Annotated in this window: 55 protein-coding genes, 2 tRNA genes and 4 other RNA genes (1 of these 61 only partly in view); 34 read left to right on the top strand and 27 right to left on the bottom strand. The window is 49.0% G+C overall.

Going from position 1 to position 56,915, the window contains the following annotated elements:
- On the top strand, positions 1–1,322 hold the 3' end of the coding sequence (adhE, locus tag MUG06_RS04245) for a bifunctional acetaldehyde-CoA/alcohol dehydrogenase (RefSeq protein ID WP_243077816.1). The gene continues 1,366 nt to the left of window position 1, outside the view; only the last 1,322 of its 2,688 coding nucleotides appear in the window; the start codon falls outside the window, past its left edge; it ends in the stop codon at positions 1,320–1,322.
- Positions 1,323–1,378: 56 nt separating this feature from the next.
- Here adhE and tdk read toward each other — a convergent pair whose 3' ends face one another.
- Positions 1,379–1,999: a thymidine kinase gene (gene tdk, locus MUG06_RS04240; protein ID WP_215846673.1), complete on the bottom strand. Its 621-nt coding sequence runs from the start codon at positions 1,997–1,999 to the stop codon at positions 1,379–1,381.
- 426 nt (positions 2,000–2,425) lie between these two features.
- On the opposite strand from tdk, the gene hns reads away from it, so the two are divergent.
- On the top strand, positions 2,426–2,833 hold the full coding sequence (gene hns / locus MUG06_RS04235) for a histone-like nucleoid-structuring protein H-NS (protein ID WP_215848270.1): 408 nt from the start codon (positions 2,426–2,428) through the stop codon (positions 2,831–2,833).
- Between the two features lie 101 nt (positions 2,834–2,934).
- Here hns and MUG06_RS04230 read toward each other — a convergent pair whose 3' ends face one another.
- From MUG06_RS04230 to rssA, 5 genes are all read right to left on the bottom strand, one after another.
- Positions 2,935–3,942, bottom strand: coding sequence for an NAD-dependent epimerase (locus tag MUG06_RS04230; RefSeq protein WP_215846672.1), 1,008 nt, complete (start codon positions 3,940–3,942; stop codon positions 2,935–2,937).
- A gap of 14 nt (positions 3,943–3,956) precedes the next feature.
- Complete coding sequence (locus tag MUG06_RS04225; RefSeq protein ID WP_243077815.1) at positions 3,957–5,297, bottom strand: UDP-glucose/GDP-mannose dehydrogenase family protein; 1,341 nt, start codon at positions 5,295–5,297, stop codon at positions 3,957–3,959.
- Positions 5,298–5,319: 22 nt separating this feature from the next.
- The gene (galU, locus tag MUG06_RS04220; protein WP_215846670.1) at positions 5,320–6,228 is read right to left on the bottom strand and encodes a UTP--glucose-1-phosphate uridylyltransferase GalU; all 909 of its coding nucleotides are present in this window, start codon (positions 6,226–6,228) and stop codon (positions 5,320–5,322) included.
- Between the two features lie 192 nt (positions 6,229–6,420).
- Positions 6,421–7,437 (bottom strand): two-component system response regulator RssB, encoded by a 1,017-nt coding sequence (rssB, locus tag MUG06_RS04215; RefSeq protein ID WP_215846669.1) that lies wholly within the window; start codon positions 7,435–7,437, stop codon positions 6,421–6,423.
- A gap of 99 nt (positions 7,438–7,536) precedes the next feature.
- The gene (gene rssA, locus MUG06_RS04210) at positions 7,537–8,442 is read right to left on the bottom strand and encodes a patatin-like phospholipase RssA (RefSeq protein ID WP_243077814.1); all 906 of its coding nucleotides are present in this window, start codon (positions 8,440–8,442) and stop codon (positions 7,537–7,539) included.
- A gap of 97 nt (positions 8,443–8,539) precedes the next feature.
- Here rssA and MUG06_RS04205 point away from each other — a divergent pair, with 97 nt between their 5' ends.
- The 9 genes from MUG06_RS04205 to xthA all read left to right on the top strand — a co-directional run bounded on the left by MUG06_RS04205 (position 8,540) and on the right by xthA (position 11,940).
- Entirely contained in the window at positions 8,540–8,995 is a 456-nt protein-coding gene (locus MUG06_RS04205; protein ID WP_243077813.1) for a YchJ family protein, read from the top strand.
- Positions 8,996–9,051: 56 nt separating this feature from the next.
- Positions 9,052–9,900: a formyltetrahydrofolate deformylase gene (gene purU, locus MUG06_RS04200; RefSeq protein ID WP_243077812.1), complete on the top strand. Its 849-nt coding sequence runs from the start codon at positions 9,052–9,054 to the stop codon at positions 9,898–9,900.
- A 143-nt stretch (positions 9,901–10,043) separates the two neighbouring features.
- Positions 10,044–10,128: transfer RNA gene (locus tag MUG06_RS04195), tRNA-Tyr, on the top strand.
- A 42-nt stretch (positions 10,129–10,170) separates the two neighbouring features.
- Positions 10,171–10,255: transfer RNA gene (locus MUG06_RS04190), tRNA-Tyr, on the top strand.
- A gap of 37 nt (positions 10,256–10,292) precedes the next feature.
- A non-coding RNA gene (locus MUG06_RS04185) (RtT sRNA) lies at positions 10,293–10,420 on the top strand.
- A 37-nt stretch (positions 10,421–10,457) separates the two neighbouring features.
- Positions 10,458–10,585, top strand: a non-coding RNA gene (locus tag MUG06_RS04180) — RtT sRNA.
- 37 nt (positions 10,586–10,622) lie between these two features.
- Positions 10,623–10,750, top strand: a non-coding RNA gene (locus tag MUG06_RS04175) — RtT sRNA.
- 37 nt (positions 10,751–10,787) lie between these two features.
- A non-coding RNA gene (locus tag MUG06_RS04170) (RtT sRNA) lies at positions 10,788–10,915 on the top strand.
- A gap of 218 nt (positions 10,916–11,133) precedes the next feature.
- Positions 11,134–11,940 carry an exodeoxyribonuclease III gene (xthA, locus tag MUG06_RS04165; RefSeq protein ID WP_215846668.1) on the top strand — a complete coding sequence of 269 codons (807 nt, stop codon included), beginning with the start codon at positions 11,134–11,136 and terminating at the stop codon, positions 11,938–11,940.
- A 27-nt stretch (positions 11,941–11,967) separates the two neighbouring features.
- Here the strand turns inward: xthA and MUG06_RS04160 are convergent, their stop codons facing one another.
- The 4 genes from MUG06_RS04160 to MUG06_RS04145 all read right to left on the bottom strand — a co-directional run bounded on the left by MUG06_RS04160 (position 11,968) and on the right by MUG06_RS04145 (position 15,429).
- A complete protein-coding gene (locus MUG06_RS04160; RefSeq protein WP_215846667.1) occupies positions 11,968–12,282 on the bottom strand; it encodes a YnjH family protein in 315 nt (104 codons plus the stop codon).
- Positions 12,279–14,201, bottom strand: a complete 1,923-nt coding sequence (locus MUG06_RS04155) for a DNA topoisomerase III (RefSeq protein ID WP_243077811.1) — start codon at positions 14,199–14,201, stop codon at positions 12,279–12,281. The genes MUG06_RS04160 and MUG06_RS04155 overlap by 4 nt, the downstream gene beginning before the upstream one ends.
- A 21-nt stretch (positions 14,202–14,222) precedes the next feature.
- Positions 14,223–14,699 (bottom strand): AIR synthase-related protein, encoded by a 477-nt coding sequence (locus MUG06_RS04150; RefSeq protein WP_243077810.1) that lies wholly within the window; start codon positions 14,697–14,699, stop codon positions 14,223–14,225.
- A 178-nt stretch (positions 14,700–14,877) separates the two neighbouring features.
- On the bottom strand, positions 14,878–15,429 hold the full coding sequence (locus MUG06_RS04145) for an NAD(P)H nitroreductase (protein WP_243077809.1): 552 nt from the start codon (positions 15,427–15,429) through the stop codon (positions 14,878–14,880).
- 174 nt (positions 15,430–15,603) lie between these two features.
- On the opposite strand from MUG06_RS04145, the gene sppA reads away from it, so the two are divergent.
- From sppA to pncA, 3 genes are all read left to right on the top strand, one after another.
- Positions 15,604–17,466 carry a signal peptide peptidase SppA gene (gene sppA, locus MUG06_RS04140; protein WP_215846664.1) on the top strand — a complete coding sequence of 621 codons (1,863 nt, stop codon included), beginning with the start codon at positions 15,604–15,606 and terminating at the stop codon, positions 17,464–17,466.
- Between the two features lie 85 nt (positions 17,467–17,551).
- Positions 17,552–18,565, top strand: coding sequence for an asparaginase (gene ansA / locus MUG06_RS04135; protein WP_215846663.1), 1,014 nt, complete (start codon positions 17,552–17,554; stop codon positions 18,563–18,565).
- A gap of 16 nt (positions 18,566–18,581) precedes the next feature.
- A complete protein-coding gene (pncA, locus tag MUG06_RS04130) occupies positions 18,582–19,190 on the top strand; it encodes a bifunctional nicotinamidase/pyrazinamidase (protein WP_215846662.1) in 609 nt (202 codons plus the stop codon).
- Positions 19,191–19,238: 48 nt separating this feature from the next.
- On the opposite strand, the gene MUG06_RS04125 is transcribed toward pncA, so the two are convergent.
- Together MUG06_RS04125 and msrB are read right to left on the bottom strand one after the other, a co-directional pair.
- A complete protein-coding gene (locus tag MUG06_RS04125) occupies positions 19,239–19,520 on the bottom strand; it encodes a DUF1315 family protein (RefSeq protein WP_243077808.1) in 282 nt (93 codons plus the stop codon).
- Positions 19,521–19,525: 5 nt separating this feature from the next.
- Entirely contained in the window at positions 19,526–19,936 is a 411-nt protein-coding gene (gene msrB, locus MUG06_RS04120; RefSeq protein ID WP_215846660.1) for a peptide-methionine (R)-S-oxide reductase MsrB, read from the bottom strand.
- 342 nt (positions 19,937–20,278) lie between these two features.
- On the opposite strand from msrB, the gene gapA reads away from it, so the two are divergent.
- Both gapA and MUG06_RS04110 read left to right on the top strand, forming a co-directional pair.
- Entirely contained in the window at positions 20,279–21,277 is a 999-nt protein-coding gene (gene gapA, locus MUG06_RS04115) for a glyceraldehyde-3-phosphate dehydrogenase (protein ID WP_215846659.1), read from the top strand.
- A 76-nt stretch (positions 21,278–21,353) separates the two neighbouring features.
- The gene (locus MUG06_RS04110; RefSeq protein WP_215846658.1) at positions 21,354–22,229 is read left to right on the top strand and encodes a D-hexose-6-phosphate mutarotase; all 876 of its coding nucleotides are present in this window, start codon (positions 21,354–21,356) and stop codon (positions 22,227–22,229) included.
- Between the two features lie 27 nt (positions 22,230–22,256).
- On the opposite strand, the gene MUG06_RS04105 is transcribed toward MUG06_RS04110, so the two are convergent.
- Together MUG06_RS04105 and MUG06_RS04100 are read right to left on the bottom strand one after the other, a co-directional pair.
- Positions 22,257–23,108 carry an aldo/keto reductase gene (locus MUG06_RS04105; RefSeq protein ID WP_243077807.1) on the bottom strand — a complete coding sequence of 284 codons (852 nt, stop codon included), beginning with the start codon at positions 23,106–23,108 and terminating at the stop codon, positions 22,257–22,259.
- A 72-nt stretch (positions 23,109–23,180) separates the two neighbouring features.
- Positions 23,181–23,930, bottom strand: coding sequence for a MipA/OmpV family protein (locus tag MUG06_RS04100; protein ID WP_243077806.1), 750 nt, complete (start codon positions 23,928–23,930; stop codon positions 23,181–23,183).
- A 424-nt stretch (positions 23,931–24,354) separates the two neighbouring features.
- Here MUG06_RS04100 and yeaG point away from each other — a divergent pair, with 424 nt between their 5' ends.
- The 6 genes from yeaG (at position 24,355) to MUG06_RS04070 (ending at position 33,246) form a co-directional block, all read left to right on the top strand.
- Positions 24,355–26,289, top strand: a complete 1,935-nt coding sequence (yeaG, locus tag MUG06_RS04095) for a protein kinase YeaG (RefSeq protein ID WP_215846655.1) — start codon at positions 24,355–24,357, stop codon at positions 26,287–26,289.
- 93 nt (positions 26,290–26,382) lie between these two features.
- Positions 26,383–27,657, top strand: coding sequence for a YeaH/YhbH family protein (locus tag MUG06_RS04090; protein WP_215846654.1), 1,275 nt, complete (start codon positions 26,383–26,385; stop codon positions 27,655–27,657).
- 373 nt (positions 27,658–28,030) lie between these two features.
- Positions 28,031–29,758, top strand: a complete 1,728-nt coding sequence (locus tag MUG06_RS04085) for a potassium/proton antiporter (RefSeq protein WP_215846653.1) — start codon at positions 28,031–28,033, stop codon at positions 29,756–29,758.
- A gap of 77 nt (positions 29,759–29,835) precedes the next feature.
- A complete protein-coding gene (locus MUG06_RS04080; protein ID WP_215846652.1) occupies positions 29,836–30,069 on the top strand; it encodes a DUF1480 family protein in 234 nt (77 codons plus the stop codon).
- 377 nt (positions 30,070–30,446) lie between these two features.
- The gene (wbaP, locus tag MUG06_RS04075) at positions 30,447–31,913 is read left to right on the top strand and encodes an undecaprenyl-phosphate galactose phosphotransferase WbaP (protein WP_215846651.1); all 1,467 of its coding nucleotides are present in this window, start codon (positions 30,447–30,449) and stop codon (positions 31,911–31,913) included.
- Positions 31,914–32,052: 139 nt separating this feature from the next.
- Positions 32,053–33,246 (top strand): multidrug effflux MFS transporter, encoded by a 1,194-nt coding sequence (locus tag MUG06_RS04070; protein ID WP_215846650.1) that lies wholly within the window; start codon positions 32,053–32,055, stop codon positions 33,244–33,246.
- On the opposite strand, the gene dadX is transcribed toward MUG06_RS04070, so the two are convergent.
- Both dadX and MUG06_RS04060 read right to left on the bottom strand, forming a co-directional pair.
- Complete coding sequence (dadX, locus tag MUG06_RS04065) at positions 33,239–34,309, bottom strand: catabolic alanine racemase DadX (protein ID WP_243077805.1); 1,071 nt, start codon at positions 34,307–34,309, stop codon at positions 33,239–33,241. The two genes, MUG06_RS04070 and dadX, sit on opposite strands and share 8 nt — an antisense overlap.
- Before the next feature lie 19 nt (positions 34,310–34,328).
- Complete coding sequence (locus tag MUG06_RS04060; RefSeq protein WP_215848269.1) at positions 34,329–35,630, bottom strand: D-amino acid dehydrogenase; 1,302 nt, start codon at positions 35,628–35,630, stop codon at positions 34,329–34,331.
- Positions 35,631–36,137: 507 nt separating this feature from the next.
- Here MUG06_RS04060 and MUG06_RS04055 point away from each other — a divergent pair.
- Complete coding sequence (locus tag MUG06_RS04055) at positions 36,138–37,673, top strand: SpoVR family protein (RefSeq protein WP_215846649.1); 1,536 nt, start codon at positions 36,138–36,140, stop codon at positions 37,671–37,673.
- A 49-nt stretch (positions 37,674–37,722) separates the two neighbouring features.
- On the opposite strand, the gene fadR is transcribed toward MUG06_RS04055, so the two are convergent.
- A complete protein-coding gene (gene fadR, locus MUG06_RS04050) occupies positions 37,723–38,442 on the bottom strand; it encodes a fatty acid metabolism transcriptional regulator FadR (protein WP_243077804.1) in 720 nt (239 codons plus the stop codon).
- A 449-nt stretch (positions 38,443–38,891) separates the two neighbouring features.
- Here fadR and dsbB point away from each other — a divergent pair, with 449 nt between their 5' ends.
- Positions 38,892–39,422, top strand: a complete 531-nt coding sequence (gene dsbB, locus MUG06_RS04045) for a disulfide bond formation protein DsbB (protein ID WP_215846648.1) — start codon at positions 38,892–38,894, stop codon at positions 39,420–39,422.
- Between the two features lie 81 nt (positions 39,423–39,503).
- On the opposite strand, the gene MUG06_RS04040 is transcribed toward dsbB, so the two are convergent.
- From MUG06_RS04040 to MUG06_RS04030, 3 genes are all read right to left on the bottom strand, one after another.
- Positions 39,504–39,950, bottom strand: a complete 447-nt coding sequence (locus MUG06_RS04040; protein WP_243077803.1) for a YcgN family cysteine cluster protein — start codon at positions 39,948–39,950, stop codon at positions 39,504–39,506.
- 64 nt (positions 39,951–40,014) lie between these two features.
- Positions 40,015–40,671: a fumarylacetoacetate hydrolase family protein gene (locus tag MUG06_RS04035; protein WP_215846647.1), complete on the bottom strand. Its 657-nt coding sequence runs from the start codon at positions 40,669–40,671 to the stop codon at positions 40,015–40,017.
- Between the two features lie 313 nt (positions 40,672–40,984).
- Positions 40,985–41,260, bottom strand: a complete 276-nt coding sequence (locus MUG06_RS04030; protein ID WP_215846646.1) for a YcgL domain-containing protein — start codon at positions 41,258–41,260, stop codon at positions 40,985–40,987.
- A gap of 154 nt (positions 41,261–41,414) precedes the next feature.
- Here MUG06_RS04030 and minC point away from each other — a divergent pair, with 154 nt between their 5' ends.
- From minC to minE, 3 genes are read left to right on the top strand one after another with little or no spacing between them, the layout of a single operon-like run.
- The gene (gene minC / locus MUG06_RS04025) at positions 41,415–42,116 is read left to right on the top strand and encodes a septum site-determining protein MinC (RefSeq protein ID WP_215846645.1); all 702 of its coding nucleotides are present in this window, start codon (positions 41,415–41,417) and stop codon (positions 42,114–42,116) included.
- A gap of 33 nt (positions 42,117–42,149) precedes the next feature.
- Entirely contained in the window at positions 42,150–42,962 is an 813-nt protein-coding gene (minD, locus tag MUG06_RS04020; protein WP_243077802.1) for a septum site-determining protein MinD, read from the top strand.
- Positions 42,963–42,965: 3 nt separating this feature from the next.
- On the top strand, positions 42,966–43,235 hold the full coding sequence (gene minE, locus MUG06_RS04015; protein ID WP_031374622.1) for a cell division topological specificity factor MinE: 270 nt from the start codon (positions 42,966–42,968) through the stop codon (positions 43,233–43,235).
- A 54-nt stretch (positions 43,236–43,289) separates the two neighbouring features.
- Here the strand turns inward: minE and rnd are convergent, their stop codons facing one another.
- The 5 genes from rnd to MUG06_RS03990 all read right to left on the bottom strand — a co-directional run bounded on the left by rnd (position 43,290) and on the right by MUG06_RS03990 (position 49,704).
- On the bottom strand, positions 43,290–44,411 hold the full coding sequence (gene rnd / locus MUG06_RS04010) for a ribonuclease D (RefSeq protein WP_243077801.1): 1,122 nt from the start codon (positions 44,409–44,411) through the stop codon (positions 43,290–43,292).
- Positions 44,412–44,514: 103 nt separating this feature from the next.
- Complete coding sequence (gene fadD / locus MUG06_RS04005) at positions 44,515–46,188, bottom strand: long-chain-fatty-acid--CoA ligase FadD (protein ID WP_215848268.1); 1,674 nt, start codon at positions 46,186–46,188, stop codon at positions 44,515–44,517.
- A gap of 208 nt (positions 46,189–46,396) precedes the next feature.
- Complete coding sequence (locus MUG06_RS04000) at positions 46,397–46,990, bottom strand: Slp family lipoprotein (RefSeq protein WP_243077800.1); 594 nt, start codon at positions 46,988–46,990, stop codon at positions 46,397–46,399.
- A 56-nt stretch (positions 46,991–47,046) separates the two neighbouring features.
- Positions 47,047–47,748 carry a tRNA (adenosine(37)-N6)-threonylcarbamoyltransferase complex dimerization subunit type 1 TsaB gene (gene tsaB, locus MUG06_RS03995; RefSeq protein WP_243077799.1) on the bottom strand — a complete coding sequence of 234 codons (702 nt, stop codon included), beginning with the start codon at positions 47,746–47,748 and terminating at the stop codon, positions 47,047–47,049.
- A 45-nt stretch (positions 47,749–47,793) separates the two neighbouring features.
- Positions 47,794–49,704 (bottom strand): ATP-dependent DNA helicase, encoded by a 1,911-nt coding sequence (locus MUG06_RS03990; RefSeq protein WP_243077798.1) that lies wholly within the window; start codon positions 49,702–49,704, stop codon positions 47,794–47,796.
- A 562-nt stretch (positions 49,705–50,266) separates the two neighbouring features.
- On the opposite strand from MUG06_RS03990, the gene MUG06_RS03985 reads away from it, so the two are divergent.
- The 3 genes from MUG06_RS03985 (at position 50,267) to MUG06_RS03975 (ending at position 51,657) form a co-directional block, all read left to right on the top strand.
- On the top strand, positions 50,267–50,575 hold the full coding sequence (locus MUG06_RS03985; RefSeq protein ID WP_215846640.1) for a hypothetical protein: 309 nt from the start codon (positions 50,267–50,269) through the stop codon (positions 50,573–50,575).
- A gap of 277 nt (positions 50,576–50,852) precedes the next feature.
- Positions 50,853–51,092: a regulatory protein YcgZ gene (gene ycgZ / locus MUG06_RS03980; RefSeq protein ID WP_215846639.1), complete on the top strand. Its 240-nt coding sequence runs from the start codon at positions 50,853–50,855 to the stop codon at positions 51,090–51,092.
- 211 nt (positions 51,093–51,303) lie between these two features.
- Positions 51,304–51,657, top strand: coding sequence for a biofilm development regulator YmgB/AriR family protein (locus tag MUG06_RS03975; RefSeq protein WP_243077797.1), 354 nt, complete (start codon positions 51,304–51,306; stop codon positions 51,655–51,657).
- 75 nt (positions 51,658–51,732) lie between these two features.
- On the opposite strand, the gene MUG06_RS03970 is transcribed toward MUG06_RS03975, so the two are convergent.
- Positions 51,733–52,596, bottom strand: coding sequence for a manganese catalase family protein (locus tag MUG06_RS03970; protein ID WP_243077796.1), 864 nt, complete (start codon positions 52,594–52,596; stop codon positions 51,733–51,735).
- A 274-nt stretch (positions 52,597–52,870) separates the two neighbouring features.
- Here MUG06_RS03970 and MUG06_RS03965 point away from each other — a divergent pair, with 274 nt between their 5' ends.
- The gene (locus tag MUG06_RS03965; RefSeq protein WP_243077795.1) at positions 52,871–53,215 is read left to right on the top strand and encodes a RidA family protein; all 345 of its coding nucleotides are present in this window, start codon (positions 52,871–52,873) and stop codon (positions 53,213–53,215) included.
- A gap of 45 nt (positions 53,216–53,260) precedes the next feature.
- Here MUG06_RS03965 and MUG06_RS03960 read toward each other — a convergent pair whose 3' ends face one another.
- Complete coding sequence (locus MUG06_RS03960; RefSeq protein ID WP_215846638.1) at positions 53,261–53,452, bottom strand: YoaH family protein; 192 nt, start codon at positions 53,450–53,452, stop codon at positions 53,261–53,263.
- Between the two features lie 109 nt (positions 53,453–53,561).
- Here MUG06_RS03960 and pabB point away from each other — a divergent pair, with 109 nt between their 5' ends.
- The 3 genes from pabB (at position 53,562) to MUG06_RS03945 (ending at position 56,808) form a co-directional block, all read left to right on the top strand.
- Entirely contained in the window at positions 53,562–54,920 is a 1,359-nt protein-coding gene (gene pabB / locus MUG06_RS03955) for an aminodeoxychorismate synthase component 1 (protein ID WP_243077794.1), read from the top strand.
- Complete coding sequence (locus MUG06_RS03950) at positions 54,921–55,490, top strand: CoA pyrophosphatase (protein WP_215846637.1); 570 nt, start codon at positions 54,921–54,923, stop codon at positions 55,488–55,490.
- An 88-nt stretch (positions 55,491–55,578) separates the two neighbouring features.
- Positions 55,579–56,808 (top strand): MFS transporter, encoded by a 1,230-nt coding sequence (locus tag MUG06_RS03945; protein WP_243077793.1) that lies wholly within the window; start codon positions 55,579–55,581, stop codon positions 56,806–56,808.
- Positions 56,809–56,915 lie beyond the last annotated feature (107 nt).

Genomic DNA, 56,915 nt, shown 5'->3' with positions numbered 1-56,915 from the left:
TTCCGAAGTCTATCTACTTCCGTCGTGGTTCGCTGCCTATCGCCCTGGAAGAAGTAGCTACTGATGGCGCAAAACGTGCATTCATCGTGACCGACCGCTTCCTGTTCAATAACGGTTATGCCGACCAGGTTACGCGCGTGCTTAAATCTCACGGCATCGAAACAGAAGTATTTTTTGAAGTTGAGGCCGATCCTACGCTCAGCATCGTACGTAAAGGCGCAGAACAGATGAACAGCTTTAAACCTGACGTGATTATCGCGCTAGGCGGCGGTTCACCGATGGATGCGGCCAAAATTATGTGGGTGATGTACGAACATCCTGAAACCCATTTTGAAGAGTTAGCGCTGCGCTTTATGGATATCCGTAAACGCATCTATAAATTCCCAAAAATGGGTGTAAAAGCGCGCATGGTTGCGATTACCACCACATCGGGTACAGGCTCAGAAGTTACGCCATTCGCTGTGGTCACTGACGATGCAACAGGTCAAAAATATCCATTAGCTGACTATGCTTTAACACCTGACATGGCCATTGTTGATGCCAATTTGGTGATGGATATGCCGCGTTCACTTTGCGCTTTTGGTGGCCTGGATGCAGTCACTCACTCTCTTGAAGCGTATGTCTCGGTGCTGGCGAATGAATACTCTGACGGCCAGGCATTACAAGCCTTGAAATTATTGAAAGAGAATTTACCCACCAGCTACGCGGAAGGCGCTAAGAACCCGGTTGCACGCGAGCGCGTACATAATGCGGCAACCATCGCGGGTATCGCATTTGCTAATGCTTTCCTGGGCGTTTGTCACTCAATGGCACACAAACTCGGTTCTGAATTCCATATTCCGCACGGTCTGGCTAACTCTCTGCTGATTGCTAACGTCATCCGTTATAACGCGAATGACAACCCAACCAAGCAAACGGCATTTAGTCAGTACGATCGTCCGCAAGCCCGTCGCCGCTACGCGGAAATCGCTGACCATTTAGGTCTGAGTCGTGAAGGTGACCGTACTGCGCAGAAAATTGAAAGACTGCTGGCATGGCTTGATGAGATGAAAACGCAACTGGGTATCCCGACATCTATACGCGAAGCTGGCGTTCAGGAGGCAGATTTCCTTGCGAAGGTCGATAAACTGGCAGAGGACGCATTTGATGACCAATGTACAGGCGCCAACCCACGTTATCCGCTGATTGCTGAATTGAAACAGATCATGCTGGATACCTTCTACGGTCGTGAATATGTAGAACCGTTCTCAAGCATCGCAGAGGCCGTTGCGGCTCAACCGGTGAAAGACGTGAAAGTTGAGAAGAAAACCCAAAAAGCGTAATTGCTTATGAATAAAAAACCCGCTGCGGCGGGTTTTTTGTTTCTGTTACTTAGCGATCACGTTTCAACAGACCGTGTTCCATGTATCGCCTGGAGCGAGCCTTGGTCAATTGCCTGCTTATAATGTTTACGGCATACAGAAATGTAGCGCTCGTTACCGCCAATCACTACCTGCTCTCCTTCACTAAAAGGCTTGCCGTTGCTGTCTAACCGCAGCACCATGCTGGCTTTACGCCCGCAATGGCAGATCGTTTTCAGTTCCACTAGCTTGTCAGCCCAGGCGAGTAAATATTCACTGCCCGTAAAAAGCTCACCGCGGAAATCAGTGCGTAACCCATAACAAAGCACCGGGATATCAAGGTCGTCAACGACGTCTGATAACGCTTTAACCTGTTCGCGCGTTAAGAACTGGCTCTCATCAACCAGAACGCAGTGCACGGGCTGACGCGCATGTTCTGCGGCAATATCAACGTTAAGCTTAGTCTCTGAATTATAAAGCGAAGCAGGTGATGAAAGACCAATTCTGGAGCTGACTTTAGCCACACCAAAACGGTCGTCTATCTCCGCGGTATAAACCAACGTCCGCATACCACGTTCCTGATAATTGTAAGATGACTGTAATAGCGCAGTCGACTTCCCGGCATTCATAGCGGAATAATAAAAATAGAGTTGAGCCATATGAGCTGAATCTCAGTTTGGACGAAACAGAATGCCGGCCATTTTAGCACAAACGATCAAACACGCCGCTGAGAATTAATGGTGATGTATTGTACAACTGCTCAGCTAATCGTCTATTAATGCCCCACTATTTTAGTGAGAGGGAGAACTTTCGTTGAAACTAAAAGTACATAAAGCTGTCTTTAAGTCAGTAATCATCAGTTTTAGTCATAAAATAAATGACACCTTATTTTATATAAGGTTTCTGGATATATAAATTTTCTACTCAGTAATTTCTTAGCGTCTCGTTTAGGTTATGTCTCTCAAAGATGAATTTAATATCCCTCATTAACTCATGAACATAATTTGCTGTTGAAGTTATTTTTTGCCAACACTATTATTAGCGGGCAGAACAACTCTTTTATTCATTATTCAGAGATCAGGACAATGAGCGAAGCACTTAAAATTCTTAATAATATCCGCACTCTGCGTGCTCAAGCCAGAGAATGTACAGTTGAAACGCTTGAAGAAATGCTGGAGAAACTGGAAGTTGTGGTGAATGAACGCCGCGACGAAGAATCTCAAGTTGAAGCGGAAAACGCAGAGCGCACGCGTAAGCTGGAACAATACCGTGAAATGCTGATGGCAGATGGTATAGATCCTAATGAACTGCTCAGCGCATTAGCTGAGTCCAAAACCTCAGGCAAAGCCAAGCGTGCAGCACGTCCTGCAAAATATCAGTACGTTGATGAAAATGGCGAAACCAAAACCTGGACAGGTCAAGGTCGTACTCCAGCCGTTATTAAAAAAGCCCTTGAAGAACAAGGTAAACAGCTAGAAGACTTTTTGCTTTAATAGCAGTGAGTGCTTCGTAATTTGGCGGGTCATTTTGATCGATTACAGACCTGCCTTTTACACATCAGGGAAAGGAAGCCAAGGCTTCCTTTTTTTTATCTTTAAATTTTATAAAAGTCACGATACCAATCGACAAAGCGCTTAACGCCCTCTTCAACGCTGGTTTGCGGCTTAAAGCCAATCGCATCAAATAAAGCCTGCGTATCGGCGCTGGTTTCAAGAACATCACCAGGCTGCATTGGCATTAGATTTTTAATGGCGGTGATTCCCAGCGCTTTTTCAATTGCTTCAATGTAACTGATTAATGTCACTGGATGGCTGTTACCAATATTATAAACACGGTAAGGCGCAGAACTGGTAGCAGGCGAGCCTGTCTCTACGCTCCAGTTATCATCTTTCTGCGGAATGACATCCTGCAAACGCACAATGGCTTCAGCAATGTCATCAATATAAGTGAAATCACGCTTCATTTGGCCTTGGTTATAAACATCAATGGCTTCACCGGCGAGCATCGCCCGTGTGAATTTGAACAATGCCATATCGGGGCGTCCCCAAGGACCGTATACGGTGAAGAAGCGCAATCCTGTGGTCGGTAATTGATAAAGATGCGAATAGGTATGCGACATCAGCTCATTGGCTTTTTTAGTCGCCGCATAAAGCGATACAGGATGGTCAACGCTATCGTCGGTAGAGAAAGGCATTTTACGGTTGAGACCATATACCGAACTGGAGGATGCGTAGAGCAGATGCTCTATTTTATGGTGACGGCATCCTTCAAGAACATTGAGATGGCCAATGAGGTTAGCATCTGCATAGGCGCCGGGATTTTCAATTGAGTAACGAACCCCTGCCTGCGCGCCAAGATGAATGACGCGTTGGAATTGATGCTGCTGAAAAAGTGAAGCCATAGCTTCACGGTCGGCTAAATCCAGTTCAATAAAATTAAAATCTGGAGAGTGCTTTATTAAATCGAGGCGGGATTTTTTGAGGTTGACGTCGTAATAGTCATTCAGGTTGTCGATTCCGACAACCTGGTGACCGGCGGCCAACAAGCGTTGGCTAACATGAAATCCAATAAAGCCTGCGGCGCCGGTTACCAGAAAGTTCATAAATCCCTCGTCAATTACGCAATATTGATGGACGCTCCGCGGCCGATTGCATAATAAACGAAACCGCGTTTGCTTGTACGCTCTGGATCATACAGGTTACGACCATCAAAAATCACGGGTTCTTTCAGTGCATTTTTGATGACGTCAAAGTCAGGTGCACGGAAATTCTGCCATTCCGTACAAATCACCAGCCCGTCAGCGCCCTGCAATGCTGCTTCTTTGGTACCCATCAGCTTAAGATCGCTGCGGTGACCATAGATGCGTTGCGCTTCATCCATTGCTTCAGGATCAAAAGCCTGAACCGAGGCGCCCGCTTCCCACAGTGTTTCCATCAGCACACGGCTGGAGGCTTCACGCATGTCGTCGGTGTTCGGCTTAAACGATAAACCCCATAAAGCAAAGGTCTTACCGCTCAGGTTGTCGCCGAAGTGACGCTTAATGAACGTAGGCAGCTTATTCTTCTGGTTGTCATTCACATCTTCCACGGCCTGTAAAAGGCGCGGTTGATAGCCAATTGACTCAGCGGTGCGAATCAGTGCCTGTACATCTTTCGGGAAGCATGAGCCGCCATAACCACAGCCTGGATAGATGAAGTGATAGCCAATGCGTGGATCAGATCCAATACCCTGGCGCACTTTTTCAATATCTGCGCCTAAGCGCTCAGCGAGGTTCGACATCTCATTCATGAAGCTGATTTTAGTCGCCAGCATGCAGTTCGCGGCGTACTTAGTCAGTTCTGCACTTCGGATATCCATCAAAATCATGCGATCGTGGTTACGGTTAAACGGCTCATAGAGCTCGCGTAACAGTTCAACCACCTCATCATTGTCGGTGCCGACAACGATGCGCTCTGGGCGCATGCAGTCATTTACCGCAGCACCTTCTTTAAGAAACTCAGGGTTAGAAACCACATCAAAACTGATGTTAGCATCACGCGCCTGCAGTGTTTCAGCCATTACCGAACGCACTTTATCTGCGGTTCCAACAGGAACGGTAGATTTGTCGATAACCACTTTATGATCGTTCATGTGCTGCGCAATGGTTCGTGCCACGGCGGTAACATATTTTAGATCGGCAGAACCATCTTCGTCGGGTGGCGTGCCCACAGCAATAAATTGCATCACACCATGATCGACGCCCAATTTAGCGTCGGTGCTGAACTTAAGGCGGCCCGCTTCGTAATTAGACATTACTAACGGCGTCAAACCTGGTTCAAAAATAGGGATGATGCCCTTTTTGAGGTTTTCGACCTTGTTTTCGTCGACATCAATGCACAGAACGTCATGTCCGACTTCGGCCAACACCGCAGCCTGAACCAGACCGACATAGCCGATACCAAATACAGTGACTTTCATTGAGTTATCCCGTGTTTATAAATTACTTTTTGTTGCCAATCTCGTTATTGAGCCATTCAGAGAAATCTTTGCCCAATACTGAGTGACGAACACCATACTCAACGAAAGCTTGCATGTAGCCCAGTTTGTTACCGCAGTCATGGCTAACACCTTTCAGGTGGTAAGCTTCAACGGTTTCTTTTTCCATCAACATAGCGATGGAGTCAGTCAGCTGAACTTCACCACCCGCACCTGGAGGCGTTTTAGCCAGCAGTGGCCAGATATCAGCAGACAGAACATAACGTCCTACTACAGCCAGATTTGAAGGTGCTTCAGCCGCTTTTGGTTTTTCAACAACGCCAACCATCGGAGCACTTTCACCTGGGTTCAGTTCTGCGCCCTGGCAATCTACCACACCGTAAGCGGTTACATCGGCAACAGGCTCAACCATGATTTGACTGCGGCCTGACTCTTCATAACGGCTCAGCATTTCTGCCAGGTTATCTTTGGTCGGATTTGATTCATATTCGTCGATGATCACATCCGGCAGAATAACCGCAACAGGCTCATCACCGATCAGCGGATGTGCGCACATTACCGCATGGCCAAGGCCTTTAGCGATACCTTGACGAACCTGCATGATGGTGACATGTGGAGGACAGATAGACTGAATTTCATCCAGCAACTGACGCTTAACACGTTTTTCCAACATGGATTCCAATTCAAAGCTGGTATCGAAGTGGTTCTCAATGGCGTTTTTAGAAGAGTGCGTTACCAGCACAATTTCATTAATTCCAGCCGCGATACACTCGTTAACGACATACTGGATTAACGGCTTATCGACCAGCGGTAACATCTCTTTCGGAATCGCTTTAGTGGCAGGCAACATGCGTGTACCCAAACCAGCTACCGGGATTACCGCTTTTTTTACTTTGGACTTATAGGCAGACATTAAGATACCTCTCTTATAGGCCGTTCAAGTTAATACTTGATATGTCGGTTTAAATTCGGAAATGAGTATATCAGTTACTATCGAACGGATTTATCCTGGAAGAAGTGAATCCGCAGAAATTAAGACTATTACCCAAGTGTAAAGCCATCTCCTGGACCTGTCTCCAGCGCCAGGAGAATTTTGTTTTTCTGTCTATTCTTCAGCAGATAACATCAGACGAATGCGGCCACCAGCGCCCCACACGTGGCATTGCCAGGTGTCTGCACGCTGACTGATCTGGTTGAGGTGGGTACTTCCCATAGTGCCAAGGGGAACCCCATTACTGAGTTGAATTTGATGGGCATGAACATGCAAAGTGGCATTCAAACCTGCTGAAACCAATATCAAATTTTTCAAACCGCGGTGATAATAACCCACTAAGAGCGGAAACTGACCGCTCAGGTTTGCTTGCCGCAAGAGTAAATTTACCTGCCGGAGCAAACCGTTGAGTTCAGGAAGCAGCTGTTTTTGTCCCGACAACTGTTCTTGCAGCAAGCCATTGAACAGCGCCCGTAAGAGCAGCGCAGCCAGAACGCCATTGTCGCCTGCTCGGGTAACATCCAGACAATAGAAAGCCAGGTCTTTGTCAGATAGCGCGGCAATATCCAGCACCAAACCCGGCTGCTCAGCCATGGTTAACTGACGATAATTGACGCGGCAATTGGCGATATTTTGCTGTACCGGCGGCTGAAGTTGCTTAAGCAATTTTGCGGCGGCTTTGGGATCACGAACTAAGGCGTCCCAGTCCTGAAAAAGCTGTTCATCCTCTTCGACTTTAGAGGTAAACATCGAAGGGTAAAGGCATTCGTATACCGCTTCACGAAAGCGTTCAAAGTTTTTCAGCGGTTTGAGCAGCACATCCTGTACGCCTAATCTCAAGACATGGGCAATGTCAGCCATGTTTTCTGTGGCTGAAATAACCAACACCGGTACACTATTACCCCGTGTCCGAATATGCTCAACAAACTGAATGCCGTTCATACGCGGCATCTCAAGATCACAAATTATAAGGTCAACAGTGTGCTGTTGTAGCTGCGCAATCGCGTCTACACCGTCTTCCGCTTGTAACGTCACAGCACCCATCGATAACAAAAATTGGTCCAGCAACGAACGGAAAACGGCCTCATCTTCGACAATGAGTATCTTTTTGCCGATTAGTGGTTTTTCCATTCTCTCCCCCTGCGTACCAGATAATTCAATAGTGGTTCATAAAACGCAGTTGCGCCTTTCAGAATTGACCGAAGTGACATCTGTGAATGAACAACCTGATTATCTACTACGGACCAGCGGTAAAAGTTCATCCATTTTTTTCTCAACAGCGGCCTTACCTGCCTCAATAGCTTCTTCGGCACGATGAAAGTCCAGTGTGGAAATTTGCGGACAAAACGGCTGAATAAGAACATCGGGAGGATCACCTGCCATGCGGTTGCGTTTAAGGCGATTTTCCAAAACCTGAATTGATGTTGTCATAATTTCCATCGCTCCAGGCGTTTGTGATGCGCGACGCTGGGTAAAATTCACCAGACGCTGACGCAGTTTACTTCTCCAGTCTAACGCAGCCGCAGCAGCTTCTTCCTCACTGTTTTGCGGTGTAACCGATAACAAGTCTTGCTGCATTAAGTGTGCATCATGTTGAAGATCAACAGCAATAACGATATCAGCACCCATCGCTCGCGTCAGCGAGACAGGAACAGGATTGACTACCGCGCCATCGACTAACCAATAACCATTGTAGCCGACAGGTGGTAATAAGCCTGGCATACTACAGGAAGCACGCACAGCCTGATGAAGATCACCTTCCGTAAGCCACAATTCCCGCCCTGTGCTGAGATTGGTCGCCACGACACCAAAAGGCTTGTTACAGGCTTCAATAGAATCATGTGGGATCAACTGTCGGATGTGATTAAATACCCGCTCACCGCGCAGTAATCCGCCGCGTTGCCAGGAGACATCCATCAGACGAATGACATCCCAATAGCTAAAGGCGCTGACCCACTTTTCCATCACGGCTAATCGGTTATTCACGTAAGCCGAACCGACTAAAGCCCCGACAGAGCATCCAGCAACAACGTCAATTTCAATGCCTGCGCGTTCAAGGGCCTTGATTACACCTATATGTGCCCATCCTTTGGCTGCGCCTGAACCCAGTGCCAATCCAACTTTTACTTTTCTCATCTGTTCTCTGGTCCTGCTTCAATACATAGCTTCGCAGCTTGGGGTCGGCTACCATAGCGCTTATTATTTTTTCTTCTTCACACTCTCAGGAGCTTACGTGTCTGAAAAGTGCCCCTGCTGCAGCGGAAAGCAGTATAGCCTATGTTGTGAGCCCTTTCTGAAAGGCAATCAAACCCCGGCAACTGCTGAACAACTCATGCGTTCACGTTACAGCGCTTATGCTAAGCAAGATGCTGCTTACCTTGTCTCGACCTGGCATCCAGCCAAACGTGAATCCACTCTTGCAGGGCTTTTATCTGAAAGTTTTCCCGGCACCGAATGGTTAAGTCTGAATGTAACTCGTTGTATTATCGGAAGCCATGATAATGAAGCTTTCGTTACCTTTTTTGCGCGATACCGCGAAAAAAACAGCATTCACGCTCTCTATGAATGTTCACGCTTTCTTCGCGAGGATCAACGCTGGTACTATGTTGATGGAACAGCGCCGGAGTTAGGGCGCAACGATCGCTGCCCGTGTGGCTCCGATAAAAAATACAAGAAGTGTTGCGGCTGAGTGAGCCACCAGCACAACAGTTTTACCCTTAATGCTTTGACAGGACTCTTATTGAGATGCAAGCGCAAACCATGCAAAGAAAAGTTCTACGTACCATTTGTCCCGATGCAAAAGGTCTGATCGCCAAAATCACTAATATTTGTTACAAGCACGAACTCAATATCGTGCAAAACAATGAGTTTGTTGATCATCGCACCGGGCGCTTCTTTATGCGCACTGAGCTGGAAGGGATTTTTAACGACAACACACTGCTAGCCGATTTAGATAGTGCCCTGCCCCAAGGTTCAGTCCGCGAATTACACAGCGCTGGACGTCGTCGCGTTGTAATTTTGGTGACTAAAGAAGCGCATTGTCTTGGCGATCTGCTGATGAAAAGTGCTTTTGGCGGTCTGGATATGGAAATTGCGGCTGTTATTGGTAATCACGATACTTTACGTTCTTTAGTTGAACGCTTCGATATTCCTTTTGCGCTGGTAAGCCATGAAGGATTGACGCGTGAAGAGCATGATAACCGCATGGTAGAAGAGATTGATCGGTATCAGCCCGATTACGTGGTATTAGCGAAATACATGCGCGTATTAACGCCCGCTTTTGTTCAGCGTTACCCCAATCAAATTATCAATATTCACCATTCGTTTTTGCCTGCCTTTATCGGGGCGCGCCCTTATCATCAAGCCTATGAACGCGGCGTTAAAATCATCGGCGCAACCGCGCACTATGTGAATGATAATCTTGATGAAGGCCCAATCATCATGCAGGACGTGATTAATGTGGATCACAGCTATACCGCGGATGAGATGATGCGAGCCGGTCGCGACGTAGAAAAAAATGTATTAAGCAATGCATTATATAAAGTTCTTGGCCAACGCGTTTTCGTTTACGGCAACCGCACGATTATTCTTTAAACGCTTTAGCGCTGAATTGCTTGGGAATTCAGCGCTACGCGTAAAAAGTGGGCAAACGATTCATCATTTCAACATGGGCGCTTTACACCCATTGCCCATTTGGTATGATGCGCCCCGCCTTCAGGCACAAAGATTCAGGCCATGGTGGGATTCCCGAGCGGCCAAAGGGAGCAGACTGTAAATCTGCCGTCACAGACTTCGAAGGTTCGAATCCTTCTCCCACCACCATCTGAATCGTTTCTTCGCCTGAGCTCATAAGATTATATCCCTGGTGGGATTCCCGAGCGGCCAAAGGGAGCAGACTGTAAATCTGCCGTCACAGACTTCGAAGGTTCGAATCCTTCTCCCACCACCATCTCAGATACTCCGATTTCACCTCAAATGAAAAATTCAACCTGCTCTACATGAGAAGGATGAGAAGCTTCGACCGAAGGTTCGAGCCGAGCGTAGCGAGACAACGCGCTTCAGCGCGGCCCGCAGGGAAGGCGCAGCGCGCCGCATAATCCTTCTCCCACCACCATCTCAGATACTCCGATTTCACCTCAAATGAAAAATTCAACCTGCTCTACATGAGAAGGATGAGAAGCTTCGACCGAAGGTTCGAGCCGAGCGTAGCGAGACAACGCGCTTCAGCGCGGCCCGCAGGGAAGGCGCAGCGCGCCGCATAATCCTTCTCCCACCACCCTCTCAGATACTCCGATTCCACCTCAAATGAAAAATTCAACCTGCTCTACAAGAGAAGGATGAGAAGCTTCGACCGAAGGTTCGAGCCGAGCGTAGCGAGACAACGCGCTTCAGCGCGGCCCGCAGGGAAGGCGCAGCGCGCCGCATAATCCTTCTCCCACCACCCTCTCAGATACTCCGATTCCACCTCAAATGAAAAATTCAACCTGCTCTACAAGAGAAGGATGAGAAGCTTCGACCGAAGGTTCGAGCCGAGCGTAGTGAGACAACGCGCTTCAGCGCGGCCCGCAGGGAAGGCGCAGCGCGCCGCATAATCCTTCTCCCACCACCCTCTCAGATACTCCGATTTCACCTCAAGTGAAAAATTCAACCTGCTCTACATGAGAAGGATGAGAAGCGTCGACCGAAGGTTTACGCCGAGCGTCAAGTTCGCTGTGTTAATCAGCAAGAGACAAAACTGCAACAGATAATCTCGCCCGCTCAACCATGACATTCTCCCTGAAAATCGCTACCATCCAGCGCATCATTTGCTGAACAATGGTCGACACCATGAAATTTGTTTCATTTAACATCAACGGATTGCGCGCGCGCCCACATCAACTGGAAGCGTTGGTGGAAAAACATCAGCCCGATGTCATCGGTCTACAGGAAACGAAAGTCCATGATGATATGTTTCCGCTCGAGGATGTGGCAAAACTGGGCTATAACGTCTTTTATCACGGCCAGAAAGGTCATTATGGCGTGGCATTGTTAACGAAGGTTCAGCCTGTCTCTGTACGCCGTGGCTTTCCTGGCGATGACGAAGAGGCACAGCGCCGTCTGATCATGGCTGAGATTCCTAGCCCAATGGGCGATATTACCGTTATCAATGGCTACTTCCCGCAAGGCGAAAGCCGCGACCACCCGACTAAATTTCCTGCTAAAGAGAAATTTTACCGTGACCTGCAAAGTTATCTGACAGAAAACCACACCGCAGATAAACCGGTATTAATCATGGGTGACATGAACATCAGCAGCACAGATTTAGACATTGGTATTGGTGAAGAGAGCCGTAAACGCTGGCTGCGCACCGGAAAATGTTCATTCCTGCCTGAAGAGCGTGAATGGATGGACCGATTGCTGCAGTGGGGTTTAGTGGATACCTGGCGCGATAAAAATCCTGAAACGGCAGATTGTTTCTCATGGTTTGATTATCGTTCCAAAGGATTTGATGACAACCGCGGTTTGCGCATCGACTTAATTCTGGCAAGTCAGCCATTATCATCACGTTGTACTGATACGGGTATCGATTATCAATTGCGCAGTATGGAAAAACCCTCCGATCACGCGCCGATTTGGTCTACTTTTCAGTTTTAATCACAGCGTGGCCAAGGCCACGCTTTTTTATTTGATGATTTTCCATATCAGAGTGTTTGTGCCAATGGATTGCTCATCCCGCGCGCACTGTAACAGCACGCCTTCAGATTTCACCACGGCACCTTCGGTGTAATTACGATTATCAAAAATACAGCACTTCAAACAATTAGGCTGACGGTTTTGCCCTTGCGTCCAGGCTTCTGGCGGCAAGTCCACCACCACATCTGTATTGCCGCCTTGACTGGCCTGACCTTGGTTGTACTGTTCATGCCGATTATTTGCCTGCGCCGTGGCGCATATCAACATCATAATCAAACACGCTAAAGCAGAATTACGTCTCATCCTGTCTCCTTGGTTTTACGTTTAGCCTTAGCCTTGGCTGCAGGCCTTTTCTTGCCGGTGGAAGGTAAACCACGAAAGGCATGTCCCGAAGGCTGCTGTCTAGCCTGCTGAATCAAACCCGTTAGCGTGTGCACCAGCGGATGCATGAACTCATCATAGCGACAGGCTTTTTCACTGATACGTGTCAGGGTTGATTCCCACTGCGCAGTCATATCGGGTCTTGCCGCCAAATCGGGAAGAGAATGAATCAGCGCGCGACCCGTCTCAGTCGCATTGATTGAACGCCCCTTCTTCACTAAAAACGCCCGGCGAAATAACAGCTCGATAATGCCTGCACGCGTAGCCTCGGTCCCTAAACCATCGGTTGCTCGCAGCACTTTCTTTAATTCTTTATCCTGCACGAAGCGCGCGATACCAGTCATGGCTGATAAAAGCGTGGCATCAGTAAACGGTCGTGGCGGCTGAGTCTGTTTTGCTAACACTTCACCCTGCTCGCAAAGCAGTTCATCATCTTTAGCTACCACTGGCAGCGGCGTGCCATCGTTCTCTTCATCTCGCTCTTTACCGCCCAGCAAAGCACGCCAACCCGCTTCCGCCAGAAAACGCGCTTTGGCAACGAACTTGCCACCAGCAATATCCAGTTCAATAGTGCATTTACGAAAAAGCGCATCGGGACAAAATTGCATTAAATATTGACGCGCGACTAATCCGTAAACGTTTTGTTCATTTTCGGTTAGCTTGACGGCGCTGGAACGTGCAGTCGGAATAATTGCATGATGCGCATCCACTTTTTTATCATCCCAACAGCGATTCTTGCGATCTGCGCTAAAGTCGCCGGGCGGCGTAAGATTCGGTTGATGAGCCTGAATAGCCTTTAATACCGCATGACGGCCGGCAAAATGCTCATCGGGCAAATAACGGCTATCGGAACGTGGATACGTAATGAGTTTGTGCGTTTCGTACAGGCGTTGACACGTATCAAGAACCGTTTGAGCGCTTAATCCAAAACGTCTTGCCGCTTCAATTTGCAGGCTGGAAAGTGAAAATGGCAAAGGTGCCGTTTCACTTTCACGTTTATCACTGTAAGCCGTCACCCGCGCCGGTTTTCCCGCAATACGCGCAACGACGTGTTCAGCCAACGTGCGGTTGAGCAATCGGCCCTCTTCGTCTTGCCAGGGTTCACAAGCGTCGCTTGGCACCCAATTGGCCGTGAAACGCATCTCTTCAGGCGTGACAATATGCGCTTTTACTTCGAAGTAATCTTTTGGGATAAAGTTTTCTATCTCTTCATCACGGCGTACGACTAAACCCAGAACCGGCGTTTGAACACGACCTACCGAAAGCACGCCGTCGTATCCGGCGTTTCTGCCTAACAATGTCCAGGCCCGGGTCATGTTGATGCCATAAAGCCAGTCTGCGCGCGCGCGCGCTAATGCAGAAACACACAGCGGAATAAATTCGCGATTTTCGCGTAACCGATTGACCGCACGATCCACCGCTGATGGATTAAGATCGTTGATCAAACAACGCTGCACTTTGCTGCGTTTTTCAGCAGGTAACTGCAAGTAGTCAAGCACTTCATCCACTAACAACTGACCTTCGCGATCCGGGTCGCCAGCATGGACAACTTCATCGGCTTGCTTCAGTAACCCTTCGACAACTTTTAGCTGTTTCGCAACGGAAGGACGTGGTTGCAAACGCCATTTTTCAGGAATAATAGGTAAGTCCGCCAGTGACCAACGAGCGTAACGGCTATCGTAGTGATCGGGTTGCGCCTGTTCTAATAGATGCCCAACGCACCAGGTTACAATTTGATCGTTACCACAGGCAATATAGCCGTCGCCACGGCGATGGGGTTTTGGCAGAACGTCGGCAATCGCCCGACCAAGACTGGGTTTTTCCGCAATAAACAAACGCATTTACTCAGGCAATCCTTAACTTCAGGGAACAACGGTTATAACGGGCACTTGCGCGTCAGCAGGCAGCAAGTTACACATCGTGCTGACATGAACAGGGGGTGATTTTGCACAATGGCGGTGTGCTTCAATTGCCAGCGGATGAAACGCCACCCGCAATCCGCCAAAGGTTTGAGCATCACAGCGCAACGCGTCCGTTGCCGCTGGTAACGTTACGTTCGGCACGGCACCTGCAGCAATAAAGACATCGACGCCCGCTAGCGTCGGAATCTGTTCAAACTGAACTTCCGCGCGCAATGACGAGCCCTGGCACACTTCGCTAAGATGGCCAAACAGACCAAAACCGGTCACATCGGTCATCCCATCCTCGCCCTCAATTTCTGCGAAAGCTGAGGATTGCGGAAAAACATTAATGCGCTTTTTGTCTAACACGTGCGGCGATTTATCACAGCCGCAGCCCGCTCCATGGCTGTATTGCGTCAGGCGAATACATTCTGACATGTAGGGATCCTTGTGCTGAGATTCGTACAGTTAACAACGCTGAAAATGATGGCGCTATGTTAGCCTGGCGAGACCTTAAGCGTAAGCGTGGTCTGACAGGTTCTCGATCATTCGCACAGGATCCATTCAAAGATGCAGGGCCAAGCGGCACCCTGCTTTAAAGTGTGTTGGATGCCTATCAGAAATAACTGACAAAGGGCGTCGTGTCAGGATGGACAACAGTGGTGCTGGATTTCAGTTGTGGCGTACCTAAATAAAGGAAACCCACAATGGCGTCCTGTTCACGGCAACCAAAAGCGTCACGTACAGTCTCGTCGTCGGTCCAGGGACCACTGCGCCAGATGCCATTAAATCCCTGTGCTGCGGCCGCCATCTGCATCGCCATCACGGCACAGCTGGCTGAAGCGATCTGCTCCCAGCGCGGCACCTTGTGATGCTCTTGGCAATGTGCCACCACCGTAATAATCATCGGGGCACGGAAAGGAGACTGCGTGGCTTTATCGATAGCTTTATCATCCAACTGCTTTTCACGAGCCGCTTTTTCCAGCAGTTTGCTCAGGCGATCACGCCCTTCGTGTTCGACAATAATGAAGCGCCACGGTTGCAGAGTACCGTGATCCGGCGCGCGCATACCTGCCCGGAGAATATTCTCTAACGCCTCTCCGGCAGGGGCCGGTTCAGATAAACGCGAAGCCGAACGTCGATTTACCAGTAATTCAAGCGCATCCATGTTTTTCTCCTGTTGTATGTCATGCTGTTTTAATCCTGGCACAGCCAGATTTTTTGTAACAGTCCGCAGTGATTTCCTGCTGACTTTTAGCACGCCGCTCATTAGGATGAGGTCGTCAAAGGAGGCCTGGTCCGCGCGGCGGCCACTTCCGGCTACACGAATATGGAGAGTCTGATGCGCACATTGTGGCGAATAATTGCTGGTCTGTTCCGCTGGACATGGCGGGTATTGAATTTTATCAGGGAATTTATTCTTAATTTATTCCTGATTTTTTTGATTGTGGTAGGTGTGGGGATTTGGTTACAGGTCAGTGGTTCTGGCAATAGTTCAGCTCCCGTGCAGCAAGGTGCTCTGAAAGTTGACCTAAATGGTGTGCTGGTCGATAAACCTTCGGTGAGCAATCGTTTGAGCAAGATTGGTCGTCAGTTGCTGGGTGCCAGCAGCGATCGTCTACAAGAGAACTCACTGTTTGATGTCGTGGACGCAATTCGCCAGGCCAAAGATGATAAAAACATTAAAGGCATGGTACTTGATCTGCGTGATTTTGCGGGTGGCGATCAACCTTCGCTGCAGTATGTTGGCAAAGCACTGCGCGAGTTCCGTGACAGCGGCAAGCCTATCTACGCATTAGGCGACAGTTACAGTCAGGCGCAATATTACCTCGCCAGCTACGCCAATAAGATTTACCTGTCGCCACAAGGTACCGTTGATCTTCACGGTTTCGCCACCAACGGTTTGTATTACAAATCGCTGCTGGAGAAACTCAAAGTCACTTCACACGTGTTCCGAGTGGGCACCTATAAATCTGCTGTAGAACCTTTCCTGCGCGATGACATGTCGCCAGCAGCACGTGATGCGGACAGTCGCTGGGTGGGACAATTGTGGCAAAACTACCTGAACACGGTTGCCGCAAATCGTCAGATTACGCCTGAGCAACTGTTCCCGGGTGCGACGGCGATAATTGCCGGGTTGCAAGCTGTAAACGGTGATACCGCCAAGTATGCACTGGATAACAAACTGGTCGACATCCTGGACTCGCGTGCTGCTGCCGATCAGGAGTTGGTGAAAGCCTTTGGTCTGAATAAGCAGAACAATGACTATCACAATGTCAGTATTTACGATTACAGCGTGAAACCTACAAACGCACAGCAAGATGGCAACATTGCGGTGGTCATGGCCAGCGGCGCAATCATGGATGGTGAAGAGTCGCCGGGCAATGTGGGTGGTGATACGACGGCAGCACAGATTCGTGATGCTCGCCTCGACCCGAAAATTAAAGCCATCATTCTGCGGGTAAACAGTCCCGGTGGAAGCGTCACAGCGTCGGAAGCGATTCGTGAAGAGTTGGCGGCGGCGCATGCAGCCGGTAAACCGGTGGTGGTTTCCATGGGCGGTATGGCAGCTTCTGGTGGTTACTGGATTTCAACGCCAGCAGATTACATCGTAGCTAACCCGAGCACGCTTACGGGTTCCATTGGTATTTTTGGGGTGATCAATACGCTGGAAAACAGTTTGGATACGCTTGGTGTGCATACTGATGGTGTGGCGACTTCGCCGCTTGCCGATATCGCGCTGACCAAAGCGCTGCCGCAAGAAGTACAGCAAATGATGCAGCTAACCATTGAGAATGGGTATCACAACTTTGTCGGCTTAGTGGCGAAATCGCGCCATAAAACGCCAGAGCAGATTGATGCCATTGCGCAAGGCCACGTTTGGACGGGTAGCGATGCAAAAGCCAATGGTCTGGTGGATGCGTTGGGTGATTTTGATGATGCTGTGAAAAAAGCGGGCGAACTGGCGAAAGTTGCTAATCCGCAGCTCAGCTGGTACCAGGACGATCCAACTTTCATTGATATGATGTTGAGTCAGGTAAATGCATCGGTACAAGCCGTGCTGCCTGATACGCTGAAAGCCTGGTTACCCGCGCCAATGTTAGATGTGATGAGCGCAGTAAAAAATCAGCCGGGTATGTTTGATCACCTTAACGATCCACAAAATCGTTACGCCTTCTGTTTAAACTGTGGCGTAGTGCGATAAACCTCGCAGCCCAGCCACTGGCTGGGCTGCTTTTCCCCGCTATAGCCCTTATACTGCGCGTTTTAAGGCAAGTCTGAGTTTGATAATGCAAAAGAAAAACATCTATGTAGCCTATACGGGCGGTACCATTGGTATGCAACGTTCTGCCCAAGGTTACATTCCGGTTTCAGGACATCTGCAGCAGCAGCTCGCCAATATGCCTGAGTTTCACCGCCCTGAAATGCCTGATTTCACCATTCATGAATATCAGCCATTAATTGACTCTTCAGATATGACGCCGCAAGACTGGCAATCGATTGCTGAAGATATTCGTCAAAACTATGATCATTATGATGGTTTTGTGATTCTACATGGTACCGATACCATGGCTTTCACTGCCTCAGCACTCTCTTTTATGCTGGAAAATTTAGCCAAGCCAGTTATCGTTACGGGTTCGCAAATTCCTTTGGCAGAACTGCGCTCAGATGGCCAACAAAATTTGTTGAACTCACTGTATGTCGCGGCAAATTATCCTATCAACGAAGTCGCGTTGTTTTTCAACAACACGCTCTACCGTGGCAACCGTACAACGAAAGCGCATGCTGACGGATTCAATGCTTTCGCTTCCCCTAACCTTTCAGCCCTTCTGGAGGCGGGCATTCATATTCGTAAATTGAATACGCCTCCCGCACCTCAGAGCGTCGGCGAACTGATTGTTCATACTATTACGCCGCAGCCCATTGGCGTGGTGACTATTTACCCTGGCATTTCCGCTGACGTGGTGAAAAACTTCCTGCGCCAGCCAGTTAAAGCCCTTATCCTGCGATCGTATGGCGTGGGTAATGCACCGCAAAATGCTGAATTTTTAGCCGAGCTGCAGCAGGCTAGCGATCGCGGCATTGTTGTGGTGAATTTAACCCAGTGCATCTCAGGCAAGGTCAACATGGGCGGTTACGCTACAGGCAACGCGCTTGAGCATGCAGGGGTGATCAGTGGGTTCGACTTAACCGTAGAAGCAGCATTAACCAAGCTGCATTTTTTACTTAGCCAAAATCTGTCAAGCGAGCAAATTCGTGCCAAAATGCAGCAAAATTTGCGTGGCGAACTGACCGAAGATTGATATGGAGCGACTGGTAATGAAACGGGCACTTATCATCATTGATATTCAAAACGACTTTTGTCCGGGCGGCCCGATGGCGGTTCACGAGGGCGATAAAACCGTTGAGGTGGCTAATCGCTATGCGCGTGAATTCCATCAAAACGGTGAATGTGTTTTGGCGTTACAAGACTGGCATCCGGCAGATCACGGCAGTTTTGCTTCCGTGTCAGGTGAACCGGTTTATACCCTTGGCGAGCTGAATGGTTTAGCACAAATTTGGTGGCCAGATCATGGTATTCAGGGTTCGAAAGGCGCTGATTTTCATCCCGGACTCGATACCAGCTTATTTGACGCCAGGTTCCATAAAGGTCAGGACCAGGATGTCGACAGCTATAGCGCCTTTTTTGATAATGGGCATCGCCGTAAAACAGAACTCGACAGCTGGCTGCGTGAACGCGGTATCACGCATCTGGTCATGTTAGGGCTGGCGACAGATTATTGCGTGAAATACAGCGTGCTGGATGCCCTTGAGCTGGGCTATCAGGTCGACGTGGTTAAAGAAGGTTGCCGTGGTGTAAACCTCAACCCTGATGACAGCGAAATCGCCTTTTCGCAGATGGCTGCGCAAGGTGCTGTTCTGATTTAGAACAGCAGGCAAAAACTAAAAAAGGCTGGCTTAATCGCCAGCCTTTTTTTAATGCAAGTTGATGCGAGTGATATCTGGCTCTATGCCAAACTCTTCCTTAAGCTGCTTCTTGGATTTCATCACCATTTCGCCACCCTTGCCAATGCTCATATGCTGCGGGCTCTCGTTATAACGCGCCTGCCACAACATCACTAACTGCATGCAGTTATCACGCTGTTCTGATGTTAGCGCCACACCATCAGGCCATTTGCCGGTTTCAACCGCAGTAGAGAGCCGCTCATAGACTTCTGGCGTCATCGCATTGAGCATGGCTTCAAGTTCTTGCTTCATTGCCATTACCCTTCTGTTTGTTCGCCTTGCTCATCGGTAAAGTTCAACGAGGCTGAATTCACACAATAGCGCTCGCCGGTAGGCTGTGGGCCATCTGGGAAAACATGCCCAAGGTGCGCATCACAGTTATTACAACGAATTTCAATACGCTGCATGCCGTGTGAGTCATCCTCAATATAGCGAATCGCTTCGTCACTGACGGGCTCGTAAAAGCTCGGCCAGCCACAACCTGAGTCATATTTTGTTTCAGAGAGGAACAACGGTGAATTACACACCAGACAGTGGTAAATGCCGTCCTGTTTGTTTTGCAATAGCGCGCCGCTGAAAGGCGGTTCTGTGCCACGATGCTGAGTAACGTAACGCTGCATTTCAGACAATTGCGCAATTTTTGCTTCGGGTGCGGTTTCTTTAGCCATTTAAGAGATTCCGGAGGGTGTCATTCTGAAAAAATCGACTACTATTCTAACAAATGAACAACATTAGTCGGGTCTTATTTCGTGCTCATCCTTTCGTCGAGACCTCCACAACGTAGATTTGTGACTCTGATCACCTTTTATCTTAGGTATCCCTTTATATTCGGCGATGGTGTTAACGAAGCGCAATGGCATATTCGTTGCGCAAGCGTTTGCGCAACGAATTATTCCTGTTGAGTGGATTGACCTGTCGCAACAATTGACACGATTCCGCTTGACGCCTGGTAAGGTTTTTGTAATTTTACAGCCAACCTTTTATTCACTAACAAATAGCTGGTGGAATATATGACTATCAAAGTAGGTATCAACGGTTTTGGCCGTATCGGTCGCATCGTTTTTCGTGCTGCTCAACAGCGTTCAGACATCGAAATCGTTGCTATCAACGACCTGCTCGACGCTGAATACATGGCGTACATGCTGAAGTTTGACTCAACTCATGGTCGTTTCGACGGTACCGTTGAAGTGAAAGATGGCGCGCTGGTTGTTAACGGTAAGAAAATTCGTGTTACCGCTGAGAGAGATCCGGCTAACCTGAAATGGGACGAAGTTGGCGTTGACGTTGTTGCTGAAGCAACCGGTATCTTCCTGACCGACGAAACTGCCCGTAAACACATCACTGCTGGTGCTAAGAAAGTCGTTCTGACTGGCCCGTCTAAAGATGACACCCCAATGTTTGTACGTGGTGCCAACTTCGACAAATACGAAGGTCAGGATATCGTTTCTAACGCATCTTGCACCACCAACTGCCTGGCGCCGTTGGCTAAAGTTATCAACGACCAGTTCGGCATCGTTGAAGGCCTGATGACCACCGTCCACGCGACTACGGCAACGCAGAAAACTGTTGATGGCCCGTCTCACAAAGACTGGCGCGGCGGTCGTGGCGCATCTCAGAACATCATCCCTTCATCAACTGGCGCAGCTAAAGCCGTTGGTAAAGTTCTGCCAGAATTGAATGGCAAACTGACCGGTATGGCGTTCCGCGTTCCAACCCCTAACGTTTCAGTCGTTGACCTGACTGTACGTCTGGCGAAGCCTGCTTCTTACAAAGAAATCTGCTCTGCTATCAAAGCAGCATCAGAAGGCGATATGAAAGGCGTTCTGGGCTATGTTGAAGATGAAGTGGTTTCTACCGATTTCAACGGCGAAACGCTGACTTCAGTATTCGATGCTAAAGCCGGTATCGCGCTGAATGATAACTTTGTGAAACTGGTTTCCTGGTACGATAACGAAACTGGCTACTCGCACAAGGTACTCGACCTGATTGCACTGGTTTCTTCTAAATAAGATAGCCAGACAGTGTTGAGAATAAGGGCGACTTCGGTCGCCCTTTTTTTATGGTCCGCACAGGAAGGATTCGCACATGCAAGACAAACTCTTTTCATTGCCCGTTGTGACTCAAATTACGCCTTATCTGTCGCAACGTCAGGTGGGCGATCTGCCTGCGATTGTCATCAGCCATCCTAAAGTACGCGCTGCCATTACGCTGCAGGGCGCGCATTTAATTGCCTGGCAACCCAGCGGCGAAAAACCGGTGATTTGGTTGAGCGATAAAACCCCCTTCTCACCCGGTAAAGCGATCCGTGGCGGTGTGCCTATTTGCTGGCCGTGGTTTGGCCCGGCAGGTGAACCCGCCCACGGCTTTGCCCGCAATCAAACCTGGACACTCTCCGCACACGATGAAAACGATGAAGGTGTGATATTGACCTTTGTGCTGGAAAGTAATGCACAAACCAAAAAGCTATGGCCACATGATTTCACCCTGTTTGCCCGTTTTCGTTTAGGTCAACATTGCGAAATCGAATTAGAAGCGCACGGCGATTTTGAAGCGACAGCGGCGCTGCACAGCTATTTTACCGTGGCGGATATCGCTGAGGTTGAAGTCAGCGGTCTGGGCAAAACCTATATTGATAAAGTCGAAAACAACGTTCAGGGCACCAGCGAGGGTAAGCAGCGTTATCCGGGACGTGTTGATCGTATTTTCACGCAAGCTGAAGATTGCTCTGTGATTCACGATAAAGCAGGACAACGTCTGATTGAGGTTTATCATCACCATCACAGCGATGTTGTTACCTGGAATCCCGGCGTTGAGCTTTCTTGTAGCATGGCGGATATGGCGAACGATGGGTATAGAACGCTGGTATGTGTAGAAACAGCGCGCATCAATACACCCCTGCGTAGCGCAGGCGAGAAACCTGCGCGATTAGGAACAACTTTTCGTTTACGCAAAAAAGCGTAGCGGCGACGTCGTTTAATTTTTTCACATTTAAACAATATCCAGCGGTAATTTATGCGGCGGCGGCGGAAAGGCTTGATTGATGAGAAACAGATCTTCATCCGTCAATTCAATATCCAGCGCCGCAGCATTTTCCTGAACATGCGCGATCGAACTGGCTTTTGGAATAGCAAGAACGCCTGTTTTGCGTATGACCCAAGCCAACAGTAATTGCGCCACGCTTATGCCCTTTTGCTGTGCAATTTTTCCTAATGCAGCCTCCGAGAACAGCGCGTTGCGTAGACGTCCAGCCTGAGCCAACGGACAGTAAGCCATAATGGGCAGATTCCGCTGCTGACATTCAGGCAGCAGATCATATTCAATGCCCCGTGAAGCAAGATGGTAAAGCACCTGATTAGTCGCGCAGTGTTCACCGCCCGATTCGCTCCACAATTCCATCATGTCGTCGATGTCGAAATTCGAAACGCCCCAATGCAGAATTTTACCCTGCCGTTGCAACGAGACCATCGCTCTGATGGTCTCCTCTAGCGGTACATTGCCACGCCAATGCAATAAATAGAGATCGATACGATCTGTCTTGAGCCGGGCAAGACTGCGCTCACAGGCTTCGATAGCGTCATACTCGCCCGCATTCCACGGATAAACTTTGGAAACCAGAAAGGCCTCATCGCGTCGTCCTTGTAAGGCTTCTCCCACTACGCTTTCTGCGCCGCCATCTGCATACATTTCAGCCGTGTCGATAAGCTTGAGTCCACAATCGAGTCCGGCTTGCAGCGCCTTGACTTCCTGCTGTCGATGGGCGTTATCTTCGCCCATAAACCAGGTGCCTTGACCTATTGCGGGAAGGATATGTTGACTAGCAAAGGTGACTGTTTTGTTCATTCTGCTCTCCTGCATCAATTTAAGGCACCAGAAAAGAGCAGAGGGCATAAAATGCCCTCATTTGGTGCATAATCAGAAGGTATAGCTGATGCCAGTCCAGAGTGTAGCCTGGCCGCTTTTATCAACCATTGGGCTATCTTTGATCTCACTGTCAAAACGGGTATAGCGTCCGATGACACTGGCATTCCATTGCGGTGAGATTTGATAGCTGGCGCTGAGTTCAAGATAGGGTGACCAGCTGTCGTCTGGGTCATAACGATCAATGCCGGTACGCGCGCTCTCATGACCTGAAACACCATAATAATAGCGGTTCTGGTTAGCGCTGTTCCACATCGCCCCGATGCCTGGCGTGACGGAAAAATCACCCATCTCGAAGCGGTACAAGTAAGTCAGATCCCAAATAATCCCGTTGCTGTTATTGAGCACATCACCCAGCAATGCGGTGCGCACAATGCCCCAATCGGCGGTATGGCGATACGTTGCGCCGCCCATTAATGTCATGCGACGTTTATCCAGATGTTTCATATCCCCCAAATCGTTGTCACCAGGATCGTACTGTTGCGGCGAACCAGCCAGCGTTAATGACAATTGATTTTGTGGGTCTTTCCAGAGGTAATAGCCGCCTTGCAGGCTACGGAACCAGAAGTTCTCGCCTTCATAATTAATTACCGGTACGGGAATGTAACGATCCTGTCCGCCACGATAAGGAGATTCAGCATAAATCACTGATGCACCAAGTGATAAGGGTGCAGCCTGGGCGACATTAAAGAGTAAAGAACAAGGTAAAAGAGCAGCAAGGGCTTTAAGTTTGAATTGGTTCACAATTTATTCATTCCATAAATATAACAATCACCCATGGAGTCTAACGGCTTTTTTTCACGGGTTTAACCGTTATCTGGAGCAGGCTTAGCATTCATCGCTGAAAGAAGGCATGAATGGTTAAATTTCTCCTCCTCAACGCCGTTTTTCCTGACAAGGTTGTTTTGCAATTAAATGACTTTGCTATTGATATATCACTACATCATCTCAATACGCGGAGGAAATTTCTTAAATGCCTTCTACAGTTAGAAGTAAGACGAGACTTTTTTGTACGAGCAGAGTAACCATAAGAATTGTGTATCCGGATTAAAAGACGTCAGGTTGGCATAAGGGTTGCTGTACTCAATAGAGAATATTTTCCGGGAGCTGCATGAGCAACTAATTACGCTCCTTTACCTGTGCTAAAAACGAAAGGACGGGCATCGCTATGAATATATTCGATCACTATCGTCAGCGTTATGAAGCTGCCAAGGACGAAGAGTTCACACTGCAGGAATTTCTTGCTACCTGTAAACAAGATCGCAGTGCATACGCTAATGCTGCAGAGCGACTATTAATGGCTATAGGTGAGCCAGTAATGGTCGACACTGCTCAAGAGCCACGCCTTTCCAGAATATTCTCCAATCGTGTGATGGGACGCTATCCAGCGTTCGAAGAGTTTTACGGCATGGAAGAAGCGATCGAACAAATCGTTTCCTATCTGAAACACGCCGCTCAAGGGCTTGAAGAGAAGAAACAAATTCTCTATTTACTGGGACCGGTTGGTGGGGGTAAGTCCTCGCTGGCTGAACGCCTTAAAGCATTAATGCAGCGCGTGCCCATTTACGTTTTGAGCGCAGATGGCGAGCGCAGCCCGGTAAACGACCATCCACTCTGCCTGTTTAACCCGCAAGAAGATGCCAATATCCTTGAGAAAGAGTATGGCGTACCACGTCGTTACCTTGGCACCATCATGTCCCCTTGGGCCGCTAAGCGTTTGCATGACTTTGGTGGCGATATCACCCGCTTCAAAGTCGTAAAAGTTTGGCCGTCGATTTTGGAACAGTTAGCCATCGCTAAAACTGAACCAGGCGATGAAAACAACCAAGATATTTCTGCGCTTGTGGGTAAAGTGGACATCCGTAAACTGGAAAACCACGCTCAAAACGATCCTGATGCTTACGGTTATTCTGGTGCGCTGTGCCGTGCGAACCAAGGCATCATGGAGTTCGTCGAAATGTTTAAAGCGCCAATTAAGGTGCTGCATCCTTTGTTAACCGCGACGCAGGAAGGTAACTACAACGGTACCGAAGGTATTTCCGCCCTGCCGTTCAACGGCATTATTTTGGCGCACTCAAACGAATCTGAATGGGTGACGTTCCGTAACAACAAAAATAATGAGGCGTTTCTTGACCGTGTTTACATCGTTAAAGTGCCTTATTGCCTGCGCGTTTCCGAAGAGATCAAGATCTATGAGAAGTTGCTGAATCACAGTGAATTAGCGACATCGCCTTGCGCACCGGGCACGCTGGAAACGCTGGCTCGCTTCTCCATCTTGTCGCGCATGAAAGATCCTGAGAACTCCAGTATCTACTCAAAAATGCGCGTTTATGATGGCGAAACCCTGAAGGATACCGATCCTAAAGCGAAATCCTGGCAGGAATACCACGATTATGCGGGCGTAGACGAAGGCATGAACGGTCTATCAACACGTTTCGCCTTTAAAATCCTTTCACGCGTATTTAACTTCGACCATGTAGAAGTTGCCGCTAACCCGGTGCATCTGTTCTATGTACTTGAACAGCAGATTGAGCGTGAACAGTTCCCGCAAGATCAGGCCGAGAAGTATCTGGAACATCTGAAAGGCTATTTAATTCCGAAATATGCTGAGTTCATTGGCAAAGAGATTCAAACGGCCTATCTGGAATCTTACTCCGAATATGGTCAGAACATCTTTGATCGCTACGTGACCTACGCAGACTTCTGGATCCAGGATCAGGAATATCGTGACCCTGATACCGGACAGCTGTTTGATCGTGAATCGCTCAACGCTGAGCTGGAAAAAATCGAGAAACCAGCCGGGATCAGTAACCCGAAAGACTTCCGTAATGAGATTGTGAATTTTGTCCTGCGTGCCCGTGCACACAACAATGGCCGCAATCCAAACTGGACCAGCTATGAGAAGCTGCGTACCGTCATTGAGAAGAAAATGTTCTCTAACACGGAAGAGTTATTGCCGGTGATTTCATTCAACACCAAAACCTCAACGGATGAACAGAAAAAACATGATGATTTTGTCGATCGCATGATGGAAAAAGGCTATACCCGCAAACAGGTTCGCCTGCTGTGCGAATGGTATCTGCGTGTGCGCAAATCGTCCTAATCAAAGCCTGTAAGCAAGCCGATGCTGTGACATTGGTAAAGGTTCAAGGTCGGGCATGCCCGACCTGCTTACAATGTAGTTTGGGGGAAGACTATGGCCTATTTTATCGATCGCCGACTGAACGGCAAAAACAAGAGCGCGGTCAACCGTCAGCGCTTCTTGCGCCGTTATAAGTCACAAATCAAGCAGTCGATTTCCGAGGCCATCAACAAGCGCTCGGTTACTGACGTTGAGAGTGGAGAATCCGTTTCAATTCCCATTGATGATATCAACGAGCCAAGTTTTCATCAGGGACGCGGCGGTAACCGCCATCGCGTTCATCCCGGCAACGATCACTTTGTCCAAAACGATCGCATTGAGCGGCCACAAGGCGGCGGCGGTGGCGGCAGTGGTCAGGGAAACGCCAGCCAGGATGGTGAAGGCCAGGACGAGTTCGTTTTTCAAATCTCAAAAGATGAATACCTTGATCTGCTGTTTGAAGATTTAGCGTTACCGAACTTGCGCAAAAATCAGCATCGGCAATTGAACGAATATAAGACGCATCGCGCCGGTTTCACTTCAAACGGCGTGCCCGCCAACATCAGTGTGGTGCGCTCACTGCAAAACTCGCTGGCGCGTCGCACAGCCATGACGGCAGGTAAACGCCGCATGTTGCATGAACTGGAAGATGCGCTGACTTCTGTAGAGAAAGCGGAGCCTGCCCAGTTACTTGAAGAAGAGCGGCTGCGTAAGGAGATAGCTGAACTGCGGGCACGTATCGAACGCGTCCCGTTTATCGACACGTTTGACCTGCGTTACAAGAACTTCGAGAAACGTGCAGAACCTTCTAGCCAGGCCGTGATGTTTTGCTTGATGGATGTTTCAGGTTCAATGGATCAGGCCACTAAAGATATGGCGAAGCGTTTTTATATTCTGCTCTATCTGTTCCTTAGCCGAACCTATAAGAACGTAGATGTGGTCTATATTCGCCACCATACCCAAGCGAAAGAAGTCGATGAGCAGGAGTTCTTCTACTCACAGGAAACGGGCGGTACTATTGTTTCCAGCGCCCTGAAATTAATGGATGAAGTGGTAAAAGAGCGTTACGACCCGGCTCAGTGGAATATTTATGCTGCACAAGCTTCCGATGGCGATAACTGGGCAGATGACTCACCGTTATGTCATGAGATATTAGCGAAAAATATTCTGCCGGTGGTGCGTTACTACAGTTACATCGAAATTACGCGACGTGCGCATCAAACGCTCTGGCGTGAGTATGAGCACCTGCAATCAACCTTTGATAACTTTGCTATTCAGCATATTCGTGAGCCAGAAGATATCTATCCTGTGTTCCGCGAACTGTTTCATAAACAGGCTGCTGAAGCCTGAGTAACTTAGCCAGCCTTTTTCGAGAAGTTAAGTTGTTGTCTGTGGGTTAGTCTGTGAATCTCCCGAAAACTTACTGAGGTAAGAGACCGGGTGTAAGCGGGTCTAGTCAACCGATCTTCTGCTTAACGTTCCTGGATAGAGGCTGGCCTCTCTATTTTATCCTTTGAATAACCTGCAAAAACACCCTCTTTTCTTCGTCTGGCTCGCCAACCCCTTCATTCTTCACATTAATCCTATTCTGCAGGGTTATTAACATTTCATATAATTAGAATATTGACGATGACAACTCATTGATAAAACATTATCTTTCATACATAGCATGGAATATTGCCACACTCGCTGATACCGCCCTTATTACCGCAGGAGACCGGGTTTGAACCACAATATTGTTTATAGTCTGTTTATCATTGGTTCTGTGCTGGTTGCTTCAAGCATTTTACTCAGTTCATTCTCCTCACGTTTAGGCATCCCTATTCTGGTTATCTTTCTTGCGCTGGGCATGTTGACCGGTGTCGATGGCATTGGCGGCATCGCCTTTGATAACTATCCTGCGGCTTACCTCATCTCAAACCTGGCACTCGCGATCATTTTGTTAGATGGGGGAATGCGCACCAAAGCCAGCTCTTTTAAAGTTGCGTTGGGCCCGGCGCTTTCGCTTGCCACCGTCGGCGTAATGATTACCGCGGGATTAACCGGCCTGGTCGCCGCATGGCTATTCAATCTGGACATGATGCAGGGCTTCCTGATTGGCGCAATCATCGGCTCCACTGACGCTGCGGCGGTATTTTCACTACTTGGCGATAAAGGTCTTAATGAGCGCGTCAGCTCAACGCTGGAAATCGAGTCGGGCAGTAATGATCCAATGGCGGTGTTTCTTACCATCACGTTGATTGAAATGATCCAGCAGGGGCAAACCGGCCTCGACTGGATGTTTCTGGTTCATCTGATTCAGCAGTTTGGTTTAGGCATTGCGCTGGGACTCGGCGGCGGTTGGGCGTTGCAACAGTTGATAAACCGTATCAACCTGGCCAGCGGCTTATATCCTTTACTGGCGTTAAGCGGCGGCATCTTAGTCTTCGCCCTGACTACCATGCTGGAAGGCAGCGGCATTTTGGCGGTTTACCTGTGCGGGTTCTTATTAGGGAATAGCCCAATCCGCAACCGCCACGGCATCTTACAAACCTTTGATGGTATGGCATGGTTAAGCCAAATCGGCATGTTTATCGTGTTGGGTCTGTTAGTCACCCCGTCCGATCTTTGGCATATCGCCGTACCGGCCATGATTTTGTCGTTGTGGCTGATTCTGGTGGCGCGCCCGCTTTCGGTGTTTATTGGTCTGTTACCGTTTCGTAACTTTACCGGGCGTGAGCGCATATTTATCAGCTGGGTAGGTTTACGCGGCGCCGTACCGATTATCCTGGCAGTGTTCCCGATGATGGCAGGCTTAGAAAATGCCTCGCTCTATTTTAATATCGCCTTCTTTGTGGTGCTGGTCTCTTTAATGCTACAAGGTACTTCGCTTGGCTTTGCTGCGAAGAAAGCCAAAGTAGTCGTGCCGCCAACGGCCTCTCCTATTAGCCGCATTGGCCTGGACATTCACCCGGAAAACCCGTGGGAACAATTTGTCTATCAATTGAGTGCAGACAAATGGTGTGTGGGAGCAGCACTTCGCGATCTCCAAATGCCGCGTGAAACCAGGATAGCCGCCCTGTTCAGAGACAACGTATTGATGCACCCCAATGGCGGAACGCGTTTAAAAGAAAATGATGTGATCTGCGTCATTGGACGTGAGCGCGACCTGCCCGCATTGGGCAAGATGTTTAGCCAATCGCCGCCGGTTTCATTAGATCAACGTTTCTTTGGTGACTTCATTCTCGACGCGGAAGCACGTTTACGTGATATCGCGCAAATCTACGGTCTGGAACTTGATGAAGAGACCAATGATCAACAATCGCTCGGGCAGCTAATGCTAAATATGCTCGGCGGAACCCCGGTAGTTGGCGATCATATGGAATGGAAGCAATTAACCTGGACCGTCGCGGAAAAAGAGGACAATCGCATTGTGAAAATCGGCGTACGTCCAGCAGAAGACAAGGATTAATCCTACAAAATCAGGCTCGTAATTCGGCATAAACCTACTAAGCTAAATATTCAACCCAGTATAAACGGGAGAATTGAATGGGACACGTCGTTAAAATTGGCCGTTACGAAATCATTGATGCCGAGTTCGACAGCGAGAATTTTGAAACCGTCAGCATTCCCTGCCAGACCAATCCCGGCTTAAGTTATCAGCTTGATGGCTGGGATCAAGAGACCAGCGTTCCTGCGTGGATAGATGATAATCCCGTGGATCTGGAAATAGCGCATTACGATAAAGAAGGCGATCGTTGGGTATTAAGAAAACCAGCCTGACCCGGAATACTTACCGCCAGATAACATATTTGGCGGTAATTCTGAAAATGAGTCTTAAAATCATTAGTTCCAACTTCGAATAAAAAGGTTTTATCCTCTCTTTTCAATAAGATAACCCAACTAAACTTTAGTGCAATTTTTAGTTTTCAGAATAGTTCCGTATTAACTCTATCAAATATCTCCTGCATACTCTTAAACAACGCTGCAGTTTTTCGTGATGGATGTCACGATTTTTCCCATCGCCCTCGACGCAGCAACTTTGGCTCTAATGACTGTAACAGACTGAAAATATATTTAATTATTTTCAGTAGCCCACTCCTGAACGCGTACTTGATTCTGGTCAGGCCATCTTTTACTTGAAGAAGAGAGCAGGTTTTATGGCAAGTACATTAGTAATGAATGACGCGAGCCGCTCATGGAGCGGAACACGTAAAAACATCATCGTGAAGTTTGCCTTAAGTTTTTCCGATCTTATTGCTTTAAATTTGGCGCTATTTTTATCCGCCGCCACAATCCAGGGTATTTGGGGAGAGCTGGATTCGTTTATTCCTCCGCATCAAATCGAATACCGTTTTACCGCACAGTTTATTATGTCAGTGATGTGTACTGGCTGGTTCTGGGTTCGATTACGTCACTACACTTACCGCAAACCGTTTTGGTTCGAGCTGAAAGAAGTCGTTAAAACGTTGTTCGTCTTCTCCCTGCTCGATCTCGCCCTGATTGCTTTTTCTAAGTGGGATTTTTCACGCATGGTGTGGGTCTTCAGCTGGACCTACGCGCTGATTCTTCTGCCGCTGATGCGTGCATTCGTGAAACGAGCGATCAACAAAGCCGGCCAATGGCAAAAAGACACCATCATCATTGGTTCGGGTAAGAACGCCACCGAAGCGTATGCGGCATTGCAGAGCGAAGAGATTCTTGGCTACAACGTGCAGGCGTTTATCTCAATTGATGACGTGCCAAAGCAGCAGAGCGTAAATGGCGTACCGGTGGTGGCCTGGAAGGACATTAACTGGCAGACCATTGACCGTGACAATATCCAGTTCATCGTAGCGATGGAATATGAGCAGCAGCCGATGCGTGACCGTTGGCTGAAATTCCTCTCCAAAATGAATTGCCGTAGTGTTTCAGTTATTCCTACCCTGCGTGGCGTGCCGTTGTATGGCACCGATATGTCGTTCATTTTTAGCCATGAAGTGATGATTTTGCGTGTCAGCAATAACCTTGCTAAGCATTCGTCACGCTTCCTTAAACGCGCTTTTGATATCGTGGTCGCCTCAATATTGCTGGTGTTTCTGGCGCCCGTTTTCGCTCTGCTCTGCTCAATGGTAAAACGGGACGGCGGCAATGCAATTTATGGTCATGAACGCATTGGTCAGGATGGTAAAAAGTTTAAATGCCTGAAGTTCCGTTCAATGGTAACTAACTCGAAAGAAGTGTTGGAACATTTGCTCGCCACCAGCGAAGAGGCGCGTGTTGAATGGGATAAAGACTTCAAACTTAAGAACGATCCACGCATTACCAAAATTGGCGGTTTTCTGCGTAAAACCAGTCTTGATGAACTGCCGCAATTATGGAACGTGATACGGGGCGAAATGAGTTTAGTGGGGCCACGTCCGGTTGTTGAAGCTGAACTGGCGCGTTACGCTGGCGATGTCGATTACTATCTGATGGCGAAGCCCGGTATGACCGGTTTATGGCAGGTCAGTGGGCGAAACGACATCGATTATGATACCCGCGTCTATTTCGATTCCTGGTATGTCAAAAACTGGGCGCTGTGGACTGATATCGCTATCTTATTTAAAACCGCAGGTGTGGTATTCCGCCGTGATGGCGCTTACTGAGTTAATGATATCTCTTTAAAATGCGATGCCTGTTAACCGCAGGCATCGCATTTTATGCGCGTTTATTTTCTTTCCTTTTGCCTGCTGAGTCATTACCCTCTTCGCCTCGTTTTAACGAACGTTTTACCCTCTGGTTGCTATGCAAAAATTTACGTTATTGTTATTAAGCTTGGTGCTGTTAGCGCCTTTAGGCATCGATCTTTATTTGCCCACTCTGCCTCAAATTGCTGAAGGTTTAGCTACGCCCGTCAGCCTGATTCAGATTACCATTCCGCTGTTTTTGCTGGTAATGGGGTTAGGTCAGCTCGTTACCGGCCCGCTGGTTGATAATTATGGCCGCAAACCTATTGCCCTGATTGGCCTGGCGCTCTACATCATCGGCAGCATCATTGCTGCCACAGCCACTTCCTGGCCGCTGTTCCTGATTGCGCGTCTGGTACAAGGTTGCGCAGTTTGCTGTACCGCGGTGGTGGCCTTCAGCGGCGTACGTGATCGCTTAAGCGGCGATGACGCCGCGCGTGCTTATGGATTTCTGAATGGCGCGCTGAATATCGTTCCGGCATTGGCACCGTTGCTGGGTGGATTACTGGCCAGCGCATTTGACTGGCGCGCGCCCTTCTGGTTCCTGTGCGGTTACGCTGCGCTGATCACGGTATTAGTGATCTTCTGGTTACCGGAAACCCGTCCCGCCAATACGCTGCGGGTAAAAGGCCTGCCGCTGGCGCAATACGCTGCAATTTTGCGTCAGCCGCGTTTCCTGGCTTTTGCCTTTGCCAACGCTGGCGCACTTGGCATGGTATTGACCTATGTTTCGCTGGCACCGCATGTTTTGATGACTGAAGGCGGTTTATCTTCTCTGCAGTTCTCTTTCGCTTTTGGCGCTAATGGGTTTTGGATCATGCTGGTTAGCGTGTTTGTTAATAAAGCGATTCGCAAAGCAGGCCGCCCATTTTGTCTGGCGATGGGATTTATTACCATGCTGCTCGGCGCGTTGCTGCTGATGGCAGGCATGTATTTGCTGCCCGCATCGATTCAAACGCATTGGACACTCTATATGCTGCCGGTCGCTGTTTCCGTAGCGGGATTAGCCTTTACTGTGGGTCCCGCCACCAGTTACGCGCTAGAACCTTATCAGCAGCAGGCAGGTGTGGCTTCAGCATTGCAGGGTTTTATTCAGATGGCGGGTGGCGCAGCGGGCAGTTTAGTGATTGTTACTCTGCCGCTGGCTGAGAAAATGTCGCTGGCGTGGATGATGTTGTTAGGTGCAGCGCTGGCGTTAATTGCCTGGCGCTGCAGTAAAACAATTCAGGGTACGCTGACCGCGCTTAAATAACCTCGACCGGAACGCGTGGCGCAAGAGCACACATCAGCTCATAACCCACCGTTCCGGCTGCTTTTGCAACCTGATCGATTTTCACCTGGTCGCCCCACAACTCCACTTTCGATCCTATTCCTGCCTGCGGACAAGGCGTTAAATCGACGGTAATCATATCCATCGATACCGCCCCCACAACATGGGTTACCACCCCGTCAACCCAAACAGGCGTGCCGGATGGCGCATGACGCGGATAGCCATCGGCATAACCGCATGCCACCACGCCAATGCGCTGCGCCTGCTGTGCATGGTAACGATAACCATATCCCACACCGTCACCAGGATTTAACTGCTGCACCCCAATGATCTCGCTGGTTAAGCTCATCACCGGTTGCAAGCCGCTGCTGGCAATATCCTGCCAGTCCCCGCTTGGTGAAGCGCCGTATAAGACGATACCGGGACGCACCCAATCATAATGGGCTTCGGGATGCCACAAGGTACACGCTGAGTTAGATAATGAGCGTGGTGCGCTAAGGCCTTCTGCAGCGCGTTCAATACGCTGCATCGGTTCGATAATTCCTTCAGGGTTTTCAGCGTCGGCGAAGTGAGCCATCAGCGTCATGTCACCCACATTTTTCAACGCACGCAGTTTCTGCCAAACGCCATTGATTTGCTCAGGGCGAAACCCAAGTCGGTTCATCCCGCTGTTCACTTTTACATAGAGATCAATCGGTGCCGACAATTGCGCATTCGCTAATGCCTTGATCTGCCAGTTGCTGTGTACGCTGGTGGTTAATCGGTAACGGTCAATTAACGGCAGGTCCTGTTCATGAAAAAACCCCTCCAGCAACAAAATGGGTTTATTCCAGCCTTGGTCACGCAGCAAAATGGCCTCTTCCAGATTGAGTAGCGCAAAGCCATCCGTTTCGGCCAGGCTCTGCCAAATACGCGCAATACCGTGACCATAGGCGTTGGCTTTAACCACCGACCAGACGCGTGAGTGTGGAGCAGCACGGCGAACAATCGCCAGATTATGCCGCAGCGCCTGTTGATTAATGGTGGCGACAATGGGACGTGACATTCTTCCTCTCCCTGAAAGCTTAACGGGTTGCGTTAGCGTTGCGTAACGGCGATGCGTTCGCGTTGAATCCGGGTAAGTAACGGAACACGGATAAATCATCCGCCGCAATTGCCGGTTTCTTACCGGAAATAAGGTCAGCCAGCAGTTGGCCGGAACCGCACGCCATTGTCCATCCCAGTGTACCGTGACCGGTGTTGAGATAAAGATTAGAGAGCGGCGTCGCACCAACAATCGGTGTACCGTCTGGCGTCATTGGGCGCAAACCCGTCCAGAAACTAGCCTGCTCAATATGACCGCCTTCAGGATAAAGATCGCTTACCACCATCTCCAGCGTTTCTCGCCTTGCCTCTAACAGTTTGGTGTTAAATCCAACAATTTCGGCCATCCCACCCACACGAATGCGATCGTCAAAGCGCGTTACGGCAACTTTATAGGTTTCATCCAGGATTGTTGAAACGGGTGCGGCATCGGCGTTCTTGATAGGAATGGTCAGTGAATAACCTTTCAGGGGATAAACCGGGATGTCGACGATGTTTTTCAGTAAGGAAGTCGAGTAAGAGCCAAACGCTACAACATAGCTGTCGGCTTTAATCACCTCTTCTCCGCATTTCACCCCGTAAATACGATTACCATTGCACAGGAGATGATCCACTGAGGTATTAAAACGAAATTCCACACCCGCTTCTTCTGCCATTTTGGCCAGGCGCTGCGTGAAAAGCTGACAGTCACCGGTTTCATCATTCGGCAAACGTAATCCACCGGTGAGCTTATGCTGCGTTGCCGCTAATGCTGGCTCAACGCGTGACAGCTCGTGAGATTGCAATAATTCATAAGGCACTCCCGCATCACGCAGCACGGCAATATCTTTGCTGGCACTGTCGAATTGCTGCTGAGTGCGGAACAGTTGCAAGGTTCCACCTTGACGACCCTCGTAGAGAATACCGGTTTCAGTGCGTAAGGCTTTCAGGCAATCGCGACTGTACTCAGCGATACGCACCATGCGGCTCTTGTTCTGCTGATAGTGGCTCATATCGCAGTTACGCAGCATGTTCCACATCCATTCCAACTGGAAGCTGCTGCCATCCAGACGAATCGCCAGCGGTGCATGGCGCTGGAACATCCATTTAACGGCTTTGAGCGGGACGCCGGGCGCAGCCCAGGGAGCCGCATAGCCTGGTGAAATCTGGCCTGCATTTCCTGCACTGGTTTCCATTGCCGCTGCTGACTGACGATCAATGACCGTCACCCGATGTCCCGCTCGCGCCAGATACCAAGCGCTGGCTACGCCAACAACACCACTACCGAGAATCACTACGTGCATATCTCCCCCCGCCGCAAGATGTAAAGCATAATTCACTAATCTCAAGGATATATTCAGCGCAATGATTTAGCTGGAATTACCCTCAAATTCATACAACTATTTCACATCTTTTTTATCAAACTGGTAACTAAAATCTTATCAATGGTAGAAAATTAGTGATTTATGCGTCTTTTTCCATAAATGCGGGAATTAATGACGATGGCTTTAGTTAATTCATCTTTTATCAGGAGAATAAGCCAACCCCATACATTGTACTTATAAACAGGATATTATCCTGACAATAGAGGTAGTGGAGAAATATAAGGTTGTAAAATTTACCTGCATAAGTTTCGAAATGATTTTCTGCCAAATAAATTCGTTTGAGTTCCGGTTTCGGATAGGCGACAGTGGGCTATCATTGAAGTGTTCGCTCAGTTTTTTAGGTTTTTCTTTCTCAGGATGAAGCCTTAAATAACCGAAACGGGCTACCCATAAGGGTAAGCCAGTTTGCTAAAACAGAGGTGCGCTATGACGACTATCTTTGACGAGCCCATTAAGGACAGCAAACGACTCAGTGACGGACCAGACTGGACATTTGATTTACTTGATGTCTATCTTGCTGAGATTGACCGCGTAGCCAAACTCTATCGGCTCGATACCTATCCACACCAAATCGAAGTGATCACCTCCGAGCAAATGATGGATGCCTACTCCAGCGTCGGCATGCCTATTAATTATGCGCACTGGTCCTTTGGCAAAAAATTCATTGAAACTGAACAGCGCTACAAACATGGCCAGCAAGGTTTGGCTTACGAGATTGTGATCAACTCTAATCCTTGTATTGCCTATCTGATGGAAGAAAACACCATGACGATGCAGGCGCTGGTGATGGCGCACGCCTGCTACGGTCACAACTCTTTCTTCAAAAATAATTATCTGTTCCGCAGTTGGACAGACGCCAGTTCGATTGTTGATTACTTGCTATTCGCTAAGAATTACATCACCGACTGCGAAGAACGCTACGGCGTAGAAGTTGTTGAACGGCTGCTGGATTCCTGCCACGCGCTGATGAATTACGGCGTTGATCGCTATAAGCGTCCTCAGAAGATTTCGTTGCAGGAAGAGAAGGCGCGACAGAAAAGCCGCGAAGAGTATCTGCAAAGTCAGGTAAATACGCTGTGGCGCACCTTGCCGCGTCGCGAGAAAGAGACGGTGCAGGTTGAAGCTGCTCGCTACCCTTCTGAACCGCAAGAAAACCTGCTCTATTTCATGGAAAAAAATGCACCGTTGCTCGAACCGTGGCAGCGCGAGATTCTGCGTATCGTTCGCAAAGTTAGCCAATATTTTTATCCGCAAAAACAGACGCAGGTGATGAATGAAGGCTGGGCGACGTTCTGGCACTACACCATCCTAAATCACCTTTACGATGAAGGGAAAGTGTCTGAACGCTTCATGATGGAGTTCTTGCACAGCCACACCAATGTGGTGTTCCAGCCGCCTTATAACAGTCCTTGGTACAACGGCATTAATCCCTATGCGCTGGGCTTTGCGATGTTCCAGGACATCAAGCGTATTTGTCAGACGCCAACCGAAGAAGATCGTTACTGGTTCCCAGACATTGCTGGATCGGACTGGCTTGAAACGCTGCATTTTGCGATGCGTGAATTCAAAGATGAAAGCTTCATCAGCCAATTCCTGTCACCTAAAATCATGCGTGATTTCCGTTTGTTCACTGTGCTGGATGATGACCGCAATAATTATCTGGAAATTGCAGCCATTCACGATGAGGCGGGATATCGAGCGATTCGCCAACAGCTTTCGGCGCAATACAATCTCAGCAACCTTGAACCTAATATTCAGGTCTACAACGTTGATTTACGCGGTGATCGCTCGTTAACGCTGCGCTATGTGCCACAAAGCCGCACGCCGCTGGATAAAAGCCGTCGTGAAGTGCTCAAACATGTGCACCGTTTGTGGGGATTTGATGTAATTTTGGAACAGCAGAATGAAGATGGAAGCGTTGAACTGTTGGATCGAAATCCAGCGCGAGGCAGCCCACTTTAATTTTATGCAGCGTGAAAAAAACCGGATGGGATGTCCGGTTTTTTTATATTTATCGCTTGCTGCCTAAATCATCGGGCAGATTTTTTTGCATGCTGTGCCAGATTTCGCCACTGCGACGTCCGTAATTTCTTACGGTTTCAACAATTTCATCTTGAGCGGGTTGTCCGTCACACAGGCTCAACAGCTTTTGATAGAAATCTCGTGCAACCTGGCGCGCCTCTGGGCTTGAGAAATAATGACGCCCAACACGGGTATACAACCCTTTCAAACCGTTAAGAATCAGGCCATAGATAGGATTACCCGAGGCGAAAGCCAGACCGCGAAATACGCGATAATCCATCTCGGTGTAAGCATCAGCGTGATCCTCAGCAATCGCGACGGTTTCCAGCACTTCTCTGGCTTTTTCAGGGTGATGACGTAGCGCGCGGCTGATAAAAATTGACGAAATATTGGTGCGCACTGACAGCAGATTATCGATCAAAACCGGCACGCTATCGTGATCGAGTCGTGCCAGCGTTTCAAGAATGTTGAGTCCTGACGTTTCCCAAAAATCATTAACGCGGGTAGGTTTACCGTGTTGAATGGTTAACCACCCATCACGCGCCAGGCGTTGTAAAACTTCTCGCAGCGTGGTGCGCGTTACCCCAATCAATTCAGAAAGCTCACGCTCAGCAGGCAAAATTGATCCCGGCGGAAAGCGGCTATTCCAGATGCTTTCAATAATATATTCTTCAGCAAATCCCGCTGGGCTCTGAGCCTTAATGACCATAGCAGTTTGTTCTCGTTGCTTTCTTTATCATGATGGGCACTCATCATACCAGACGCCCTATAGCGGATATAGCCTGCGAAACTATTAAAAGCGGGCGCTGACGCAAAATTCAGCCGCTTTCTTTCTCATCCCATGCCGGGATTTGCCTCAGCCCTACCTGAATAGGATTTTTTGAGACTCAACTGTAAAAACATCAAAAGGATAATGCAGTATTTTTGATGCGCTAACTTTTTAGCGCGGTGCTCTCCAGCGTGGTCATCTTCTTTCTGGCGATCTATCACCCATAGCATGTCGAACACAGGCTGAATTCACGTGCCGCATTTTCAACGCTTCAGCTAGCCAGGATCAATGTTACGTCATGTTTGTACATGATTTTACGCGAAGCCAGGCTGGCGTAGAGACGCTTTTGGTTTACACTGCGGAGCATTAACGTTTACAGGGAATGCAATATGTTGCGATATCTAAATCAATGTTCTCGTGGTCGTGGAGCATGGTTATTACTGGCTCTAACGGCGCTGGCACTGGAACTGACGGCGTTGTGGTTCCAACATGTTATGGGTTTAAAACCCTGCGTGATGTGTATTTATGAACGCAACGCACTCTTCGGAGTGATGGGCGCGGGAATTGTCGGCGCCCTTGCACCAAAATCACCATTACGTTTAGTCGCCCTGTTGATGTGGTTATACAGCGCGTGGGAAGGATTGCGTCTTTCATGGGAACACACCATGATTCAGCTGCACCCGAATCCTTTTACAACCTGTGATTTTGCCGCACGCTTCCCAACCTGGCTGCCCTTAGATAAATGGCTGCCCGCTGTGTTTGTTGCCAGCGGCGATTGTGCAGAACGCAGCTGGACCTTTATGACATTGAGCATGCCGCAATGGATGATTGTGGTGTTTGGTGCTTACCTGTTGGTCGGATTATTGGTGCTGATTGCTCAGCCTTTCAAAGCCAAGCGTCGCGATCTTTTTAGCCGCTAACCTGCGCTAAACGCAAAAAGGCTGCCTGAGGCAGCCTTTTTCTTATGCGATCTTTTGTTATCTCATTCTTCACTGCAAAACCTAGCCGTTACGATCGGGCCGGTCAATGATGTGGTCTTCCCAATCGCGTACTTCGCTTTCTCGTACCGCAATGTAACGCACCGAAATCCGCTGTGCATGCATCTCTTTTTTTGAGCCAGCCCGTAAAGGGTGCCATGCAGGTAAGGTTTTGCCTTCACCTAACAAACGGTAAGCGCAGGTACGCGGTAGCCAGTTAAACGTGGTGAGATTTTCCCGCGTCAGCTTGATGCAATCCTCTTCCAGTTCAAAACGGCGTTCATAGTTGCGGCACTGGCAGGTTTTAATATTGAGCTGGTTACAGGCGACGTTGGTGAAATAGATCTCATCCGTGTCGGCATCTTGCAGTTTGTTCAGGCAGCACTGACCACAACCATCACATAAGGATTCCCATTCCTCATCGCTCATTTGTGCCAGGCGTTTATGTTGCCAGAAAGGGGTGTCAGTCATGATCAATGTCCTGCTTTAAATCAAACCGCACCTTATAAAGCCTCTGGTGCGGCGATGCAAGTTTTTACAATACGCGGGTGCTAATTCCGTGGCCCGCCAACGACACTTCCAGCGTATCACCAGAATGCATTGGGCCAACACCTTCCGGCGTACCGGTTAGCACCACATCTCCGGCGCGCAGGGTAAAGTACTGACTCATGTGCGCAATCAGCGGCAGGATTTTATGGATCATATCCGACGTATTGCCATGTTGTCGAACCTCACCATTAACCACCAGCTTCAACTCAACATTTTGTGGATCGCTAAACTCCGATACAGGGATAAAACCCGACAGCGGACAAGAGTTATCAAATCCTTTTGATTTTTCCCAAGGCTGGCCCGCTTTTTTGAATCCAGCTTGCAGATCACGCAGGGTAAGGTCCAGCGCCACACCGTATCCGGCGATCGCTTTTGCCACATGTTCTTCGGTTGCCTGTTTCAATGTGGCCCCAATGAGAACCGCCAGTTCGATTTCGTGATGAACCTCACCAAAGGCGCTGGGAATTGACAGCGGCTGACGCAAATCACACAACGCCGTTTCCGGCTTAATAAACACCACCGGCTCAGTTGGCGTAGCGCTGCCCATTTCCTTAATGTGTTTCGCATAGTTGCTGCCGACGCAAACCACTTTGTTAACCGAATAGTCCAACAGAGCGCCTTGCCAGTTACGATGCTGATACATGCTAATCCCCTGCTTTTGTTAGGTGTGGCGCCAGCGATGCTGGCAGATTGATGAGTGCGCACGCGTTGGTCAGAAAGCCAACCTCGTCGGCAAATAATAAGATGCTTTTAACGGTAAGGTATGTGGAAATTGTCAAAAACCGTTAATTTGTCGACGACAGTGGCGATTAAGTGCGCAGAAACGTTACCGGAGGACATAAAAAATAACGCTAATAACGGCGTAATTACGCCGCTGTTAATAATGTAAAGTTGTAAAAAATATAATTCGCTAAGAAAGAGCTGATCAGATAATTATATTTACAGATGAATCCGAATTAATCTTTTTTATCCGATCCAAGATGAACTTTTAGCAAATTTTCAATCGGTGGTGGAAGCTGCAAATAATAGCCTTGTTCGCTTAAACCTTGCTTAACTTTATTGATATCCGCATTAGCCAGTTTGTCGCGCCCCTCCAGCGTTAGCACCATTGCCAGCTTTGGCTTACCAAAGCCTTTGAGCAGCGCTTCCGGCACCCTTGAAAAATCGTCTCTTTTTTCAACATAGAGATAAGTTTGATCACGCATTGGACTTCTGTAGATCACACAAAACATATTTTTTACTCGAATTAACCCGCAATGAGGCTTGTCTGAATATAGCTGTAACTATAACATGCTTGCAGTACTTCGAATATTCACCGTTTTTGTAAAATGATGGATTTATCATCGCTTAGCAAACGGTAGTGAAAACAGGACTGAGTCGGGACAGATGTCGCAAACGCCAATCGAATTCAAAGGTAGCAGTTTCACCCTGTCTGTCGTTCATCTGCATCACCACGATCCTGAGGTGATTCGCAAGGCACTTCAAGACAAGATTGACCAGGCTCCAGATTTTCTGAGAAACGCACCGGTGGTGTTGAATGTTGCGACGTTGACCGGAGATGTGAACTGGAAACAGTTGCAACAGGCGGTGCTGGCAACAGGTTTGCGTATTGTTGGCGTCAGTGGCTGCAAAAACGAAGCGCTAAAGCGGATGATCGTCCGTGCGGGTTTGCCCGTTTTGGCAGAAGGTAAAGAGGGGAAAAAGCGCAGCGAACCCCCAGAGCCAGAAGCGAAACCGATCGTGGCCGAACCGGTTGCCACTAAAACTCGCATCGTCAACACACCTGTTCGCTCGGGTCAGCAAATCTATGCGCGCAATGCCGATCTGATCGTGACTAGCAGCGTCAGCGCCGGGGCAGAACTGGTTGCCGATGGCAATATCCATATTTACGGCATGATGCGCGGGCGGGCGCTGGCGGGTGCCAGCGGCGATCGCGATTGCCAGATTTTTTGTACCAACCTGGCTGCAGAGTTGGTCTCAATTGCCGGCGAATACTGGATTATGGATCAGATCCCGGAAGAATTTTTTGGTAAAGCCGCGCGCCTCTCGCTTCAGGATGGCGCGCTGACTATCCAGACACTTAATTAGGCCCCTTTTCTTTCGTTAAGGAAATCAACATTTATGGCACGCATTATTGTAGTTACATCCGGTAAAGGGGGCGTTGGTAAGACCACGTCAAGCGCGGCCATCGCCACCGGTTTAGCGCAGAAAGGCAAAAAAACGGTAGTTATCGATTTTGATATTGGTCTGCGTAATCTTGATTTGATTATGGGTTGTGAACGTCGTGTTGTTTATGACTTCGTCAATGTCATTCAAGGCGATGCCACACTGAATCAAGCGTTGATCAGAGATAAGCGCACCGAGCAGCTCTACATTCTGCCCGCTTCACAAACGCGCGATAAAGATGCGTTAACACGTGAAGGTGTAGAAAAAGTTCTGAATGATTTAGCGACCATGGAATTTGATTTCATCGTCTGCGACTCACCAGCAGGTATCGAAACCGGTGCATTAATGGCGCTCTATTTTGCAGATGAAGCGATCATTACTACCAACCCAGAAGTATCTTCAGTACGCGACTCGGATCGTATTCTTGGCATCATCTCTTCCAAGTCTCGCCGTGCTGAAAACAGCCAGGATCCCGTTAAGGAGCACCTGCTATTAACCCGTTATAACCCTGGCCGCGTCAGTCGTGGCGACATGCTGAGCATGGAAGATGTGCTGGAAATCCTGCGCATTCCGCTGGTTGGTGTGATCCCAGAAGATCAATCTGTCTTGCGCGCCTCCAACCAAGGTGAGCCGGTGATCCTCGACAGCGAATCTGATGCTGGCAAAGCCTATGCCGATACCGTTGAACGGTTACTCGGTGAAGTTCGCCCCTTCCGCTTTATTGAAGAAGAGAAGAAGGGTTTCCTGAAACGCCTGTTCGGGGGATAAACCATGGCATTACTCGATTTCTTTTTATCCCGGAAGAAGAACACTGCCAATATAGCCAAGGAAAGGCTACAGATTATCGTGGCAGAACGCAGAAGGGGCGACAGTGAGCCCCACTATCTTCCGCAACTTAAGCGCGACATTCTGGAAGTGATTTGCAAATACGTGAAGATCGACCCGGAAATGGTTACTGTCCAACTCGATCAGAAAGGAGATGACATCTCAATTCTGGAGCTGAACGTGACCTTACCGGAAACGGAAGAAGTGACTAAATGACACCAGCCGTTTCCTGAATTTCCCCTGCGCTGTTGCAGGGGAAAGTTCAAGAGACTAAACGTCAGCCAGAATTTTATCGATACCCGGCTTTAACAGCTCGCCCCGCCATCCTGTCAGCAATTCGGGTAGACGTCCCTGTGGCTTTAATCCCCAGTGTTGACTCAATACCTGATTAATCTGTCGACGCGATGCCAACAGTTCCTGACTAAATCCGCTCTCTTCACTTACCTGCTGCACCAACGCTTTCATCGCTTTGAATACCTGCTTGTAGTGCGGATGATCGATCAGATTACCCAGCGGCTGCGGAAGTTCACTTTCATCCAGCGCCTGCGCCTCAGCAACCAGCGCCACCAGCGTTTTACCGTGAAAACGAATCTCATGGCCTGACAAACCCAGATGATCCAGTTCACCCAATGAACCCGGCATAAAGCGCGCCACTTTCCATAAGTGCTCTTCGCGCACGACAAAATTAACTGCCATATCTTTTTCACGCGCCACTTTCAAACGCCACGCAGCTAAGCGTTGCAGTACCGCCAACTGGCGTGGACGCAATTGCCAGGCATTGGTGATATCGCGCCAGGCTTCTTCTGGTTCCAGCGCATCCAGACGACGCTGACAAAGGTTGTCGCACTCGCTCAGCGCAGCAGCCATATTGCCCGCTTCGGTAGTTAACGCCATCAGCTGATGAGCGATTGGCAACAGATAATGCACATCTGCTGCTGCATAAATGCATTGGCGCTCCGTTAATGGGCGCGCCAGCCAGTCGGTACGCGATTCGCTCTTATCCAGTTCAACCTGAGTGAAGTGCGCAACCATTGAAGCGAAGCCCCATGAAAGCGGCTGACCGGAGAACGCGGCCAGGATTTGCGTGTCGATCATCGGCTGCGGCAATACGCCAAAACGATGCAGGAAGACTTCAAGATCTTCGCCACCGGCATGCAAAAATTTAGTGACCTTGGTGTCAGTCAGTAAATCAATAAAAGCGGACCAGTCACTGATTTTTAAAGGATCGATCAGAACCAGCTGTTCATTATCGAACAGTTGAATCAAGCCCAATTGCGGATAATAGGTGCGGGTGCGGACAAACTCAGTGTCGAGCGCCACAGCGGCATGTCGGCGCGCTTTTTGGCACACCAAAGCCAGTTGATCATCTTGGTCAATCAGGGAATAGTTCACGTTCAATTTTCCACCGCAGCAAACAACGCGCGGTGCTCCATGTTAAAAGCAATAAAAACGCCGGTCATCGCCGGCGTTCAACCTGTAAATGTGTTGAGGCTCATTAGGCGCTGGGTTTCGCCTCATCACGCAATTCCCGGCGCAGAATCTTGCCGACGTTGGTCTTTGGCAATTCTTCGCGGAACTCGATAATTTTTGGCACCTTGTAACCGGTTAACTGGCGACGACAGTGATCAAGCAACTCTTCTTTGGTCAGAGACTGATCCTTTTTTACGATGCAGACTTTCACTGCTTCGCCGGATAAATCACTGGGTACGCCAATGGCCGCAGCTTCACGCACTTTAGGATGTTGCATTAGCACATCTTCAATTTCGTTAGGATAAACATTGAAACCGGAAACCAGAATCATATCCTTTTTACGATCGACAATGCGGATAAATCCTTCCTGATCAACGGTAACAATATCACCGCTGTGGAGCCAGCCATTTTTAAGCACTTCAGCGGTGGCGTCTGGATGCTGCCAGTAACCTAACATCACCTGCGGGCCACGAATGCACAGCTCACCCGGTTCACCTGGCGGAACATCATTACCCGCATCATCCAATACCCGAACGTCGGTTGATGGAACAGGCAAGCCAATGCTGCCAGTGTGGCTACTGATGTCATAAGGATTAACCGAAACCAGCGGCGAGCACTCTGTCAGACCATATCCCTCCAGCAAATAGTGCCCGGTCAGTTTTTCCCAACGCTCTGCCACCGCTTTTTGCACTGCCATACCACCGCCTGCAGAAAGGCGCAGCGTAGAAAAGTCGAGTTTGTTAAACTCCGCGTCGTTCAACAGGGCGTTAAACAAAGTATTGACGCCAGTGATCGCGGTGAACGGAAATTTGGCCATTTCCTTCACGAAACCGGGAATATCGCGTGGATTGGTGATGAGCAAATTTTGTCCGCCCAGCTCCAAAAAGAGCAGCCCGTTAACTGTTAAAGCGAAGATGTGATAAAGCGGCAATGCCGTGACAACGCACTCTTTACCGTCACGCAGCACTTTGCCATAAGTCGCGCGGGTCTGTTCGAGGTTGGCCTGCATGTTGCGATGCGTCAACATCGCCCCCTTCGCTACGCCCGTGGTGCCGCCGGTATATTGCAGAAAGGCTAAATCGTCATTGCTGATTTCAGGGCGTTGATACGGCATGTCAGCGCCAAGCTGCACTACGCTGCGAAAGGAGATCGCGCCCGGTAGATGATATTTGGGAACCAGACGCTTAATGTATTTAACCACGAAATTAACCAGCGTCGCTTTTACCGGCGCCAGTTGATCACCCATTCGCGTCAGGATGACGTGCTTAACTTGGGTCTCCGCCGCCACTTTTTCCAGCGTATGCGCAAAATTAGAGACGATGACAATCGCGCTGGCCCCGCTGTCGTTGAGCTGATGCTTTAACTCGCGCGGGGTATAAAGCGGGTTAACATTCACCACCACCATTCCCGCACGCAATACACCAAACAGTGCCACTGGATATTGCAGTAGATTTGGCATCATTAACGCTACACGATCGCCGGGTTTAAGCTTCAACGCATTTTGTAAATAAGCGGCAAAAGCCCGGCTTTTTTGCTCCAGTTGACGGTAGGTCATTTTTTGACCCATATTCCAAAACGCAGGTTGTTCAGCGTAGCGCTTTGCGGCTTGCTCAAACAGATCCACTAAGGAGGTATAACGATCTGCACTAATTTCAGCCGGAACATCAGCCGGATAGCGTTTTAGCCAAACCTTATTCAAGGATGCACCCCGATAATCATGTTGTATTCCCATCGCCGCCTCGCCCAACTGGTTTGTTAACAATATTTTAACTGATTGTACCAGTCTGCGTATTTCGGCCTTTAGAGGTTGCGAAGTTCATCACTAAATTTCGTGCCAGTGAAAAAGCACAATAAAAAAGCCCGGTTACGCGCGCTGCGACCGGGCTGAAGAATTGAACGAGCCAGATCTATTCTGTCAGGATAGTTTCCACCTGAGCGGGACCGCTGCTATACATGCCCCAATAAGGATTTGGCCCCCAATAACCGGCGCGATGCCGCGTTGGTCCGTACCAAATCCACGGATCAATGGGTTGCGGTGGCGACATCACCTGTTTGGTTAAATGCCAGCGTTGATAACCCCGCACATCGATCACGACAAAGTTATATTTGGCTTCACCAATCATTCCCGCTTCAGTGCCTTTGATGGCTCCTAGCACAGTAACATACTGGTCTTTTACGTCGACGGGATCGACGAAGCCATGAATATCAGCGTATATCCGTCCAACGGAAGCCGCGCCAAGGCGTGGACGTGCGCTATCATCCAGCGGCTGGGTCGCAATTTCAAGGCGGGTTTTGCCATTGAGATTCTTCACGTTGACCACCTTGCCGCCAAAACGTGACTCCTGACCTTTATAAATGGCTGGATCATTCATCACGCGCAATAGATCTTGCTGCGGGAGCGCCGAGCCGCCTTTAATGTTGTCCGGGATGGAAACACAACCCGTTAAAATCAGCGTGCAGGTCAACAACAGGCCCGACAGGCTCTTACGGCAAATTGACATAGGCGATCTCCAGATAATAATTGTTTAGACTGGTCGCATAACAATAAGTTGCGTGGCTATTCGCGGCCCGGTAATTTTTTCCAGGCGACTTCATTACGCAAGTAAGTCGGTTCCGCATGTTCAGGCAGAACCGTTTTGCCCTGCTCAAGCGCCTGTTGTGCTAATGGCAGCATATCTTGCGCAGCCGGAAGCAAAACTTCACTTGCAGTAAGTTGCAGCGCATGACCTTGTTGTAATTCAGGATAGGCTTGCCAACCGGTGCCAGCGGTGTGCCATTCGCCTTCCAGCGCCTGCATGCGTGTTAACGCCGCCTCTGGCGATAGTACGCTTTCACTGGCTTCACCCTGCCATACGCCTTTCTCATCACGCTGATATTCGGCCCAGTAAACTTCACCCATACGCGCATCAATGGCAGCCAACACCCGGCTGGCGCCCTGTTGACGCCAGGCACCTTGCGCTAGCGTGGCTAAAGTCGATACACCAATCATCGGTAGCGTTGCACCAAACGCTAAACCTTGTGCGATGCCAATGCCGATACGTACGCCGGTAAAACTGCCAGGGCCACGACCAAAAGCCAGCGCATCTAGCTCGGTTAATTCAAGCTGCTGTGCCACTAATAATTCTTCAACCAGCGGGAGAATACGCTGCGTATGATCGCGCGGCGCAATTTCAAAGCGAGCATCAATGTATTGCTGATTTAACAACGCGGCTGAACACGCTTCTGTCGCGGTATCCAGCGCTAAAATTCGGGCAGACATAACCACCTCTGGAGATTCAAAAACGGCGCGCATCTTAGCACAAAATTACGCTGTCGGTTGCTGACGAATGAACGCAATAGCACGGCCAATATCACGCGTACGCGGCGTGGGTGGCAGGCTGTTAAGGAACAAGGCGCCATAAGGACGCGAGACTAAACGCTGATCGCAAATCACCAACACCCCCCGATCTTCGGTATCACGAATAAGACGACCGACGCCCTGTTTCAGCGTAATCACCGCATCCGGTAATTGCACATCAGCAAACGGATCGCCGCCGCGAATGCGGCAATCTTCCATGCGCGCTTTTAACAGCGGATCTTCCGGTGATGTGAACGGTAATTTATCGATGATAACTAATGAAAGCGCATCTCCCCGCACGTCCACGCCTTCCCAGAAACTGCTGGTCGCAACCAGCAACGCGTTGCCTTTCTCAATAAATTGTTTGAGCAACTGACCTTTGCTGGTCTCACCTTGCACTAACACTGGCAATGTCATTGAGGCGCGGAACTCTGCCGCCAGCTCACGCATCATCAGGTGAGAGGTGCAAAGAAAGAAGCAGCGCCCTTTATTGGCATCAATAAGCGGTTTCATCATCTGCGCCAGTTGACGCGCACCGCCGGGGCGATTGGGTTCAGGTAAATGACGCGGCACGCAAAGCAGCGCCTGCTGGGAATAATCAAACGGGCTGTTGAGGATGAGGCTTTTCGCCTGATTCACGCCTAAGCGATCGGCAAAGTGATCCATCTTTTCATCGACCGCCAGCGTGGCGGAGGTAAAAATCCATGCAGCTTTGCGATTATCCATGACTTCGCGGAAGCGTTCCGCTACAGAAAGCGGCGTCAACGCCAGGGTAAAATGCCGTGAAGTGCATTCATACCAATAACTAAAGCCGGATTCGCTAATGGCGTGCAGCCGTTTCAGGCGAGTCCGATAAAGAGCGGCTCGCTCAAAAGCGGCATCCAATAAAGCGGAACGACCCAGCGACATTTTTATAACGTCGTAACAGAGCTCCAGCGCATCATCTAATAAGGTGAACATGCGCATGACATTGTTATCGCTGAGCAAGTCACGCAAATTGCCGCGGTAGCCCGGATCGCCCAAGGATAAGCGAAAATCTTGCGCGCATTGCGCCAGGCGATCGGCTGATTTTTGCAGTTGCTGTACATCGCGTACTTCAGTGCGATAAGCAATGATGATGTCTTTGGCGAGATCCAAAAGCTGGCGGCTGGAAAGTTGTTGGCCAAAATATTGGCTGGCAATATCAGGCAGCTGATGGGCTTCATCGAAGATCATTACGTCAGCTTCGGGGATCAATTCAGCAAAGCCACTCTCTTTAACCACCAGATCAGCCAGAAACAGATGGTGATTCACCACCACGACGTCAGCATCCATGGCACGTTTCCGCGCTTTAACGACAAAACACTCTTTATAGAGTGGGCAGTCGCTGCCGAGGCAATTGTCGTTGGTGCTGGTGACCAAAGGCCAGATTGGGCTATCTTCCGTTACGCCACCACAGCTACTGATATCACCATCTGCGGTTTGCGATGACCATCCACGTAACGTGACAAGATCGGTCAGCGCCTGAACAGTCAAATCGCCGCCCGCCATGGACTGCTGTTCCAGACGTTCAAGACAAAGATAGTTTGAGCGCCCTTTTAACAAGGCCGTTTTGCCCGTGAACTTCAGCGCTTTGGCAATAGTGGGCAGATCGCGGCTATAAAGCTGGTCCTGCAAGGCTTTAGAGCCGGTGGAAACGATAACCTTTTTACCGGCACGTAACGCTGGGGCTAAATATGCATAAGTTTTTCCTGTACCGGTTCCCGCTTCTACCACCAGTTCGCCCAAGCCTTTTACGGCTTCTGAGACCGCCTGCGCCATTTCACGCTGCGCTTCACGGGGTTTAAAACCAGCAATCGCCTGCGCAAGCGCGCCATCCACTGCAAAATCGTCTGCCACATACCCTCTCAAAGAACAGCAAAAACACTGTAATTATGTCAGTATTGTAGGCGTTAAGCAAAAGGCCCGAATTATCGTAACGTTTGTATTAGCCCTTGTTCTTTAAGCAATTAAACAGTTACCTCCCCTTTTATGCTACGCGTTGTAAAATATTACTTTTGAAAGACAAGCCGATTCAGACGCGAAAAGAATTGAGGAGAATCGACTTGAAGCCGAAATTAAAACAAGCATTAAATATATTTGTTTTTAATCACCGGTTAACCCTCTCTTTTTTCAGCCTTATTAATTAAAGCAATTAGCCCTCTAAATGACGCATAAACCTCAATAAAAATAAGTAATTATCTGCAGTTCATATCACGACGAATTATCAGCGTTTATTCACTACGGATTCTCGCGATTTATTCCAGAAAATTGCAGCGATAATAATAGTGTCAACAACCTTTGCCTATTGCTGTTATAAGCTGAACCCAACAACGTCGATCCCAAAATCATTATTTTCTGCTAGGCTTAAATTTCAACACTAGGTAAATCACTACAACATCAATATAACGGAGGTACAACTTTGCTATTTCATGATGAACAAAAAGGACATGCCGTTATTGGTGAAGCAGCGGTAAGTCTCGCCGTTAACGATCAGCAAATCAGTGTCGATGCGTTGATGAATAAACTGACTTTGATGGCCGAGGTGGAGAGCAGTGATGCGCGTCTACAACTCATTTATGACGCGCGGAAATGGTTATCAAGCTTCTTGCAGCCGGCAAACCGCAATCGTGCTGAGCTCAACTGGCTCACGCTTACCGGTCAACCCAAAGAGGGAAACCGTATATTTGGTACCGATCTTTGGCTGCAGCAAAGCGCTGTAAAAGAGTAACCTGTAGCGCTTTCCGGCAGATGCACCCCTCTGTGCATCTGCTTTCTCCTTCCTCAAGCAAGACAAATCTTGAACACCCTCAGCCGATCCGCTTTTCTGATCAAAAAAATATTAGTTCATAGCTGTGACTTAAGTGATTGTTTATCCTTAAATGGTTTCTTAACGTTAAAATTAAATCCCTAAGCTTTAACGAATCCCTGTACAAAGGTTTAGTTTTTGTATAACTTTCGCCTCAGAAAACGCCGATCACCAAATGATGACATATTGAGGGTAGAACATGCGCCAGAACGGACTCGTACCGAATTCCGCAAACGACATTGCCCGCTATTTTAACAAGGCTTCGCTACCCTCCCAGCAAGAAACCCTGGGACAGATTGTTGTCGAGATTCTTCGTGCAGGCGGCAATCTCAATCGCAAATCCTTGTGTACCAAATTAGTGCGCCGTCTTGAACTTGCCTCAAGCGCTGAAGAAGAACGTCATTATCATGTTTTGATTGGTCTGTTATTTGGCCGCTGATGATTTCATCGCTAATTCACTGGGTTCATCCATTAATTTTACTCAGCGAAAAGAGAAATGAATAAAAGACATTTTTGCGCCTGCCTTTACGGCTTATCCTTGAAAGCATCATCCAATAATTAATAATCTTTTGGGATTCAGTTATCTCTAAAAGAGAAAAGTAAAATGCCTTTTCATTTCAGGAAGAGATAGTAAAGCGCCGAATCGTCAATTGGCGCGCGTCATATATATAGTTTTAACAACCAGCGCTGATAAAAATAAACACTGGATTGCTTCCGAAAAACAACAAATTATAGTCGAGAATATTGTAATGCAGCACAGCACAATCATTAATAATAGTTCCGCCTCTCTTTCAGATAGCGGAGACAGGTATTCTCCAGAAACTCAGCTTTTAAATGCGATTGTAGAGCGAGTTGAAATGGCTAATGGGCATGTCAGTAATAAAGCGATTATTCTTTTTATTATTGCTGAGTTGGAAAGCAGTTCTGATCACGTAAAACAGGATCTGCTAAGAACGCTGTTGGAAAGGGTTGTCAGCAAAACACCCGACGATCATGGGTTTTGATTTTACGTTTAGATCAGCATAAAAAAACCGGCAAATGCCGGTTTTTTTATGACTTGAGCATTCAGGCTCAGATGATTATTTTTTCAGAACAGAAGGCGATGATGCAGATGCTGAAAGCATTTGTTCCGACTGCGCACCTGACCCCGCACGAGCATGCCCTAAAACAGGTTCTTCACCCAAAATATCAGGCTGCTCTTTCGCACTAAATTCGCCCACTCCATCAAATGCCGGTCCTTCACTCCAGCGTCCTTTAGGCAGTGGTTTGTCTAATGAAGTATTGAGGCAGTAATAGGAATGTTCCTGCGCCTCTTCAGATTGCGGGAAACTATTAGGAATGGGTAGAGAAGCACTCAATCCGCCCATATCCTCAATGACCGCCAGCCACTGTTGCTGGTGCATTGTGTCGCGAGCAATCAGGAAAGAGAGAAAATCTTTCATTCCCTTATCTTCCGTAAGATTGTACAAGCGGGTAGCCAGCACGCGGCCTGTTGCTTCCGCGGTAACGTTAGCCAACATGTCCGCCGCGACGTTTCCAGAAGCATAAATGTGACTCATATCGAATGATACGCCGTTTGCATTAACCGGCATCGCAGCCAGGCCAGATGACAATATATGACGCGGATTCATTCCGCCCAGAATCGCATTAACCACCGGATCTTTTGCAGAAGCTTCCTGATAAGAAAGCGGTGCACCCTCCAGATTAAGCGCAACAGCATGGCCAAGCATTTCAATATGGGCTAACTCTTCTGTTGCCGTTGATATCAGTAGATCTTTAATGCGCGCATCACCGCGTGCGCCCATCGCCTGAAAGAAATACTGCATCGCAACACGGATCTCGCCTTCTACCCCACCAATCGCTTGTTGCAACAACATCGCAAACTCGGGATCGGGCTTTTCGACACGAACGGGATACTGAAGTTTTGATGAATGATGGAACATGGTTTTCTCCTGGTAAGTGATTCGCCTGAAGTTGCCCATTAAGCCTGGAACGAGGTCGCTGAGAATAAAAGCGTAACGAGAAGGATTCGCATTAGGATATTTTGTGTTTTTATTTTAATTTCAACTAATTAAGCGGAGAAAATTTTTATGACTTAATCTCTAAAAAAGAGAAGCCAATGCTTTCAGTGATGGCTTTTACGCCTGTTTTTAACAAAAGATGACAGCAATGGCAGAGTTATGTCAGGCTAATCGACTTAAAATTAAGGAGAAGAACATGAGCATTACGCGTATTGACCCGGAACACCGTATGTCTGAAGCCGTGATTCACAATGACACTGTTTATTACACCAGCGTGCCGGAAAATCTGGATGCAGATGCGGAAGAGCAAACGGCAAATGCTCTCGCTGTTATTGACGCACTGTTAACGCGCGTGGGAAGTGATAAAAGCAAAATCCTTGATGCCACCCTATTTCTGGTCGACAAAGCCGATTTTGCTGCAATGAATCGCGCCTGGGACGCATGGGTTTCCCCCGATAACGCCCCCGTTCGCTGTACGGTTCAGGCCGGTTTAATGAACCCAAAATACAAAGTTGAAATCAAAATTATTGCTGCTCTTTAAACCATACTGAAATAGACGAAACTGAAGTAAGCAAAACGGCGGGCGTCAGACTTCTTCATCCTCGTCTTCATCTTCAAAGAGCGCTCGAATTTGCTCGCCTTTATGATTTTGACGAATTTCTTGAGCAACCTGAGTGATGGCTTGACCGCTAGACATGCCGCCCGCCATCAACTCCTGAATTCGCTCAACTGCCTGCTGCTGCTGTTCGTGAGAAAGTGCCGGTAAACCTGTAAACATGTTCTACTCCTGGTTTTGGGCGGACATTATTCCACGTGGAACTAACAGGTGCTAGTGCGTTAAAAATATGTCAGTCTAGCGCCCTCATTGACGTTTGATCTTTTGCCCGATGATTGTAGAAACCCTCAGCTTAAAGTATACCCCGGATGCGCTTACCCAGCGCTTTGCCCGCATAGCACATCTTCCTTGGGCAATGTTGCTCTCTTCTGGCAATGCCGATCACGCCGATAACCGTTTTGATATTCTCACCGCCGATCCGCGCGTGACCTTAACCACACGCGGGCTGCTGACCACTGTTTGTCAGGGTGATCAGGTTATTGACACGCCGGGTTGTCCGTTACAACTGGTGCAACAGCAGTGCGATGCCCTTGGCATAAAGCCAACATCCAATGCCAATCTGCCTTTTCAAGGTGGGGCGCTGGGCCTGTTTGGTTATGATCTGGGTCGCCGATTTGAACCGTTGCCAGCGATGGCCGAAGCCGATCTCAATACGCCCGACATGGCGGTTGGCATTTATGACTGGGCGTTAATCGCCGATCACCATTTACACTCCCTCACGCTGATTGCGCTGAATGATCTACAGGCACGCCTGGCATGGCTTGAAAAATGGCCTGAGCGCACTGCCCTACCCTTTTCGCTTACCAGCAGCTGGCAATCCAATCTCAGCTACGACGACTACGCCAAACGCTTCCACGCGGTGCAGGCGTATATTCAGGCGGGCGATTGTTATCAGGTCAACTTTGCGCAGCGGTTTCAGGCAAGCTATCAAGGTGACGAATGGCAGGCGTTTTGCACGCTTAACCACGCTAATCGCGCGCCGTTCAGCGCATTCTTGCGTCTGCCCGACAGTGCGATTCTGAGCCTGTCGCCGGAACGCTTTTTGGCGCTTGACCAGGGTGTGATTGAAACGCGTCCCATCAAAGGAACGCGCCCAAGAATGGACGATCCCGCCGCCGATCGCCAGCAAGCCGAGCAGCTTGCCGCCTCTGAAAAAGATCGCGCCGAAAATTTGATGATTGTCGATCTTCTACGCAACGATATTGGACGTGTCGCGTTGCCCGGTTCCGTCAGCGTGCCGGAATTATTTATCGTTGAGCCTTTTCCGGCGGTGCATCATCTGGTCAGCACCATTCGCGCCACATTACCCAACACCTTGCACGCCACAGATTTATTGCGCGCCTGCTTCCCCGGTGGCTCAATCACCGGCGCCCCCAAAATCCGTGCAATGCAAATTATTGATGAACTCGAACCGCAGCGCCGTAATGCATGGTGCGGTAGCATCGGTTATCTCAGCCTTTGCGGCCGCATGGATACCAGTATCACCATTCGTACACTGATTGCCGAAGCGCAGCAGCTTTATTGTTCCGCAGGCGGCGGTCTGGTCGCAGACAGTGAACTGGACGCGGAGTATCAAGAAACCTTTCACAAGGTGAGCCGCATTTTGCCGACCCTTGAGCAGGGAGAGTAAATGACACCTTCACTGACGCTTGAAGCCTTTCGTAGTCGCTTTATCTTGCATCAGCCGCTGCAGCAAACGCACCGCCTGGCAGGCCGTCATGCTGCGGTTTTAGTGCCGATTATCGCGCGTGAACAGCCTGGATTGTTATTAACACAACGATCCCACGCCCTGCGCAAACATGCAGGCCAGGTCGCGTTTCCTGGCGGCATGCAGGATGCCAGCGATGAATCGTTGATCGTTACGGCATTACGAGAAGCGTATGAAGAAGTGGGCATCGACCCTAGCCAGGTCGAGATACTCGGCAGCTTACCTGCAGTCACCAGCAGCACCGGTTTTCAGGTAACACCGGTTGTGGGCATTATACCCGCAACACTTTCTTTGCGGATCAATCCTGATGAAGTACAAAGCGCTTTTGAAATGCCATTAGCAGAAGCGTTGCAGCTGAGCCGATATTCCTCGTTAACTATTCATCGTGCCGGTATTCGACATCCAGTTTGGCTCTCAATTTATGAGGATTACCTCGTTTGGGGCATGACCGCTGGCATCATTCGGGCTCTCAGCCAGCAGATCGCCTTCTAACGATGCACAATTGGCGGTAAAACCGGCAACGGTATGTTGCCCAAAAGCCGCTCTTTATGCTTTAAAAAGACCCTTTTCGGAGAAGACATTGAACGACACAGTAATAGCCTGTTCTTCTGGTCGTGCATTCCATTACCCTTCGTTTCGATATTTGTTTACTGCGCGTTTCCTCACCGTCTTAGGAAATGCCATTGCGCCTATTGCACTGGCTTTTGCGGTTTTGGACATCGGTGGATCAACCGGGGAATTAGGGTTTGTCGTTGCCGCACGTTCTGTTTTTAACATCGTCTTTTTATTGATTGGCGGCATACTCGCTGATCGCTATTCCCGGCGCGTTGTTCTGTTTTCATCTTCAATAATGGCTGCACTCTCTCAGGCAGTCGTTGCGTGGACGGTGCTCGACGGATCCGCGACCATTATGTCGTTAGCTGTACTTGGCGCTTTTAACGGCGCCGCTGCCGGTATTGCACTGCCAGCGTCTTCGGCAATGGTGCCTCAAATCGTCCCTGCGCATGCTCTTCGTGAAGCCAACGCATTTATTCAACTCGGCGTTTACGCGGGAACCGTCATTGGTGCCTCGCTGGGCGGATTATTAACCAGCGCGGTCGGCCCCGGATGGGGATTAGCTATAGATGCGCTGGGGTTCGCCCTTTCCGCGCCACTTTATACCCTGATAAGCACGCGCCAGGTTGCGTCTGCAGAACCGAACAGCAATATCCTTCACGATCTGCGAGACGGCTGGAGAGAATTTATTAGCCGCGCCTGGGTGTGGATTATCGTGGTTCAGTTCACCCTTGTTAACGCCGCGTTTAGTGGCGTAATGATGGTAATCGGACCTGTTGTAGCTGATTCAACCTTTGGCCGAGCAGGCTGGGGAATGAGCTTAGCGGCACAAAGTCTGGGATTGTTTGTTGGATCTTTTATCGCACTTCGATGGCGTCCACGCCGGGAGCTGTTTGTTGGCACTCTGCTGGTCGCTCTTTGTGCGTTACCCATTATCGTGCTGGGTTTGGTTCCTTCTGCTTTACTGTTGATGGCTGCATTTTTCATCGCCGGCGTGGGATTTGGCCAGTTTGGTGTCGTTTGGGCACATTCGCTACAAACGCACATCGCCCCCGATAAGCTGGCACGCGTCTATGCCTGGGACGCGATGGGTTCATTTGTGGCCATTCCTGTAGGCGAAGTCGCCGCTGGCCCGCTGGCTATGCATTTTGGCAATATGAACGTACTGCTGGCTTCAGCCGCCGCAGTGCTGATTGCCACACTGGCCGCGAGCCTGACACCCGCAATTCGACGTCTCGATAACACCACGACGTGATGTGCCAGACCTGGACAGGGGCTTCGCATTCTTTGTGATTGTTCTGTTCGGTCACGCCCAGTTTCCTTTAGCCCCATGTCCTAAACTTTGCGGTATGCAGTCCGCCA

It is taken from the genome of Pantoea sp. MQR6 (assembly GCF_022761075.1).
Taxonomy (GTDB): Bacteria; Pseudomonadota; Gammaproteobacteria; order Enterobacterales; family Enterobacteriaceae; genus Pantoea; species Pantoea phytostimulans.
This window is presented reverse-complemented; position numbering and strand designations above follow the sequence as displayed.

What these genes read in the sequence shown, in the direction of transcription:
- MUG06_RS04040 (WP_243077803.1), bottom strand. Translation starts at nt 39,950, where the DNA reads ATGACTGACACCCCTTTCTGGCAACATAAACGCCTGGCACAAATGAGC.
- wbaP (WP_215846651.1), top strand. Translation starts at nt 30,447, where the DNA reads ATGGCAAGTACATTAGTAATGAATGACGCGAGCCGCTCATGGAGCGGA.
- MUG06_RS03960 (WP_215846638.1), bottom strand. Translation starts at nt 53,452, where the DNA reads ATGTTTACAGGTTTACCGGCACTTTCTCACGAACAGCAGCAGCAGGCA.
- rssA (WP_243077814.1), bottom strand. Translation starts at nt 8,442, where the DNA reads ATGAGAAAAGTAAAAGTTGGATTGGCACTGGGTTCAGGCGCAGCCAAA.
- MUG06_RS04230 (WP_215846672.1), bottom strand. Translation starts at nt 3,942, where the DNA reads ATGAACTTTCTGGTAACCGGCGCCGCAGGCTTTATTGGATTTCATGTT.
- minE (WP_031374622.1), top strand. Translation starts at nt 42,966, where the DNA reads ATGGCATTACTCGATTTCTTTTTATCCCGGAAGAAGAACACTGCCAAT.
- msrB (WP_215846660.1), bottom strand. Translation starts at nt 19,936, where the DNA reads ATGGCTAAAGAAACCGCACCCGAAGCAAAAATTGCGCAATTGTCTGAA.
- tdk (WP_215846673.1), bottom strand. Translation starts at nt 1,999, where the DNA reads ATGGCTCAACTCTATTTTTATTATTCCGCTATGAATGCCGGGAAGTCG.
- MUG06_RS04145 (WP_243077809.1), bottom strand. Translation starts at nt 15,429, where the DNA reads ATGGATGCGCTTGAATTACTGGTAAATCGACGTTCGGCTTCGCGTTTA.
- tsaB (WP_243077799.1), bottom strand. Translation starts at nt 47,748, where the DNA reads ATGTCTGCCCGAATTTTAGCGCTGGATACCGCGACAGAAGCGTGTTCA.
- purU (WP_243077812.1), top strand. Translation starts at nt 9,052, where the DNA reads ATGCAAGCGCAAACCATGCAAAGAAAAGTTCTACGTACCATTTGTCCC.
- minC (WP_215846645.1), top strand. Translation starts at nt 41,415, where the DNA reads ATGTCGCAAACGCCAATCGAATTCAAAGGTAGCAGTTTCACCCTGTCT.
- MUG06_RS04070 (WP_215846650.1), top strand. Translation starts at nt 32,053, where the DNA reads ATGCAAAAATTTACGTTATTGTTATTAAGCTTGGTGCTGTTAGCGCCT.
- MUG06_RS04060 (WP_215848269.1), bottom strand. Translation starts at nt 35,630, where the DNA reads ATGCACGTAGTGATTCTCGGTAGTGGTGTTGTTGGCGTAGCCAGCGCT.
- galU (WP_215846670.1), bottom strand. Translation starts at nt 6,228, where the DNA reads ATGTCTGCCTATAAGTCCAAAGTAAAAAAAGCGGTAATCCCGGTAGCT.
- yeaG (WP_215846655.1), top strand. Translation starts at nt 24,355, where the DNA reads ATGAATATATTCGATCACTATCGTCAGCGTTATGAAGCTGCCAAGGAC.
- sppA (WP_215846664.1), top strand. Translation starts at nt 15,604, where the DNA reads ATGCGCACATTGTGGCGAATAATTGCTGGTCTGTTCCGCTGGACATGG.
- MUG06_RS04225 (WP_243077815.1), bottom strand. Translation starts at nt 5,297, where the DNA reads ATGAAAGTCACTGTATTTGGTATCGGCTATGTCGGTCTGGTTCAGGCT.
- MUG06_RS04000 (WP_243077800.1), bottom strand. Translation starts at nt 46,990, where the DNA reads ATGTCAATTTGCCGTAAGAGCCTGTCGGGCCTGTTGTTGACCTGCACG.
- pabB (WP_243077794.1), top strand. Translation starts at nt 53,562, where the DNA reads ATGATTGTAGAAACCCTCAGCTTAAAGTATACCCCGGATGCGCTTACC.
- MUG06_RS04155 (WP_243077811.1), bottom strand. Translation starts at nt 14,201, where the DNA reads ATGCGTTTGTTTATTGCGGAAAAACCCAGTCTTGGTCGGGCGATTGCC.
- hns (WP_215848270.1), top strand. Translation starts at nt 2,426, where the DNA reads ATGAGCGAAGCACTTAAAATTCTTAATAATATCCGCACTCTGCGTGCT.
- MUG06_RS04150 (WP_243077810.1), bottom strand. Translation starts at nt 14,699, where the DNA reads ATGTCAGAATGTATTCGCCTGACGCAATACAGCCATGGAGCGGGCTGC.
- MUG06_RS04080 (WP_215846652.1), top strand. Translation starts at nt 29,836, where the DNA reads ATGGGACACGTCGTTAAAATTGGCCGTTACGAAATCATTGATGCCGAG.
- MUG06_RS04030 (WP_215846646.1), bottom strand. Translation starts at nt 41,260, where the DNA reads ATGTTTTGTGTGATCTACAGAAGTCCAATGCGTGATCAAACTTATCTC.
- MUG06_RS03970 (WP_243077796.1), bottom strand. Translation starts at nt 52,596, where the DNA reads ATGTTCCATCATTCATCAAAACTTCAGTATCCCGTTCGTGTCGAAAAG.
- ycgZ (WP_215846639.1), top strand. Translation starts at nt 50,853, where the DNA reads ATGCGCCAGAACGGACTCGTACCGAATTCCGCAAACGACATTGCCCGC.
- fadR (WP_243077804.1), bottom strand. Translation starts at nt 38,442, where the DNA reads ATGGTCATTAAGGCTCAGAGCCCAGCGGGATTTGCTGAAGAATATATT.
- gapA (WP_215846659.1), top strand. Translation starts at nt 20,279, where the DNA reads ATGACTATCAAAGTAGGTATCAACGGTTTTGGCCGTATCGGTCGCATC.
- MUG06_RS03950 (WP_215846637.1), top strand. Translation starts at nt 54,921, where the DNA reads ATGACACCTTCACTGACGCTTGAAGCCTTTCGTAGTCGCTTTATCTTG.
- MUG06_RS04160 (WP_215846667.1), bottom strand. Translation starts at nt 12,282, where the DNA reads ATGAGACGTAATTCTGCTTTAGCGTGTTTGATTATGATGTTGATATGC.
- rssB (WP_215846669.1), bottom strand. Translation starts at nt 7,437, where the DNA reads ATGGAAAAACCACTAATCGGCAAAAAGATACTCATTGTCGAAGATGAG.
- xthA (WP_215846668.1), top strand. Translation starts at nt 11,134, where the DNA reads ATGAAATTTGTTTCATTTAACATCAACGGATTGCGCGCGCGCCCACAT.
- MUG06_RS04105 (WP_243077807.1), bottom strand. Translation starts at nt 23,108, where the DNA reads ATGAACAAAACAGTCACCTTTGCTAGTCAACATATCCTTCCCGCAATA.
- pncA (WP_215846662.1), top strand. Translation starts at nt 18,582, where the DNA reads ATGAAACGGGCACTTATCATCATTGATATTCAAAACGACTTTTGTCCG.
- MUG06_RS04055 (WP_215846649.1), top strand. Translation starts at nt 36,138, where the DNA reads ATGACGACTATCTTTGACGAGCCCATTAAGGACAGCAAACGACTCAGT.
- minD (WP_243077802.1), top strand. Translation starts at nt 42,150, where the DNA reads ATGGCACGCATTATTGTAGTTACATCCGGTAAAGGGGGCGTTGGTAAG.
- MUG06_RS04110 (WP_215846658.1), top strand. Translation starts at nt 21,354, where the DNA reads ATGCAAGACAAACTCTTTTCATTGCCCGTTGTGACTCAAATTACGCCT.
- MUG06_RS04035 (WP_215846647.1), bottom strand. Translation starts at nt 40,671, where the DNA reads ATGTATCAGCATCGTAACTGGCAAGGCGCTCTGTTGGACTATTCGGTT.
- MUG06_RS04125 (WP_243077808.1), bottom strand. Translation starts at nt 19,520, where the DNA reads ATGAAGCAAGAACTTGAAGCCATGCTCAATGCGATGACGCCAGAAGTC.
- MUG06_RS04090 (WP_215846654.1), top strand. Translation starts at nt 26,383, where the DNA reads ATGGCCTATTTTATCGATCGCCGACTGAACGGCAAAAACAAGAGCGCG.
- ansA (WP_215846663.1), top strand. Translation starts at nt 17,552, where the DNA reads ATGCAAAAGAAAAACATCTATGTAGCCTATACGGGCGGTACCATTGGT.
- dadX (WP_243077805.1), bottom strand. Translation starts at nt 34,309, where the DNA reads ATGTCACGTCCCATTGTCGCCACCATTAATCAACAGGCGCTGCGGCAT.
- dsbB (WP_215846648.1), top strand. Translation starts at nt 38,892, where the DNA reads ATGTTGCGATATCTAAATCAATGTTCTCGTGGTCGTGGAGCATGGTTA.
- MUG06_RS03965 (WP_243077795.1), top strand. Translation starts at nt 52,871, where the DNA reads ATGAGCATTACGCGTATTGACCCGGAACACCGTATGTCTGAAGCCGTG.